Below are 56,991 nucleotides of genomic sequence, written 5' to 3' on the forward strand. Positions count from 1 at the left end.
GTCGAGCTGATGTGGGTCAAGGGGTCCGGTGGGGATCTCGGGACGCTGACCGAGGCCGGGCTGGCCGTGCTGCGGCTGGACCGGATGCGGGCGCTCGTCGACGTCTACCCGGGTGTCGAGCGCGAGGACGAGATGGTCGCCGCGTTCGACTACTGCCTGCACGGGAAGGGCGGTGCGGCTCCGTCCATCGACACCGCCATGCACGGGCTCGTCGAGGCCGCGCACGTCGATCATCTGCACCCGGACTCCGGGATCGCGCTGGCGTGTGCCGCCGACGGCGAGAAGCTGACCGCCGAGTGTTTCGGGGACAGTGTCGTGTGGGTGCCGTGGCGGCGGCCCGGATTCCAGCTGGGGCTGGACATCGCGGCCGTGAAGGAGGCCAATCCGCAGGCCATCGGGTGCGTTCTCGGCGGGCACGGGATCACCGCCTGGGGTGACACGTCCGAGGAGTGCGAGCGGAACTCGCTGCACATCATCCGGACCGCGGAGAAGTTCCTCGCCGAGCGCGGCAAGGACGAGCCCTTCGGTCCGGTGATCGAGGGGTACGCCGCGCTGAGTGCCGGGGAGCGCCGGGAGCGGGCCGCCGCGCTCGCGCCGTACGTCCGTGCCCTCGCCTCCCAGGACCGGCCTCAGGTCGGGCACTTCGACGACTCCGAGGTCGTGCTCGACTTCCTCGCGAGCGCCGAGCATCCGCGGCTGGCCGCGCTGGGCACCTCCTGCCCGGACCACTTCCTGCGGACCAAGGTCCGGCCGCTGGTCCTCGACCTGCCGCCGACCGCTTCGCTCGACGAGGCCGTCGCCCGGCTGAAGGAGCTGCACGCGGAGTACCGCGAGGAGTACGCCGCCTACTACCAGCGGCACGCCGAACCCGACTCCCCCGCCATGCGCGGTGCCGACCCGGCGATCGTGCTGGTCCCGGGCGTGGGCATGTTCAGCTTCGGCAAGGACAAGCAGACCGCCCGGGTGGCCGGGGAGTTCTACGTCAACGCCATCAATGTGATGCGCGGCGCGGAGGCGGTGTCCACGTACGCGCCGATCGAGGAGTCCGAGAAGTTCCGCATCGAGTACTGGGCCCTCGAGGAGGCCAAGCTCCAGCGGATGTCGAAGCCCAAGGCGCTCGCGACGCGGGTGGCGCTGGTGACCGGTGCCGGCAGCGGGATCGGGAAGGCCATCGCGCACCGGCTGGCCGCCGAGGGCGCCTGTGTCGTCGTGGCCGACCTGAACGGCGAGAACGCGGCCGCGGTCGCCGACGAGCTGGGCGGTCCGGACAAGGCCGTCGCCGTGACCGTGGACGTCACGTCCGAGGAGCAGATCGCCGAGGCGTTCCGGGCGGCCGTACTGGCCTTCGGCGGTGTCGATCTCGTCGTCAACAACGCCGGCATCTCGATCTCCAAGCCGCTGCTGGAGACCTCGGCGAAGGACTGGGACCTGCAGCACGACATCATGGCGCGCGGGTCCTTCCTGGTGTCGCGGGAAGCGGCGCGGGTGATGATCGCGCAGGAGCTGGGCGGCGACATCGTCTACATCGCGTCGAAGAACGCCGTGTTCGCCGGGCCCAACAACATCGCCTACTCCGCCACCAAGGCCGACCAGGCCCACCAGGTGCGGCTGCTCGCCGCCGAGCTGGGCGAGCACGGCATCCGCGTCAACGGCGTCAACCCGGACGGGGTCGTGCGCGGCTCCGGGATCTTCGCCGGCGGGTGGGGGGCCCAGCGGGCGGCCGTGTACGGGGTCGAGGAGGAGAAGCTCGGCGAGTTCTACGCCCAGCGGACCATCCTCAAGCGTGAGGTGCTGCCCGAGCATGTCGCGAACGCGGTCTTCGCCCTCACCGGCGGCGATCTGACCCACACCACCGGGCTGCACGTCCCGGTCGACGCCGGCGTCGCGGCCGCCTTCCTGCGGTGAGCGCGGCCGTGAAGTCGTACGCCGCGGTCGACCTCGGCGCGTCCAGCGGGCGCGTCATGGCCGGCCGCGTCGGCCCCGACAGCCTGGAGCTGACCGAGGCGCACCGCTTCCCGAACCGGCCCGTGCGCGTGCCCGAGGGACTGCGCTGGGATGTTCTCGGTCTGTATGCGGGCGTGCTGGACGGGCTGAAGGCGGCCGGGCAGGTCGACTCCGTCGGGATCGACAGCTGGGCCGTGGACTACGGGCTGCTCGACGCGGACGGGGCGCTGCTCGGCAATCCCGTGCACTACCGGGACCCGCGGACGGAGGGGGTCGCGGAGAAGGTGTGGGCGACCGTCCCGGCCGAGGAGCTGTACGCGGCGACAGGGTTGCAGTACGCGCCCTTCAACACCCTGTACCAGCTGACGGCGGCCCGGTCCTCCGCCCAGCTGTCCGCAGCCCGGCGGCTGCTGCTCATCCCCGACCTGCTGACGTACTGGCTCACCGGCGAGCAGGGCACCGAGCTCACCAACGCCTCGACGACCCAGCTGATCGATCCCCGCACGCGCGACTGGTCGTACGACATCGCCTCGCGGCTGGGGATCGACCTGGGGCTGTTCGCTCCGCTGCGGCAGCCCGGTGATCCGGCGGGTGTGCTGCGCGGCGCGGTGCTGGAGGAGACCGGGCTGACCGGGCCCGTGCCCGTGACGGCGGTCGGGTCGCACGACACGGCGTCGGCCGTGGCCGCCGTACCCGCCGGTCGGGAACGGTTCGCGTACATCTGCACCGGCACCTGGTCCCTGGCCGGTCTGGAGCTGGACGCGCCGGTGCTGACCGAGGAGAGCCGGGCGGCCAACTTCACCAACGAGCTCGGGCTGGACGGCACGGTCCGGTATCTGCGCAACATCATGGGGCTGTGGCTGCTCCAGGAGTGCGTGCGGGCCTGGGGCGAGCCGGACCTGGGCGCGCTGCTGCTGGAGGCGTCCAAGGCGGAGGCGCTGCGGTCGGTCGTGGACGCGGGCGACGCGGCGTTCCTCGCGCCGGGGCGGATGCCGGAGCGGATCGCCGAGGCGTGCCGGGCCTCGGGGCAGCCGGTGCCGCAGTCGCCGGCCGAGGTGACGCGTTGCATCCTCGACTCCCTCGCCCTCGCCCACCGCAAGGCCGTCCTGGACGCGCAGCGGCTCGCCGGGCATCCGGTCGACGTGGTGCACGTGGTGGGCGGCGGTACGCGCAACGCGCTGCTGTGCCAGCTGACCGCCGACGCGTGCGGCCTGCCGGTGGTGGCGGGGCCGACCGAGGCCGCCGCCCTGGGGAACGTACTCGTGCAGGCGCGGGCCCACGGTCTGGCCGGTGACCTGGCGGGGATGCGGCGGCTGCTCGTCCGTACGCAGCCGCTCACGCGCTACGAGCCGCGCGGCGGGACCGAGCGGTGGCGCGCCGCGCAGGACCGGCTCGCCGGGGACTGACGGGGTCTCCCCCCGGTCCCGTCCCCGCACTACGCTGCACTCATCCGATGATCGACCACAAGGAGCCGCGATGCGTGTCGCCCTGTTCCTGACCTGCGTCAACGACACGCTCTACCCGGACACCGGGCGCGCCGTGGTGAAACTGCTGACCAGACTGGGCGTCGATGTCGACTTCCCGATGGCGCAGACCTGCTGCGGCCAGGCGCACTACAACACCGGATACCGTCACGAGGCCGAGCCCCTCGCCCGGCACTTCTCCGATGTCTTCGGCGAGTACGAGGCGATCGTGACGCCGTCCGGATCGTGCGGGGCGATGGTGCGGGAGCTGTATCCGCGGATGGGCGAGCGGGCCCGGGCCGAGGGGCGCGGGGACACCCTCGCGGCGACGCTGGCGCCGGTCGTGCCGAAGACGTACGAGCTCACGGAGTTCCTGGTGGACGTGCTGGGCGTGACGGACGTCGGGGCGTACTACCCGCACAAGGTGACCTACCACCCGACCTGTCACGGTCTGCGCGGGCTGGGCCTCGGCGACCGGCCGAGGCGGCTGCTCCAGGCCGTGAAGGGGCTGGAGCTGGCCGAGCTGCCGGGGGCCGACGAGTGCTGCGGGTTCGGCGGCACCTTCGCGCTGAAGAACGCCGACGTCTCGGCGGCGATGGGCGCCGACAAGGTGCGCAACGCCGAGTCGACGGGCGCCGAGGTGCTGTGCGCGGCCGACAACTCCTGTCTGATGCACATCGGCGGGACGATGACCCGGCTGCGGACCGGTATGCGGCCGGTGCACATCGCGGAGATCCTGGCGAGCACGGAGGAGGAACCGGCCGTATGAGCGGGACGTATCTCGGGATGCCGGCGTTTCCGGAGGCCGCGCGGGAGGCCGTGGGCGACACGACCCTGCGCGGCAATCTGCGGCACGCCACGCACACCATCCGCGCCAAGCGGGCCAAGGCCGTGGCCGAGGTGTCCGACTGGGCCGAGCTGCGCGAGGCGGGCAAGCGGATCAAGGACCACACGCTGCGCCATCTCGACCGCTATCTGGAGCAGTTGGAGGAGGCGGTGACGGCGGCCGGCGGCATCGTCCACTGGGCCGCCGACGCGGCCGAGGCCAACGAGATCGTCACCCAGCTCGTGAAGATGACCGGCGAATCGGAGGTCGTCAAGGTCAAGTCGATGGCCACGCAGGAGATCGGGCTCAACGAGGCGCTTCAGGCCGAGGGCATCCGCGCCTACGAGACGGATCTCGCCGAGCTGATCGTGCAGTTGGGCAGGGACCGGCCCTCGCACATCCTCGTCCCGGCCATCCACCGCAACCGCGGCGAGATCCGCGACATCTTCTCCCGTGAGATGAGCGAGTGGGGCCGCCCGGCCCCCGAGGGCCTCACCGACACGCCCGCCGAACTCGCCGAGGCGGCCCGGCTGCACCTGCGGGAGAAGTTCCTGCGCGCCAAGGTCGGCATCTCCGGCGCCAACTTCATGGTCGCCGAGACGGGCACGCTGGTGGTCGTGGAGTCGGAGGGCAACGGCCGGATGTGCCTGACGCTGCCCGAGACGCTGATCTCGGTCGTCGGCATCGAGAAGATCGTGCCGACGTGGCGGGACCTGGAGGTGTTCCTGCAGACCCTCCCCCGCTCCTCGACGGCCGAGCGCATGAACCCCTACACGTCCACCTGGACCGGGACGACCGACGGGGACGGGCCGAGCACCTTCCATCTGGTGCTGCTGGACAACGGCCGCACCGACACCCTCGCCGACGAGGTCGGCCGGCAGGCGCTGCGCTGCATCCGCTGCTCGGCGTGCCTGAACGTGTGCCCCGTGTACGAGCGGGCCGGCGGCCACGCGTACGGCTCGGTGTACCCGGGGCCGATCGGCGCGATCCTCAGCCCTCAACTACGGGGCACGGGCAGCGAGATCGACGCCTCGCTGCCGTACGCGTCCTCGCTGTGCGGCGCGTGCTACGAGGTGTGCCCGGTCGCCATCGACATCCCCGAGGTGCTGGTGCATCTGCGGGAACGGGTGGTGGAGGGCGGGGAGGTCACCCGGGAGGGCAACAAGGTGGTGCTGCGGCCGGCGAAGGGGCATGCCGCCGAGCGGGCGGCGATGCGCGCGGCACGCTGGGCGTTCACGCACCCGGGCGCGCTGCGCACCGGCCAGCGCGCCGCCTCCCGGACCCGGCGCTTCCATCCCCGTACGCTGCCGGGGCCCGGCCGGGCCTGGAGCGGGACCCGGGATCTGCCACCGGTGCCCGCCGAGCCGTTCCGGGACTGGTGGCAGCGGACGCACGGCGGGAAGGACGGGGCCAAGTGACCAGCAGGGAACGGATTCTCGGGCGGGTACGGCGCGCGCTGGCGGACGTGCCACGCGACGACATGCCGTACGAGCAGGCGGTTTCGCGTGACTATGCGCGCAAGCACGGGGACCGGAGCGTCTCGGAGACGGTGGAGCTGCTCGCCGAGAACCTGGCGGACTACCGGGCGATCGTGCACCGTACCGAGGCCGAGGGGCTGGCCGGGCTGATCGCGGGGCTCCTGGAGAAGCGCGGCTCGGCGTCGGTGCTGGTGCCGCCCGGGCTGGACGAGGGGTGGCTGGCGGCGACCGGTGTGACCCGGGTGGCGGACCGGGCGGAGAGCACGCCGGATGAACTCGACCGGGTGGACAGTGTGGTGACGGCCTGTGCGGTCGCGATCGCGGAGACCGGGACGATCGTGCTGGACGGCTCTCCCGACCAGGGCCGCCGCCGGATCACGCTCGTCCCGGACCACCACATCTGTGTCGTGCGCGTCCCCGGCCAGGTCGTGTCGTCGGTGCCGCAGGGGCTGGAACGCCTCGACCCGGCGCGGCCGTTGACGTGGATCTCCGGGCCGTCGGCGACCAGTGACATCGAGCTGGACCGGGTCGAGGGGGTGCACGGGCCGCGCACGCTGGAGGTGATCCTGGTGGGCGGCGCCTGACGGGCGGAGCGCCGGCTCAGGGCAGGATCGCGTCGACGTGGCCGCCGTCGCCGCGCAGGGCACTGGGGGGTGTCGTCGAGCACACCCCGCGATACGGGTTCTGCGCGCGGAGCCTCCGTGCCATCATCGGTGAGCAAGCGCTTGGACACCTATCTGCCCTGCCCACTGCCGCCGACCTGGAGGCCCCGTTGTTCACATCCGTCGACGACGTCTCCGCACGTCTGGCCGAGACCGGCTATCTCGCCTCGCCCGCCGTCGCCACGACCGTCTTCCTCGCCGACCGCCTGGGCAAGCCGCTGCTGGTGGAGGGTCCGGCCGGTGTCGGCAAGACGGAGCTCGCCAAGGCCGTCGCCGAGGTCGCGGGGGCGCGGCTGGTCCGTCTCCAGTGCTACGAGGGGGTCGACGAGTCCCGGGCGCTGTACGAGTGGAACCACGCCAAGCAGCTCCTGCGCATCAGCGCGGGCCGCGACGAGACGTGGGACGAGACGCGCACGGACATCTTCAGCGAGGAGTTCCTGCTCACGCGGCCGCTGCTGACCGCCATCCGGGGCGACGAGCCGAAGGTGCTGCTGATCGACGAGACCGACAAGGCGGACGTGGAGGTGGAGGGCCTGCTCCTGGAGGTGCTCAGCGACTTCCAGGTGACCGTGCCGGAGCTGGGCACCATCACCGCGACGCGCCGCCCCTTCGTCGTCCTCACGTCCAACGCGAGCCGGGAGCTGTCCGAGGCGCTGCGCCGCCGCTGTCTCTTCCTCCACATCGGCTTCCCCGAGGAGGAGCTGGAGCGCCGGATCGTACGGCTGAAGGTGCCGGGGCTCGACGAGGCGCTGGCCCGCTCGGTCGTCCGGGTCGTGGGTGCGCTGCGGGCGATGGACCTGCGTAAGGTGCCGTCGGTCGCCGAGACCATCGACTGGGCGCGCACGCTGCTCGCCCTCGGTGCGGACACCCTGGACGAGACGGTCGTGCGGGCCACCCTCGGGGTGCTTCTCAAGCACCAGGACGACGTGCTCAAGGCGACCGCCAAGCTCGACCTGGACGCCCTGTGACCACTCCGGCGGGCGTCGCGGAGCGGCTGACCTCCCTGGTCGGGGCGCTGCGCGCGCACGGCATCCGGATCGGCACCGGTGAGACGGTCGACGCGGCACGGGCGGTCGAGGCGCTCGGCCTCGCGGACCGGGAATTGCTGCGCGAGGGGCTCGCGGCGACGCTGCTGCACGGCCCCGGCGGGCGGCAGGTGTTCGACCCGGTCTTCGACCTGTACTTCCCGCGCGGTGTCGGCAGGCCGGAGGAGAGGGCCGCGGGCCGGGACGATCTGCGCGACCGACTGGCGGCCGCGCTCGCCGCCGACGACCAGGTGCTGCTGGGCCGGCTGGCGGTGGAGGCGGTCGACGGTTTCGGCGGGTACGGTTCCGCGCCGGAGTCGGACGGCTGGTCGTCGTACCAGACGCTGGAACGACTGCGTCCGCAGACTCTGCTCGCCCGGGTCCGCGACGACGTGCGCGGCAGGGGCGGGGGTGAGGGGTTCGCGGACCGGCTGCTGGAGGACGAGATCCGGCGGCGTATCGAAACCTTCCGCGCGTTGGTGGCGGCGGAGGCGCGGCGCCGGGTGGCCGAGCGGCGCGGGCGGGACGAGATCGCCCGGCGGGCGGTGGCCCCGACCGTCGACCAGGTCGAGTTCCTGTTCGCCGGAAAGGCCCGCCTGGCCGAGTTGCGCAGGACGGTTCAGCCGCTCGCCCGCAAGCTCGCGACCCGGCTCGCGGCCCGCCGCCGCCGTGCCTCCCGGGGCGCGATCGACCTGCGGCGGACCCTGCGCGGCTCGCTGTCGACGGGCGGGGTGCCGATGAAGCCGGTACTGCGCCGGCGGCGTCCGGTCCGCCCCGAACTGGTGCTGCTGTGTGATGTGTCCGGATCGGTGTCCGGCTTCTCCGACTTCACGATGCTGCTGGTGCAGGCGCTGCACGACCAGTTCAGCAAGGTACGGGTGTTCGCCTTCGTCAACCGGATCGACGAGGTGACCGGCCTCCTGCGGCATGGCACCGCGGACCCGGAAGGACTCAGTGCCCGTATCCAGGCGGAGGCCACGCTCACGGGCTGGCACGGCAGCAGCGACTACGGCATGGCGCTGGGCGAGTTCGCGGAACGCCACGGCGACGCGGTCGGCCCGCGCACGACCGTGTTCGTCCTCGGTGACGCCCGCACGAACATGAGCGATCCGAACCTGCCGGCCGTACGGCAGATCGCCGAACGGGCCCGCCGCGTCTACTGGCTGAACCCCGAGCAGCGGTCGCGCTGGGGCACGGGCGATTCCGCCGCGCCCGCCTACGCCGAGCTGGTCGAGATGCACGAGTGCCGCACCGTCCGGCAGTTGAGCGTCCTGGTGGGGCGGCTGCTGCCGGTGTGACCGGGCGGCCGTACGAAGGACGGCGGGGCTAGTCCTTCTTGGCGTACTCCTTGGCCATGGTGCCCGCGAAGTCGTACACCACGCACTGGTCGTCGCCGACGACCCAGGCGTCGTGTCCTGGCGAGATGACGAACACGTCGCCGGGTCCGACTTCGCTTTCCGCTCCGTCGTCCATGCGGATGCGCATGCGGCCCGAGACGACGTAGCCGTTGTGGTGGATCTGACAGCTGTCGGTCCCGGCGATCGGAGCCACGGACTCGGACCAGCGCCAGCCTGGTTCGAACGTGGCGATGGCGAAGTCCAGTCCTGTCATATGGACGGCTTCCAGATGGCCTCGGGGGTAGTCGCGCCGCTCGTCCGGCTTGTCGAGCGTCTTGATCTCAAGCATGACGCTCCTCCTCAGGTGAGGGATGTGCTTCCATCGTCCGTCCGGCGGGCGGGCCGCGCCATTCAGCCGTTGGTGGTGCCGCACAGCCTGGCGAAGCGCTCGGCGTCGATGTTGCCGCCGGAGAGGATGACGCCGACGCGGCGCGGAAGGGGGCCCGCGCGGCCGGTGAGCAGAGCGGCCAGCGGGGTGGCGCCGCTCGGCTCGATGACGATCTTCAGGCGTTCGAAGGCGAACCGCATCGCGTCCCGGATCTCGTCGTCGGTGACCAGGACGATGTCGTCGACGAGCCGCCGGTTGACGGAGAAGGTGAGTGCGCCGGGTGTGTGCAGGGCCTGTCCGTCGGCGATGGTGTGCGGCACCGGGATGCTGATGCGCCGGCCCGCCTCCAGGGAGCGCTTGGTGTCGTCCCCGGCCTCCGGTTCGACGCCGGTCATCCGGATGTCCGGGTGCAGGCCCTTGGCCGCCGTGGCACTGCCGGCCATGAGCCCGCCGCCGCCGACCGGCGTCAGCAGCGCCCCCAGCTCCCCCGTCTCTTCGAGGAGTTCGAGCGCGGCCGTGCCCTGTCCGGCCATCACGTGCGGATGCTCGTACGGCGGGATGACGGCGAGACCCCGCTCGGCGGCCAGGGTCTCGGCGATGGCGACGCGGTCGCCGGTGTAACGGTCGTAGGTGACGATCTCGGCGCCGTAGCCGGCGGTGGCCGCACGCTTCGACGGCGGGGCGTCCTCCGGCATGACGATCACGGCGGTGGTGCCGAGCTCGCGGGCGGCCAGGGCGACGGCCTGGGCGTGGTTGCCGGAGGAGTAGGCGGCGATGCCCCGGGACAGCTGGTCGGGGGCGAGGCGGGAGGCGGCGTTGTAGGCGCCGCGGAACTTGAAGGCGCCGACGCGCTGGAAGTTCTCGCACTTGAGGTGGATCTCGGCACCGGCGAGGGCGTCCAGGGTGCGGGAGCGCAGGACGGGCGTGCGGTGGGCGACGCCGCGGAGCCGGGCGGCGGCGTCCCGGACGTCGTCGAGGGTGACCGGTGGGGTGGTGGTCGTCACGCGTGTCCTCCAGCGGATGTGCCGGACGCCGCGCTGCGGGCGGCCCGGGCCTGGGAGAGGTAGTTGTAGGCGGAGGCGCGGGAGATGCCGAGCCGGGCGGCGACCTGCTCGACCGCGCCGCGCACGGCGAAGACGCCGCGCGTGTCGAGCCCGCCGAACAGCTCCAGGCGCTCGGCGCGGTCGAGCTCCGCCCAGCTGCCGCGCTGTTTCGACTGGTGGGCGTCGACGAGGGCGTCGACGACGGAGTCGATGTCGTTGCCGAAGGTGGTGGTCGGCAGTTCGGCGGGGGCCGCGCGGGCTCCGGCGAGGGCGCCGAGCAGGTCGTGGACCTGGCTGACGGCACTGACGTCCACGTTGACGCAGAGCGCGCCGAACACGGCTCCCGTGGAATCCCGCAGCACCATCGTGGAGGACTTCACCAGCGTCCCGTTCCGGGTGCGAGTGACGTAGTTCAGGTCGTCGGCCGCCTCGTCCCCGTGGGACAGGACGCGCATGCCGATCTCGCTCATCGCGCCGCCCACCGCCCGCCCGGTCACCGATCCGGCGACGGCGACGACCGACTTCTCCGGGTTCCGGTAGTCGTGCAGCACGACTTCGCAGACCGGCCCGAAGGTCGCGGCGATCCCGTCGACGACCGGTGTCAGCGCGGCGAGGATCGCATCCCGTTCCGCGGTCAGAGTCTCTCGCATGGATCTAGACTACAGATCCAACCACTGGACCACCAGTCCAGAAACCCCCCAACAATTGCGGTGCCGGTAGGTCCGGCCGCGGCCGCCGCCCGCGTCACCGCGTCGCCGGTGCTGCTGCCCGTGCTGAGCGTGCTGTTCGCCGTGGCCTCGATCGAGGCGGCATCCTGCTCGCACTGGGCAGCAGCGTTCCCATCAGCCCCTACGTCACGACGATCTCGTTCGGCATCTACATGGGGTGCCGGGTGGCCGGGAGCTACCGGACCCGGCGGTGGGGACCGCGGCGGACGGCGGTGGGGACATCGCCCGGGACGGGCACTCAATCCCTGCCATGGGATCCAGACCACTGCCCGTGAAGGGGGCTTCAATGGTGGGCGTGCGGGTCGATCTAGAGTGCTCGTCATGACGACAGCAGCCACGCCGGCCACCCAGGCCTATCTCTCCGAGTTGTTCTCCCTGCACGGCCGGACCGCGGTGGTCACGGGCGGCAGTTCCGGCATCGGCCGCGCCATAACGGGCGCCCTCGCGCGCGCCGGGGCGAACGTGGTGGTGGTGGCGCGTGGCGAGGCAGGACTGACCGCGACGGTCGAGGAGCTGACGGCCGAGGGGTGCCGCGCCGCGTGGGTCGGCGCGGACCTGAGTACGCGCGAGGGTGTGCGGACGGCCGCCGAACGGGCCGTCGAGGCGTTCGGGGAACCCGACATCCTCGTCAACAGCGCCGGGATCAACGTGCGTCCGCCCATGGACGAACTCACCGAGGACGTCTGGGACCGCACGATGGCCGTCAACCTGGACGCGCCCTTCCTGCTGGGCCAGCGCTTCGGCCCGGGCATGGCGGAGCGCGGTTACGGGCGGATCCTGCACATCAGCTCGCAGCAGGCGCACCGGGCGTTCGTCCAGAGCGGGGCCTACGGCGCCTCCAAGGGCGGCCTGGAGTCGCTGGCGCGGTCGCAGGCCGAGGCCTGGTCGCCGCGCGGCGTCACGTGCAACGTGCTGGTGCCGGGCTTCGTCATGACACCGCTCAACGCGCGTCTGTCGTCGGATCCGGAGAAGGTGGCCGCCCTCGCCGAACGCACGCTGATCGGGCGGAACGGACTGGCCGAGGACTTCGCGGGGGCGGCGGTCTTCCTGGCGAGCCCCGCGTCCGCCTACATCACCGGGCAGGCGGTCTTCGTCGACGGCGGCATGTCGGTGCACTGACGCCGTCCCGGCGCCTGCCGTTCAGTGCCCGGAGGTGTCCTTCCGCCATACGTAGACCTCCGTGCTCGGGCCGCGTTCGGAGAACCGGCCCTCCGCCGAGGCCTCCCGCAGCAGCCGGCGCAGGTCCTCCTCGAAGTCGTCCCGGCGTCCTTCGAACAGATGCGGCGCCGAGAACGACATCGAGAACACCCAGGCGACGACATCGTCGACGGTCCGCTCCAGCGCCTGCCCGCCGGGTACGACGAGACGCCGGGGGCCGGAGAATCCCGCCCGGGCGAACACCTCGGCCTCGCCGCCCGCCGTGCCCTGCGGCAGGACTCCGCGGCCCGCCCGCCGCACAGGTCCCAGGTACCGCTTGACCAGGTCGTCCACGGCCGCGTAGGGGACCGCCGGGTGCGGCAGGCCGTCGAGGGTGCGGTGTTCCGTCTTCAGGTCCGCGATGTGCACCAGTGCCCCGCCCGGCCGGAGCATGTCCCTGACGGTCGCCGCGACCAGGTCGCGGTCCATCCAGTGGAAGGACTGCGCGAAGGCGGCGACGGCGAACGTGCCGAGCCCCGCGGGCAGCTCCTCGGCGCGGGCCCGCACCCACCGGGTCCTCTCCCCCACTCCCCGCTCTGCGGCCCGGCGTCCGGCTTCGGCGATCATCCCGCGGTCGGGGTCCACGCCGACGACCTCGCCGAACAGATGCGCGAGGCTCAGGGCGATCGTCCCGGGCCCGCAGCCCACGTCGACGAGGCGCCCCTGCCCGTCCGGCCGCAGCTCCTCGGCGAGCGCGTCCGCCAGCCCCGGGGCGTACGGCAGCCGCCCCCGCTGGTAGTAGGCGGCGGTCCCCGAGAACAACGTGTCGTCCCACTCCCAGCCGACCGCCACGCCGCCCACCACCTCACCGCACAGGATCCGCGATCACCCGACCGGGCGATGCCCTCCGATGATTCCACGGCCCCGCAAGCCACCAGGAGCGGGCGGCCGGGGATCCGCCGGCCGGGGCTCGGCCGACGGGCGGTTGTCAGTGCCCGGTGTCACGCTGGGCACACCGAATCTGCGGAAGGGAAGCATCGCCATGATCACCACGGAGTTCGCCCCCGGCTCTCCCTGTTGGCTCGACCTCGGCACTCCGGACGTGCGGACCGCCGCGGCCTTCTACGGCGCCGTGCTCGGGTGGGACTACGAGTCCATGGGCGGGAGCGAGGACTTCGAAGGCGGCATGTTCCGGAGGGACGGCAAGATCGTCGCCGGTCTCGGCAAGCTCACGGAGGAGGAAGCGCGCTCGGCGTGGATGCTGTACTTCAGCGTCCCCGACGCGGACGCCACGACGGAGGCCGTGCAGCAGGCGGGCGGCACCGTCCGGGTGGCGCCGATGGACCTCGACGAGTGGGGCCGGATGGCGCAGTACAGCGACCCGCTGGGCGGCCAGTTCGCCGTCTGGCAGCCGGGGACGAACAAGGGCGTCGACCTGGTCGACCAGCCGGGCTCACTGTCGTGGACCGAGCTGATGACGAGCGACGCGACGGCCGCGAAGGAGTTCTACGGCGGCCTGTTCGGCTGGCAGTTCAGCGACATGGAGCTGCCGGGCGGCGGAGGCACGTACACGCTCATCACTCCCGCGGGACTGCCCGAGGAGCGCATGCACGGCGGTCTCATGGAGCTGGGCAAGGAGAACCTCTCGCTGACGAACGGCCGGCCGTACTGGCACCCGGTCTTCGCCGTGGAGGACTGCGACGCCGCGGTGGCCAAGGTCAGGGAGAACGGCGGCAGCGTGCAGATGGGGCCCGAGGACGCGGAGGGCGTCGGCCGGCTGGCCGTCTGCCTCGACCCGGCGAACGCGGACTTCGTGGTGCTCACCCCGGCCGGGAGCTGAGCCCCGGCGGACACCCACCCCCTGGCGAGCCGGACGAGCTTCTTGCATATGATGTGCAAATGCGCAACGTCATCATCAGGGAAGCCACGGCGGAGGATCTCGACGGGGCCCGGGTGGTGATGCTCGACGCGGTGTACCGGGACTTCGGGACCGGATACGTGCCAGGGTGGCACGCCGACATCATCGACCCCGCGTCCTTCTACGTCCTGCCGCCACGGCACACGCTCCTGGTCGCCGTGGACGAGCGGGACGGGACGGTGGCGGCCACGGCGGCGCTGGACGCGCGCGGCCCGGCGCATCCGCCGAACCCGCGCCGGCTGGCCGAGCGGTTCCCCTCGGGCGAGACGGCACAGCTCCGGCGGGTGTACGTGCGCCCCGAGCACCGGCGGCGGGGCCTGGCCCGGCGGCTGGTGGAGGGTCTGCTGGACTTCGCGCGGGCCGACGGTGGTTACCGGTCCGTGTATCTGCACACGTATCCGCACTCGCCCGGTGCGATGGGTCTGTGGCGGACGCTGGGCAAGGTGGTGTGCGACGAGCGGGAGGACGTGCCCGGCGGGGGCAGCGGCGTGGTGCACTTCGAGATCCCCTTCGCCTGAGCGGCACGGGGACGACGGTGAACACCTCGCTCTCACCTCTGAGCAAGAGCCTGGCCGCCCTGAGCGTTGTCGCGCGCGGCGGCGTCCCGACGCTGCTGTGGCGGGCCGTGCTCACGGCCGGCCTGGTGGGCGGGATCGGCCTGCTGCCGTGGCTGTCGCGCACCGACCCGGCGCTGACCGTGCTGAAGTCCCGCTCGGCGGACCGCGACCCGGCCCCCGAGACGCTGCGCGCCATCCGCGGCGAACTCGGGCTCGACGACGGCCCCTTGGCACTGCTCGGCCGCTGGCTGGGCGGGCTGGCGCACGGGGACGCGGGCACGTCGTGGGTGTCCGGTGCCCAGGTGCTGCCCTCCGTCCTGCCGGCGCTCGGCGCGTCGTTGCTGCTGATGTCCGGCGCCCTCGTCGTCGCCGCGGTCACGGCGACGGCGGTGTGTGCCCGTACGCTCCGGCTCGGTTCGCGGGGCCGGCTCGGCGCGCGCGGTGCCGGCGGCGCGGCGACCGCTGTGCTGGCGGCGCTGCCCGAGTTCCTCGTCGCCGCGGTGCTCGCCTCGGTGATCGGGGTGCAGCTGGGCTGGCTGCCGGCCCTGGGCTGGTACGGGCCGCGGTGGATGGTGCTGCCCTCGCTGGCCCTCGGCCTGCCGGCCGGCGCGGTCCTCGGGCGGATGCTGGACGACCTGCTGCCCGGCGCGTTCGCCGAACCCTGGGCGGTGGCCGCCGCGGCCCGCGGTGTTCCGCCGAAGTCCGTGGCACGGCAGGCGGTGCGCCGCTGTGTGCCCGGACTGCTGCCCAACCTGGGCCTGTTCGTGGTCGGTCTGACCGGCGGGTCCGTCGCCGTCGAGCAGATCTTCGACATCCCCGGCCTGGGCCGGCTCACCCTGCACGCCGCGCTCGCCCAGGACCTGCCCGTCCTGCAGACCGGCACGCTCACCCTCGTCCTGCTCGCGGCCACTGCCGGCGTCCTCGCGCGGCTGGCGGCCCGGCTGCTGATCGGGCCCGCGCTGCGCGACGGCGCCCTGCACTCCCTGCACCGGCCGGCACCGCCCCCGCCCCGCGCCCTGCCCCTGCTGTACGGGGGGCTGCTCGCCACGGTCATCGGCCTCGGCCTGCCGCGTGACGCGCTCGCCCTGGACACCCTCGCCCGGCTGCAAGGCCCCTCCCCGGCCCACCCGTTCGGGACGGACGCGCTGGGCCGGGACGTCCTCGCCCGGGTCGCCCACGGCGCGCTGAACACCCTCGGCACGGCGCTCGCGGTGAGTGCCGCGGCCCTTCTCGCAGGGCTGCTGCTGGGGCTGCTGCCGCGGCTGTCCGGACCGCTGGTCGACACCGTCAGTGCCGTACCGCCCGTCCTGGCCGGGCTTCTCGTCGCCGGCGTCACGGGCAGCGGCCCCTGGGCGCCCGCCCTCGCCGTCGGCGTCGTGGCCTGGTCCCCGCTGGCCGCCCACACGTCCTCCCTGCTGCGCCAGGAGCGGGCGACCACGCACCTGGCCGCCACCCGTGCGCTGGGTGCCGGGCGTGGCTACCTGCTCCGGCACGAACTGCTGCCCGCCGTCCTGCCGCCGGTGGCCCGGCACGCCCTGCTCCGGCTGCCCGGCGTCGCGCTGAGCCTCGCCGCGCTCGGCTTCCTCGGCCTGGGCGCGCAGCCGCCGTCCCCCGAGTGGGGTCTGCTGCTCGCCGAGAACCAGCCGTACGCCGAGCGCGCCCCGTGGGCCGTCCTCTTCCCGGCCGCCGTACTGGCCCTGCTGGGTGCGCTCGCGGTGACGGCCGCCGGCGGCGTCCGACCGCCCCGGCGGCGCGGGCGGGCCGACAGCCCGGCGGGGCCGCCCGGCGACCGGGTCGTGCCCGCCCCGCGGCAGCGGCCGGACCACGGCGACGCCCTCCTGACCCCCGTGTCCCTCTCAGCGAGAGAAGAACGATGACAGGCCTCCTGTCCCGCGTCCTGGCCCGCCGGGCCGCCCCTGCCTCCGGCCAAGAGACATCCGACGGCGCGACGCCCAGGGCCCCGCGCGAGAGCACCTGGCGGCTCTGGCGGGACCTGTCCCCGCTGCTGCGGCTGCTGATCGTGACCCAACTCGCCTTCAACGTCGGCTTCTACGCCGTGCTGCCGTTCCTCGCCGAGCACCTCGGCACCGCGATCGGCATGGCGGGCTGGCTGGTCGGCTTCGTGCTCGGGCTGCGCACCTTCAGCCAGCAGGGCCTGTTCGTGGTCGGAGGCTCGCTCGTCGACCGCTACGGCGTACGCCCGGTCGTGCTGGCGGGCTGCGTGCTGCGGATCGCCGGGTTCGCGTGGCTCGGGTACGCGGAGGCGAGCTGGGCCGTGATCGGGGCGGTCCTGGTGATCGGCTTCGCCGCCGCGCTGTTCTCCCCCGCCGTGGAGTCCGAGGTGGCCCGCCAGGCGGTGGTCTGGGAGGAGGAGGGGCACGGCTCACGCACGCGTCTCCTGGCCCTGTTCAGCGTGGCGGGCCAGGCCGGGGCCTTCGTCGGACCGCTGCTCGGCGCCCTGCTGCTCGCCGTCGACTTCCGCACCGCGTGCCTCGCGGGTGCCGCGGTGTTCGTGCTCGTCCTCGCCGGACACGTGTGGCTGATGCCGCAGCACATCCCCGGCCGGGTCCGCACCCGGGAGAAGGGCGGGGCGCGCCTGCTGCTGCGCAACCGCCGCTTCCTGGCGCTGTGCTGCGCGTACGGCACGTACCTGCTCGCCTACAACCAGCTGTATCTGGCCCTGCCGGACGAGGTGCAGCGCGCGGCGGGCTCCCAGGCGCCGCTGTCCTGGCTGTTCGCCCTGTCCTCGGTGCTGGTGGTGTTCGCCCAGCTGCCGGTGACCCGCTGGGCGGGCGACCGGCTCGACCTGCGCCGCTCCATGACCGCCGGGCTGCTGCTGATCGCGTCCGGTTTCGCGGTGGTGGCCGCGGCGCGCCCCGCCGGCTGGACGGGTACCGCAGGGCTGCTGCCGGCCGCGGTCTTCGTCGTGCTGCTCACCGTGGGGCAGATGCTGGTCGTGCCCGCCGCCCGCGCCTGGGTGCCCGACCTCGCCGAGGAGGGCCGGATCGGCCTCTACATGGGTGCGCTGTCGTCCGTCTCGGGCCTGATCGTCCTCGCCGGCAGCGCGGCCACCGGCTCCCTGCTCGAAGCGGGCCTCCCGCCCGCCGTGCCCTGGCTCCTCCTCTCGGCCGTCCCCGCCCTGGCGGTGACTCTGCTGCCGCGCCGGAAGGAGCGGGCGCAGGGGGCGGACGCGGCGGCCTGACGACAGGCGCAGGCGCGAGGGCCGGGCGCGCGGCGGCCCGGTGGCAGGCCGAGACGTAGAGAAGCGAGGGAAGAGAGGGAAGGCACAACGGCGGCCCGATCCGGCGGCCGGCGAGGCGCCGGGGACAGCCTCGGCAACCACGTGCGTCGCGCCATCACCCCGGCGGGGTACCGCTCCGCTCCCCGGTTTCCGGGACCGTGCCCTCCACGGGACCGCACCGGGGAACGGTGGTCACGCAGGCCAGTATCCTGGGTCGGCTGCGGCACCCCCACCAACCCCCGCTCCGACGCGGGGAGTTGCGGCCTGCGGCGAGGACCTTCCCACGAGCATAGGACGAGGACGAGTGCTGCTAGCGGGCCGCTACCGGCTGGACGTTGAGATCGGGCGCGGCGGAATGGGAGAGGTCTGGCGTGCGTACGACGAGACGCTCGCCAGAGCGGTGGCCGTCAAGCTGCTGCTGCCTCAGGACACCGACGCGACGGCGGCCTCCCGGTTCCGCCTGGAGGCCCAGACGGCCGGACGTCTCAACCACCCCAACGTGGTCGGGGTCCTGGACTTCGGCGAGTACGACAACCGCCTGTACCTGGTGATGGAGCTGGTCGAGGGCGACAGCCTCGCCCGAGTGCTGTCCGTCTCCGGCGCACTCCCCGCCGAGGAGGTGGCCCGGCTCGCCGCGCAGGCCGCCGCCGGACTCGCCGCCGCACACGAGCAGGGCATCGTGCACCGCGACGTCAAACCCGCCAACCTCCTGCTGGACGCGAGCGGCACGCTGAAGATCGGCGACTTCGGCATCGCGCGTTTCCTCGACGACCCGGGCGCCGCGCTCACCGCCACCGGCCAGATCGTCGGCACCGGCCTCTACCTCGCACCCGAACGGGCCCTGGGCCGGCCCGCGGGTCCGGCCTCCGACATGTACTCCCTGGGGTGCGTGCTCTACCAGCTCCTCAGCGGCCGCCCGCCGTTCCAGGCCGACACCGCCGTCGCACTCCTGCACCAGCATCTCGACAACGCCCCCGTACCGCCCCGGGAACTCGGTGTCGCCGGTCTGCCGCCGGCCTTCGAGAGCTACCTCCTCGCCCTGCTCGCCAAGCAGCCCGAGGACCGGCCCACGGCGCAGCAGTCCGCCGAGTGGTTCGCCGGCGGCGCGTGGCGGGGGCTGCCCGAGCCGCTGCCGGATGCGGCGTCGCCGGTGCCGTCCGCCGGGCCGGGGCGGTACGCGGCAGCCGACACCGGCACCGGCAGCCCGGCCACGTACGCGCTGCCCACCGGGTCCCGTACCGCTTCGGGCGGGCGTTCCCGTCGCGCCGCGCCCCGAGGCGGCCTTGGCAACCATCGCAGGACGGCCGCGGCGGTGGCCGCGGCGGCCGTCTTCCTCGCCGCGATGCTCGTCGGCATGCGGTGGTTCTCGCCCGACGACACCGCGACGGAGGGCACGGATCCCGACGCGTCCCCGTCCGCGAGCAGCCCGGCCGCCCCCTCGCCCGGCGACTCCGCCGACTCCGCCGACCCCCTGGCCTCCGCCCCGGCGGCCGCCACGACCCCGGCCGCCGGCACAGTGGCCGATGTCACGCCCTCCATCACGGCACCCGATTCCCCGGCACCCGCCGACGCGACGACCGGCGCCACGAGCCCGGCGCAGGAGACGGGCAACAGCTCGCCGGAGGAGGCTGACAAGGCTGACAAGCCCCAGAAGGAACAGCCTCCGGGGTCCGGGGAGGACGGGGAGGACTACGGCGACGAAGGGGACGACTGAGCCCTCCTGCGCCGGTGTGCGAGCGGTCGCCCCTTCACGCGCCCCCTCGCGCGCTCCCTTGGCTGGCTTGTCATGGCCCTTATCCCGGCATTACTGTCACCACGCCTTGGTGAACGGGAAATCCGGTGTGATGCCGGTGCGGCCCTCGCCACTGTGATCGGGAAGTCCGGCTCCAGCCCCCGCGGGCAGCCACTGGGTTCTCACGGACCCGGGAAGGCGGAGTACGGGCGGTGGGACCCGTGAGCCAGGAGACCGGCCAAGGCGCGTCAACCATCCACGAGGTGCTGGAGAGGGTCTGCTGAGCCATGCACATTGCCGAGGGTTTCCTGCCTCCGGCGCACGCGGCCGCCTGGGGCGTCGCGTCCGCGCCGTTCGTCCTCCACGGGGTCCGGTCGCTCACCCGAGAAGTGCGCGAGCACCCCGAGAGCACCCTGCTCCTCGGCGCCTCCGGCGCCTTCACGTTCGTCCTGTCAGCGCTGAAGCTGCCGTCCGTCACGGGCAGTTGTTCCCACCCCACCGGCACGGGCCTGGGGGCCATCCTGTTCCGGCCGCCCGTCATGGCGGTGCTGGGCACCATCACCCTGCTCTTCCAGGCGCTGCTGCTCGCGCACGGCGGTCTGACCACGCTCGGCGCCAACGTCTTCTCCATGGCGATCGCCGGCCCCTGGGCGGGCTACGCGGTGTACCGCCTGCTGCGCCGCTACGACGTGCCGCTGATGGTCGCCGTGTTCTCCGCCGCGTTCGTCGCCGACCTGTCCACCTACTGCGTCACCAGCGTGCAGCTGGCGCTCGCGTTCCCCGACCCGGGCAGCGGGTTCCTGGGCGCGCTCGGCAAGTTCGGCTCCATCTTCGCCGTCACCCAGATCCCGCTCGCGGTGAGCGAGGGACTGCTGACGGTGCTCGTGATGCGGCTGCTGGTGCAGTCCAGCAAGGGCGAACTGACCCGGCTGGGTGTGCTCCTGGCCGGGAAGCAGTCCCGGAGCGAGACCGAGGAGGTGGCCCGATGAGCAGGAACACGAAGATCAACCTTCTGCTGCTGCTCGCCGTGGCCGCGCTCGCCGTGCTGCCGCTCGTGCTCGGCCTCGGCGACCACAAGAAGGAGCCGTTCACGGGTTCCGACGGCGAGGCGGAGACGGCGATCACCGAGATCGAGCCGGACTACAAACCCTGGTTCTCGCCCCTGTACGAACCTCCGTCCGGTGAGATCGAGTCGGCGCTGTTCTCCCTCCAGGCGGCCCTGGGCTCCGGTGTCCTCGCCTACTACTTCGGCCTGCGCCGGGGCAGGCGGCAGGGTGAGCGGCGGGCGCTGGAGCGGGATCGGGGCTCCGGGAACCCGGCGGGCGGTACCGCCGGGGAGTCCACGGGCGAAGGGGCCTGAGCCGCGTGCTGCCGATCGACGCGGCGGCGCACAGCAGTCGCTGGCGCCGCCGCCATCCCGTGGACAAGGCCGTGCTCGGGCTGGGTCTGACCCTGCTGGCGATCTCGCTGCCGCCCTGGCCGGGCGCGGCTCTGGTGCTGCTGACCGCCCTGGGGGTGCTGCTGGGTCCGGCGGGCGTGCCCGGGCGCCGGCTGTGGCGGGCCTACCGGGTGCCGCTGGGTTTCTGCGTGACCGGCGCGCTGACGCTGCTCGTGCAGGTGGGCGGGCCGGGCGGCTTCGTCTCCCTCGCCGGTGACGGGCCGGTCCGGGCCGGGGAGTTGCTGCTGCGCACCTCGGCGGCCTCCCTGGGGGTACTGCTGTTCGCGTTCACCACCCCGATGTCCGACCTGCTGCCGCGGCTGGTCCGGGCCGGGGTGCCCGCGCCGGTCGTCGACGTCGCGCTCGTGACGTACCGGATGAGCTTCCTGCTGCTGGACTCCGTGCGCCGGGTCCGTGACGCGCAGGGCGCCCGGCTCGGGCACACCACGCGGGCCGCCGCCTGGCGGTCCCTGGGCGGCCTCGGCGCCACCGCGTTCGTCCGGGCCTTCGACCGGGCGGTCCGCCTCCAGTCCGGACTCGCCGGGCGCGGCTACGACGGCACCCTGCGCGTCCTGGTGCCCGAGGCCCGTGTCTCCGTCCGCTTCACGACGGCCAGTTGCGTGCTCCTCGCGGCGCTGGCCGTCCTCACCTTCGTACTGGAAAGGCCGCTGACATGAGCGAGCCCGCCCTCGTCGCCCTGCGGGGCGCGTCCTTCGCGTACGAGGACGGCCCGGCCGTGCTCAGCGGCCTGGACTTCGAGATCCGCGAGGGGCGCGCGCTCGCGCTGCTCGGCCGCAACGGCAGCGGCAAGACCACGCTGATGCGGCTCCTCAGCGGCGGACTGCGGCCCCGCGAAGGCCGGTTGACGGTCGCGGGGCAGCCGGTGACGTACGACCGCAAGGGCCTGACCCGGCTGCGGACGACCGTCCAGCTGGTGGTGCAGGACCCGGACGACCAGCTCTTCGCGGCGTCCGTCGAGCAGGACGTGTCGTTCGGGCCGCTGAACCTCGGCCTGGACGACGCACAGGTGCGGGCGCGGGTGGCGGAGGCGCTCGCAGCCCTGGACATCACCGCCCTGGCCGACCGGCCCACCCATCTGCTCTCCTACGGGCAGCGCAAACGCACCGCCATCGCGGGCGCGGTCGCCATGCGCCCCCGTGTCCTCATCCTCGACGAGCCGACGGCCGGACTCGACCCCGACGGCCAGGAACGGCTCCTCACCACGCTCGACGGCCTCCGTGAGGCCGGCACCACGGTGGTGATGGCCACCCACGACGTCGACCTCGCGCTGCGCTGGGCCGACGACGCGGCGCTCCTCACCCCGTCCGGGGTCCGCACCGGGCCCGCCCCCGAGGCACTGGCCCGCACCGATCTCCTCCGGGAGGCGGGGCTGCGACTGCCGTGGGGAGCCGCGGCGGCGGAACTCCTGCGCGCACAGGGGTGGTTGACCGGCGCGGAGCCGGGGCCGCGGACTCCTGCGGAACTCGCCGCCCTCGCGGCCGGACGGCTGGGCACGCCGGGAGGCTGAGGGGCGCCCGGCCGCTGAGGGGTACCCGTAAGCCGAGAGGGCCTTTCTTCGTCACTGCCGTCAGCGCAGGACCGGCGGTATCCAGTCGGCGTGCCGCAGGATGGCGCGGACGGTCGCGCGGGAGGGGGCCAGCCGGAGAGCGGTGTTCCGCGCGGCGACGGCCAGCGGGTGGGTCAGTTGTTGCCCCATCCGGCCGGCCTGGCGGGCGGCGCGTGCGACGGACTGGCTGCGCGGGCGGCGCTCGGCGTCGTAACGGGCCAGCGCCGATGTGACGGTGGGCTCGGTGGCGAGTGCGGCGGCCAGCACGGCCGCGTCCTCCAGCGCCTGGCAGGCTCCCTGGCCGAGGTTCGGCGTCATGGCGTGGGCGGCGTCACCGAGCAGCGCGATCCGGCCCGCGGTGAACGCGGGCAAAGGCGTCACCAGTTCGTGGATGTCGTGGTGCAGGACGGCCTCGGGGCGGGTCGCGTCCAGCAGCGCGGGGATCGGCTCGTGCCAGGTGCCGAACCGTCGGCGCATCGCGTCGAGGGCGTCCGTGTGCCGCACCCCGGGCGGCGAGTTGAGCACCGCGTGCCACTCGGCCCGGCCGTCGGCGAACGCGATGTGCCCGAACTCGGCTCCCCTCCCCCAGGTCAGCTCGAAGTCGGTGGCCAACTCGACCGGGTCCTCGGTGACGGCGCGCAGCACGGTCGAACCGCTGTAGGCCGGGCCGGGGTGCTGGGGGAACAGCTGGGCGCGCAGCCAGCTGCCCACTCCGTCGGCGGCCACGAGCAGGTCCGCCTCCAGGACGGTGTCCCCGAGTGGTATCCGCACCCGGCCGGGGTCGGAGCGGTCGGCGGACGTCGCCTCGGCCCCGGTCACCAGGCACTCGGACGGCAACGCCGCGCGCAGCAGGCGGTGCAGCGCGGCCCGCGGGATGCCGGCGATCGGCGTGCCCAGTTCGCGTTCCAGAGCGGTCCCGTCCATCCGGGCCAGCCAGCCGCCACCGGGGGCCCGGGTGCCCCCGGTGTACTGGGGCCGGGCAGCCGCGCGCACCGCGTCGCCGACACCGAGGGCGTCCAGGGCGCGGATGCCGTTGGCGTGCAGGGAGATACCGGCGCCCGCGTCGGCCAGGACGGGGGCGCGTTCGACCACCGTCACCTCCCAGCCGATCCGGCGCAGACCGAGCGCGGCGGCCAGCCCGCCGATGCCTCCGCCCACCACGACCGCGCTGCCACCCATACCGGCCCTCCCTCGTTCGCCCCACGTTCGCCCCGGCGCGATCCTTCTACAGTTGTAGAAGGATCGTACCCCCACTCCTCTACAGGTGTAGAAAGGGGGGATGCCCACAGACCGACGTACCGTCCTCGCCGATGCGGCCATCGGCGTGCTCGCCGACGCCGGAATCCGAGGACTGACTCATCGCGCGGTGGACCGGGCGGCTGACCTGCCGCCCGGCACCACGTCCGCCTACTACCGCACCCGCCAGGCACTGCTCACCGCCCTGGTCCGGCGCCTGGTCGCCCTCGACCAGGCGGAACTCCAGGCGATCGGGGATCGGACGCCGGTGCCGCGCGATGCCGAGGAACTGGTGGCCGGGATCGCCGCGTTCGTCGAGCAACGGCTCACCGGGGACGGACGACGGCGCTCTCTCGCGCGCTACGCGTGCGCCATCGAGAGCGTGCACCACCCCGAGCTACGGGAGATCCTGGTGCCGCGCCGGAACGCAGGCCGGCAAGCCGTACACGACTTCCTGGCCGCACAGGGTGTCGCGGACGCCGAGGACCGCACGGTCACACTGCTGACCTGTGTGGACGGACTGGTCTTCGACCGGCTGGTGGGGGGCGGATCGGTGTCGGAGCGGGAGATCCGCGGACTCGTGGCGGCGGCGCTGCGAGCGCCCTCACCCGCCGACACCGCCCGCAGCGGGCCCGGTCGGCCGTAAAGCGCTTGTCGGCCCTCGCGGCGCGGCACTACGTTGCCGAGGTGGATCTCTTCTCACGCTCCTGGACGGCGTTGCGTGCGGCGGTCGCCGAGCTGGCCGACGAGGACTTCGCCCGGCCGTCCGGCTGTACCGGCTGGCTGGTGCGGGACCTGGTGTGCCATCTGGTCATCGACGCGCAGGACGTCCTGATCACCCTCGCCACGCCCGCCGACGGGGAACCGACCCGTGACGCGCTGACCTACTGGGAGATCTCCGGCACGCCGCCGACCGGAGACGATCCGCTCGACGCGCTGACGGTCCGGCTGGCCGCCGCGTACGGGGAACCGCATCTGCTCAAGTTCCACCTGGACGACGTCGGCTCCGCCGCGGGCCGCGCGGCGGAGCTCGCCGACCCCGGTCTCAGGGTCGGCACCCGCGACGAGGTTCTCACCGTGGGCGACTACCTCTCCACGTACGTCATGGAGTGGACGCTGCACCATCTCGACCTGATCGCCCACCTCCCGGACGCCGCGCCGCCGCCCGCGGAGGGGCTCGCCCGGTCCCGCGAGATGCTGGAGCAGATCGCCGGGAGCGCCTTCCCCTCGTCGTTCTCCGACGCGGACGCGCTGCTGGTGGGCACGGGGCGGCGGGCGCCGACTCCGGCGGAGCGAGCCGAACTGGGCGATCTGGGCTCGAAGGTGCCGCTCTACCTGGGTTGAGCGTTGCCGATCTACCTGGGCTGAGCGGGGAGAGCGGCCCGTGCGGTGGCGCTGCGGTACGTCGAGATGCCGAGCGCGAGCAGCCAGTAGCTGAGGATCGCGCCCAGCGACGCGGTGGTGCCCCAGCCGTTCGCCGCGTAGAAGTCCGCCGGGTCGTTGCCGAAGAACAGGGACGGCACGAAGGCCAGATTGACCCCGGCCAGGACGTAGGCGGAGCGGCCGGTCCAGCGCGGCAGCAGGTTCGTACGGGAGATGCCGAAGCCCACCGCGGTGAGGAACAGCGCCATCAGCACCTTGCCGATCGACCCGTAGAGGATGTAGGTGCCGCTGACCGTGATGGTCGGATCGATGGAACGGTCGGCGGCGATGACCGCGCCGGCCTCCAGCCCGCTGGAGACCAGGGTGACCGCCACGTAGACCAGTCCGGTGGCGAAGGCCAGCGAACCCACCCACTCATGGGCCGGGTTCACCCGCTTGACCAGCTCACGGAAGGCCGTCACGAACACGATCAGGAACGCCAGCGCGAAGATCCCGAGCAGCAGCCTGGTGAGGACGTTCGCGTCCGGCGGCGGCCCGGAGTAGACGAAGTACAGCGGCACTTCGATGATGAGGGCGGCCGCGGCGGCGATGCCGGCGAGGCCGGTCAGGCGCCTGGCGAAGGTCTCGTTCATGGGTCCCCCGGTGTCCGGTGGTGGATCGGTCGTCGGCCGGTTGCCGACGACACACATGCTGCCGCCCCCGGCCCGGCCCGTCCCTGGGCCTGGACACCCGATACGGGGGTGGCGCCACCGACACCCCCGCGCACCCACGTCCTGAACCGCCCTGCCGGCCCAGCCGCACCGCCCCGACCGCCCCGAGTCCGCCGACCGTGCCTCTTGGCGCTCCCTGCGCACCACCGCCCGGCCGGAAAACACTTGGACGCCGCGGTCGCCGTCGCGGGAGACTGCCGGACTCGACCCGAATTCTCCACACATCCGTTGCGGCGATGGCCCCTGCCCGCACATGCGCGCGTGGCGGGCGGCCACAGAACGACACAGGGGTGGGATGGATACGCCTGGATCGCGCAGGGTTCAGCCGGGCAAACGCTCGGTACTTCTCGCACTTCGTTACTACGGACGGGAGTTGTCCCGGCTCCGCCGGCTGACGGCACCCGCGATGCTGCTCATGGCGCTGGGCAACATCGGAATGAACTACGTCGCGCCGCTGATCGTCGCCAAGCTCGTCGGCGGCATCGCCGACGACAGGGACCTGACGGTCGACTCGGCACTGCCGTACGTCCTCGGCTTCGCCGGGGTCCTGCTGCTCGCCGAGGGACTGTGGCGCGTGGCGCTGCACTGCCTCAACCGCCTCGACGCCCTCGGCATCGAGCACCTGTACGTGATCGGGATGGACGAGCTGTTCGCCAAGGACGCCGCGTTCTTCCACGACAACTTCGCCGGTTCGCTGACCAAGCGCGTCCTGAGCTTCGCCTCGCGTTTCGAGCAGTTCGTGGACACGCTGGCGTTCCAGATCGTGGGCAGCTTCGTGCCGCTGGCGTTCGGGGCGGTGGTGCTGTGGCGCTACGAACCCCTGCTCGTGGTCGGACTGCTGGTGATGATCGCGCTGACCGGGATGCTGGTGGTGCCTCTCATCCGGCGCCGCCAGGCCCTCGTCGACCTGCGGGAGGAGGCGATCGCCCGGGTGTCGGGCCACGTCGCCGACAGCCTGATGAACATGGACACGGTGCGGGCGTTCGCCGCGGAGGAGCGCGAGGCCGCCGAGCACCGCTCCCGGGTCGCCACGTCGCGCCGGCTCACGCTGCGCTCGTGGGACTACGGCAACCTCCGCATCGACACACTGGTCGCGCCGATGTCGGTGCTGACCAACGCGATGGGGCTGCTGCTCGCCATCACGCTCGCCGGGAACGGGAACGGCGTGGAGGCGATCGTGGTCGCCTTCACCTACTACAGCAACGCGACCCGGATCATGTTCGAGTTCAACCAGATCTACCGCCGGCTGGAGAGCTCGATGACGGAGGCCGCGCAGTTCACCGAGCTGCTCCTGACGCCTCCCACCGTGCTCGACCCGCCGTCGCCGGAGCCGCTGCGGCCCCGGTGCGCCGGCATCCGGTTCGAGAAGGTGACCTTCGCGCACCGGGGCGGCCGGCCGTTGTTCGAGGGTCTCGACCTGGACGTGCCGAGCGGGGCGAGGGTCGGCCTGGTCGGCCGGTCCGGCGGCGGCAAGACCTCGCTCACGCGGCTGTTGCTGCGGATGACGGACATCGACGGCGGCCGCATCCTCGTCGGCGGCCAGGACATCAGCCGACTGCGCCAGGCCGACCTGCGCAGCCAGATCGCCTACGTGCCGCAGGACCCGGCGATGTTCCACCGCACCCTGCGGGACAACATCGCGTTCGCCCGGCCGGACGCCACCGAGGCCGAGATCCGCCGGGCGGCCGAGGCGGCCCATGTCACCGAGTTCGCCGATGTGCTGCCGGACGGCTTCGACACCATGGTGGGCGAGCGCGGCATCAAGCTGTCCGGCGGTCAGCGCCAGCGCGTCGCTCTCGCCCGGGCGATCCTGCGCGACGCGCCGATCCTGCTGCTCGACGAGGCGACCAGCGCCCTGGACTCGGAGAGCGAACTCCTCGTGCAGGAGGCGCTGTGGCGGCTCATGGACGGGCGGACCGCGCTGGTGGTGGCGCACCGGCTGAGCACGGTCGCCTCCATGGACCAGCTCGTCGTCCTCGACCGCGGGCGGATCGTCGAGCAGGGCACGCACCAGGAGTTGCTCGCGTCCGACGGCGCCTACGCGAAGCTGTGGCAGCACCAGTCGGGCGGGTTCCTCGACGACACCACGGGGCGGGCCGAGGCGCCCTGAACGACGGCGCGGGCCGGAGGCCGTCTCCTCGCCCCTGAGGGGACGGCCGCGGGACACAGTGCGATGCGGCGCCCTGGTCAGTGGCCGTAGGGCGGCTCGAAGAAGCCGGTCTCCGGGTACGGCCCGTTGGTCCGGCCTGTTCGCCGTGCGTCCACCTCCGGCATCGACGACCCTGGACACGGCAGGCAACCCCCGGATCCAGCGAGTCGAGGACGAAGGCGGCAGCGCCATGACGATCGACGTGTCCGTGGAGCGCGTGATCCCGCTTCCGCCCGAACGGGTGGCCGAGTACGCCATGGACTGGCGCCATGACGCCGAGTGGACGCAGGGCATCCGCACCGCGGAGCTGACCCGGGAGGCGGACGCGGGCGGCTTCGGCGTGGACGCCGAGATCACCCGGACGGCCTTCTTCCTCGGCCGGCGCATCGACTACGTCCTGCGGGTGGCCGCGTACGAACCGCCCCGCCTGCTGGACATGATCTCCGTGGCCGGCCCGATGCCCATGCACGTCACCTACGCCTTCGAGCCGGACGCCCGGGGCACACGCGCCCGCATTCGCGTCCGGGGCGGCGAAGGCGGCTTCTACCGGCTGGCCGCGCCGCTCCTCGCCCGCCAGGTCCGCTCCTCGCTCCGCAAGGACCTGCGCGACCTCGAACAGCGGCTCATCGGACGGTAGAAGCCCCCGTCACCGCGAAAAGGCGTCGATTCACCCTATTGACACGTGGCCGAAACACGCCCAGCATGATGGCGTTCGCGATTCACGCTTGAATATCTATTCACCCTCTCTTTTCGGCCGGTGCTCCTAGGCCCCTCGCCACCCCCGAGATCCAGCGATCAAGGACGATCCAGATGCTCACCACAGACCCAGCCGGGATCGCGCGGTTCCGGGAACGGCGCCGGCGTGTCGCCGGCGAAGACACGGCCCGCCTGCACGAGTTGAGGCAGCTGTCCGCCGACGTGCGCCGCAGCGTCGTGCGGATGATCGACGGCGCACAGCTCGGCCACATCGGCGGCGATCTGTCGGTGACGGACATCCTCGCCACCCTGTTCGGCGGGGTGCTGGCCGTGGATCCCGAGAAGCCGCGCGACCCGGACCGCGACCGCTTCATCCTCAGCAAGGGGCACTGTGCGGCGGCCCTTTACGCGACCCTCGCCCACAGCGGCTTCTTCCCGCTGTCCGAGTTGTCCACGTTCATGGCGCCGCTCTCTCCGCTCAACGGCCACCCGAACCGCAGGAAGGTACCGGGCGTCGAGACGAACACCGGCCCCCTCGGTCACGGCTTTCCCGTCGCGGTCGGCTGCGCACTGGCGGCCAAGGTGTCGGGCCGGTCCTACCGCACCTACGTCGTCCTGGGCGACGGAGAACTCCAGGAGGGCAGCAACTGGGAGGCGGCGATGACCGCCGCGCACCACGACCTCTCCTCCCTCACGGCGATCGTCGACCGGAACCGTCTCCAGCAGGGCGCTCGCACCGAGGAGACCAAGCGGCTGGAGCCGCTCGCGGACAAGTGGGCCGGCTTCGGCTGGGAGGTACGGGACGTCGACGGCCACGACCACGGCCGGCTGCTGTCCGCCCTGCGCCCGTCCACGACCGGCAGGCCGGTCGTCGTCGTGGCCCGCACCGTCAAGGGCAAGGGCGTGTCGTTCATCGAGGACCGCGTGGAGTGGCACCACAAGGTGCCGGATTCCGAGCAGGTTCAGGCCGCCCTGGAGGAGCTCAGCCGATGACTGCCGATGTCGTGTCCGAGGCCGCACAGACCTATGACTGCCGCCAGGCGTTCGCGGACGAACTGATCGCGCTGGCCACCGAGGACGAGCGGATCGTCGCCGTCTGCAACGACTCCGTGGGGTCGAGCAACCTCGTCCGGTTCAAGGAGCTCTTCCCCGACCGCCTCATCAACGTCGGCATCGCCGAGCAGGATCTCGTCGGCGTCGGGGCCGGGCTCGCGATCGGCGGCTTCGTCCCGTTCGTCAGCGCGGCGGGTCCCTTCCTGACCGGCCGCGCCACGGAGCAGATCAAGACCGACGCCGCCTACAACGCACTTCCGGTGGTGCTCTGCGGCCAGAGCCCCGGTCTGGCCTACGGGGAGCTGGGTCCGACCCACCACTCGATCGAGGACCTGTCCTGGATGCGGGCGATCGCCGACCTGGCCGTCGCCGTCCCCGCGGACCCGGCGCAGACCCGCGCCGCCGTCCGCTGGGCCGCAGCACACGACGGCCCGACCTACCTGCGCATCCCCCGGTTCAAGGTCCCGTCGGTCACGCCACAGGACGCACCGTTCGAACCCGGCCGCAGCATCCAGCTCACCGACGGCGACGACATCACCGTCATGGCCGTCGGGACCATGGTCTCCCGCGCGCTGGCCGCGGCCGGGACACTTCGGGACGAGGGCATCGGCGTCCGGGTACTGAACATGACCTTCGTCGAGCCGCTGGACCTGGATGCCGTCCTGCGGGCCGCTCGCGAAACGCGGGGCATCGTCACCGCCGAGGAGGCGACCACCACGGGCGGCCTCGGCGCGGCAGTGGCGAGCGTCGTCGCGCAGAACCGTCCCGTGCCCATGCGGATCCTCGGCGTGCGGCGCGAGTTCGCGCCGACCGGGAGTGCCGCCTTCCTGCTGGAGCACTTCGGCCTCACAGCCGACGGCATCGCCTCCGCCGTACGGGAGTTGCTGTGACACCTTCCCTTCGCTTCAAGGACAAGTGCGTCGTCGTCACCGGCGCCGCGCAGGGGATCGGACGCGGGATCGCCGCGCGGTTCGCCGGCGAAGGCGCCGACGTGCTGATGCTCGACCTGTCCGAGGCCGTCGAGGAGGCGGCCGAGACGGTCGCCGCCCAGCACACCGCCGGCAGCGCGCTCGGCGTCCGCGCGGATGTCACCTCGGCGGACGACGTGGCCCGTGCCTTCGACCTCGCCGACCGCACCCGGGGCGGTGTGGACGTCCTGGTCAACAACGCCGGCGTCATCACCATCAGCCCGCTGGAGGACCTGAGCCTCGACGCCTGGCAGAAGGTCCTCGCCGTCAACACCACAGGAACGTTCCTGTGCGCGCAGGCCGCCGCCGCGAGCATGCGGCGGCACGGGCGCGGCGGGCGCATCCTCAACGCCGCCTCGGGACAGGCGCGTCAGGGCTTCATCTACACACCGCACTACGCGGCCAGCAAGTTCGGGGTCGTCGGCCTCACGCAGAGCCTGGCGAAGGAACTCGCCAAGGACCGGATCACCGTGAACGCCTACTGCCCCGGCATCGTCGGCAGCGACATGTGGGACTACAACGACCGCGCCTGGGGCCGGCTGCTGGGCGACTACGAGCCGGGCGAACTCATGGCCGAATGGGTCGCCGGCATCCCGCTGGGCCGGGCCGGCACCGACGACGACGTGGCCAACCTCCTGCTCTTCCTCGCCTCCGAGGAAGCGGCGTACATCACGGGCCAGACGATCAACGTCGACGGGGGGATGTTCATGAACTAGCACGTCACGGGCGTGACGACAGCGCAAGCGGCCGAAGGCGGTCCATGCCGCTCCTCCCCACCTGGATGCACATTCACTATCCGGAGACTTTCATGAGTACGACCAGCAACGCGGCGCAGCCCGTGGACGCGCAGCCGGCCGAGCGGCGGCTGAAGACACCGTCCTGGGCGACCGGACTGCTCACGGGTTCTCGCGGTCCCGCACTCGGCCTCGTCGCCATGTGCGTCGTCTTCTACATCGCGACGCCGTATTTCCTGACCCAGAACAACCTGCTGAACATCGTCGACCAGGCGGTGATCCTGGGTCTTCTCGCCCTCGGCATGACCGCCGTCATCATCACGGGCGGCATCGACCTCTCGGTCGGCGCGGTCCTGGCACTGGCGACCATGGTGCTCGGCTGGCTCTCCCACGACCAGGGCTGGCCGCTGTGGCTGAGCGCCGTCGTCGCGGTCGGCGTCGCGGGAGCGTGCGGCCTGGCCAACGGGCTGGGCGTCACCTTCACCAGGCTCCCGCCGTTCATCGCCACGTTGGCGATGATGTCCATCGCCCGCGGCCTGGCCAACGTCATCACCGACGGCCAGCAGATCGTCGGGTACCCGGACTGGTTCGACAACCTCTCCACCACCCGGTACCTGGGCGTCTTCACCTTCGTCACCTTCGTGCTCGTCGTGCTGTACGTGGCCGGATGGGCGTACATGCGCTATCGGACCGGCGGGCGTGAGCTGTACGCCATCGGCGGCAGCTCGGAGGTGGCCAGGCTCGCCGGCATCAGCGTGCGGAAGCGGACCGTGCTCGTCTACACCGTGACCGGCGTCCTCGTCGGCCTGGCCGGTGTCTTCCTGTCGATGCGTCTCGACTCCTCGCAGCCGAGCGCCGGAACGGGCTACGAACTCGACGCGATCGCCGCCGTGGTGATCGGCGGCGCGAGCCTCAGCGGCGGCGTCGGCTCCGTCACCGGAACCCTGTTCGGCGTCCTGATCATCGGCGTCCTGCACAACGGGCTCAACCTGCTCGGAGTCTCCCCGTTCGTCCAGCAGATCGTCATCGGCGTGGTGATCGCTCTGGCCGTCATGGTCGACGTCCTGCGCCGGCGCGAGGCGCGCTGACCGTCTCGGCTCGTCCCCCTCCCCCCCCGCTTACCGAAGGAGCACCACCGTCATGAAGTCGCACCACCGTTGGGCCGCCACCGGCATCGTGGCCGCTCTCGCTCTCAGCGCCACCGCCTGCAACAGAGACAGCGCCGCCACGACCACCTCGGACGGCAAACCGGTCACGATCGGACTCGCCGTCGCCAATCTCCAGGCCGACTTCTTCAACCAGATCAAGCAGTCCGTCGAAGCCGAGGCGAAGAAGAAGGGCATCAAGGTCGTCGTGGCGGACGCCCGCGGCGACGCGGCGACCCAGGTCAACCAGATACAGGACTTCATCAGCCGTCAGGTCAGCGCGATCATCTACATCCCGGCCGGCGCCACGGCCGCCGGCGTGCCGGTGAAGGCGGCGGAACGCGCGAAGATCCCCGTCGTCACGGTCGACCGGAACCCCGAGGACGCCCCGGGCAAGTCCTTCATCGCCACCGACAGCGTCGCGGCCGCCAGGACGCTCGGCGAGTGGGTGATCAAGCAGAAGGACGGCAAGGGCCAACTGGCCATCCTCCAGGGCCAGATCGGCACCACCCCGCAGGTCGACCGGCAGAAGGGCTTCGGCCAGGCGCTCGCCAAGGCGCCCGGGATCAAGGTGGTCTCGCAGCAGACCGCCGACTGGGCGCAGGACAAGGCGTACTCGGTGGCGCAGGACATGCTCCAGGCCCACCCGAGCATCGACATCCTGTGGGGCCAGGCCGACGCCATGGCTCTCGGTGCCGCGCAGGCGGTCAAGAGCGCCGACGGCAAGAAGCGTCTGATCGTCGGCTTCGACGGCGACGTCGCGGGCCTGAAGGCGGTCCGCAACGGCACCATCGACGCCACCATGGTCCAGCAGACCCAGAAGATGGGGCGGATGTCGGTCGACACCGCACTGGACGTCGTCAACGGCAAGTCGGTCCCGGCGAAGCAGTTGCAGCCCGCGTACCTCCTGACCAAGGACGACCCGGCCAAGGCCGACCAGTACATCAAGACCCACCCCTGAGCCCCGGGGAGCCACGTCATCATGACGAACGTCAGCCAGGTCCCGAGGGACCGGACGCACGAGGGCCTGATCGTCCGGGGCGTGTCCAAGCGCTTCGGCGCCACCCAGGCCCTGGACCGGATCGACCTCGACGTACGCCCCGGCGAGGTCGTGGCACTGCTCGGCGAGAACGGCGCCGGGAAGTCCACTCTGGCCAACATCATCGCCGGCACGTTCTCCTCCGACACCGGTCACATGACCTGGCGGGGAGGGCCTTACGAGCCGAAGTCGCCAGGGGAGGCCATCACCCACGGCATCGGGCTCATCCATCAGGAGACGCGCCTGCTGCCGGACCTGTCGGTCGCCGAGAACGTCTTCCTGGGCCGGCTCCTCACCCGCGGCGGACGCATCGACCGTACGGAGATGAACCACCGTGCCGAGGAGCAGCTGCACCGGCTCGGTCTGGACATCTCCCCCACCCGGCTGGTCGGCACGCTCCGGGTGGCCGCGCAGCAACAGGTCGAGATCGCCAAAGCCCTGACGCTCGACGCCAGGTTGCTGATCCTCGACGAGCCGACGGCCGCCCTGGGCGGCGACGAGACCGACCACCTCTTCGAGCGGATCGACGCGCTGCGCAAGGAAGGCGTGTCCTTCGTCTACGTCAGCCACCGCCTGGAGGAGATCGCCCGCATCTGCGACCGCATCGTGGTGATGCGGGACGGGCAGAAGGTCGCCACGCACCCGACCGCACAAGTGCCCGTGTCACAGCTCGTCGAGGAGATGGTGGGGCGCAGCGTCGAGCGCATCTTCCCCGACACGGGAGCGCCGGCGGAGCGCGAGGTGCTGCGTGTGGAGGGCCTGTCCAACCCGTCCTTCCGGGACGTCTCCTTCAGTGTGCGCGCGGGCGAGGTGTTCGGCATCGCCGGGATCGTCGGCGCCGGACGCACCGAACTGGTGAGGGCGATCGCCGGAGTCGACCCGGTGACCGGGGGAAAGGTGTCCGTCGACGGCCGGGTCCTGCGGCTGCGCGGGCCCCGGGACGCCATCGAGGCGGGGGTGGCGCTCGTACCCGAGGACCGCAAGGGCCAGGGTGCCGTGCTCGACCTCTCGATCGGCGACAACGTGGTCCTGCCCAGCCTCGACCGGGTCGCCCGGCGGGGCTGGCTGACCCCACATCGCGTCACCGAGGTCGCCACCGACGCCATCAGGACGATGACCGTCAAGGGACGGTCCGCGCAGCCGGTGCGGACCCTGTCCGGCGGCAACCAGCAGAAGGTCGTGATCGCCAAGTGGCTGGAACGCAAGCCCAAGGTCATCATCCTCGACGAGCCGACCCGCGGCATCGACGTCGGCGCCCGGGCGGCCATCTACGAGGTGATCGCGGACCTGGCCCGGTCGGGCATGGCGGTCGTGGTGGTCAGCTCCGACCTCGACGAGGTCCTGGGGCTGTCCCACCGCGTGCTGGTCCTCAGCCGGGGGCGCCAGCAGGGCATCCTGCCGGCCGAGGAGGCGACGAACTCCGCGGTCATGCACCTCGCCACGGCATGAGATCGAAGCAAGAAACAGACTCGAATGGATATGCACACATGGTTCTCGCCCCAGTCCCCAGCGCCACGGCGCGGCTCGCCGGCATCAGGCGCGAGCTGCGCGCGGCGTCCCCGGCAGAGCGCGCCGCGCGCCTGAGGGAGCTGGCCCACTCGATCCGCCGCAGCGACTTGGAGATGATCAGCCGAGCCGGCCAGGGGCACATCGGAGGTGACTACTCCGCCGCCGACATCGTCACCGTGCTGTACTTCGCGGTCCTCGACGTCCGTCCCGAGGAGCCGGAATGGGCCGAGCGCGACCGGTTCGTCCTCAGCAAGGGCCACGCCGCGGGCATCCTGTACGCGACCCTGGCGCACGCCGGCTTCTTCCCCGAGGCGGAGCTGGCCACCTTCATGGAGCCGCTGTCGCCGCTCAACGGCCACCCCAACCGCCGCAAAGTGCCCGGGGTGGAGACCAACACGGGTCCGCTGGGCCACGGCTTCCCGGTCGCCGTGGGGATGGCCGTCGCCGCCAAGCTGGACGGCTCCGGCCGGCGCACCTACGTGCTCACGGGTGACGGTGAGCTGCAGGAAGGAAGCAACTGGGAGGCGGCGATGAGCGCGTCCCAGCAGCGCCTCGGCCGGCTGACCGTGATCGTCGACCGCAACCGCTTCCAGCAGGGCGCCGCCACCGAGGAGACCTCGGGCCTGGACCCGCTCGACGCCAAGTGGGCCTCCTTCGGCTTCGACGTCCGCTCCGTCGACGGCCACGACCACGAGGCTCTCTACCAGGCCCTTGACCAGGATCGCTCCGCCGACGACCGCCCCTTGTGCCTGATCGCCGACACGATCAAGGGCAAGGGCGTGTCCTTCATCGAGGACCGCGTCGAGTGGCACCACAAGGTGCCCACCGCCGAACAGACCGCTGCCGCCTTCGAGGAGCTGACCGCCCGATGAGCACCACCGCCGCCGTAGCCGCCGAGCTGCACGACTGCCGCAAGGCGTTCGCCGAGACGCTGATCGAGCTCGCGGAGGCCGACCAGCGCACCGTGGCCGTCTGCAACGACTCCGTCGGCTCCTCCAACCTCAAGGAGTTCCAGCAGCGCTTCCCGGACCGGCTGGTCAACGTGGGCATCGCCGAGCAGCTCATGGTCGGCGCGGGCGCCGGCCTCGCGAACGGCGGCCGTATCCCGTTCGTCTGCGCCGCGGCGCCCTTCCTCACCGGCCGCGCCCTGGAGCAGATCAAGGCGGACGTCGCCTATTCGCGCACCAACGTGAAGCTGTGCGCCATGAGCCCCGGCTTCGCCTACGGCCAGCTCGGCCCCACCCACCACGGGGTGGAGGACTTCGCCTGGCTGCGCACGCTGCCCGAGATGGTCGTCCTGGCACCGGCCGACCCGGCCGAGACACGCGAGGCGCTGCGCTGGGCCCACCAGTACGACGGCCCCGTCTACCTGCGCATCGGCCGCACGAAGGTGCCGGACCTGGCTCCCCACGTGCCCTTCGAGGCCGGCCGCGCCACGTGTCTGCGCGACGGCCGCGACGTTACGCTGATCGGCGTGGGCACGACGGTTTTCGCCGCCTTGGCCGCCGCCGGGAAGCTGGCCGCCGAGGGTGTCGACGCGCGCGTGCTCAACTTCTCCACCGTCAAGCCGCTGGACGAGGAGGCGCTGCTCGCGGCGGCCGCCGGGACGGGCCGCATCATCACCGTCGAGGAGGCCAACGTCCACGGCGGGCTCGGCAGCGCCGTCGCGGAGTTCCTCGCCGCCCGCACCCCGGTGCCGATGAAGCTGCTCGGCGTGCGCGACGAGTTCACCCCGACCGGCAGTCCGGCCTTCCTGTCCGAGTACTTCGGCATCGACGCCGAGGCCGTCGTCCGGGCCGCGCGCGAGCTGACGGGCGCCGGGCAGGGAGCGACGGCATGAGTGCCGTGGGAAGAGGCGCCGTCCTCGCCCTCGACCAGGGCACCAGCGGGACGAAGGGGCTGCTCGTCGCGGAGGACGGGCGGGTGGTCGCCGCCGCCCACCGGCCGCTGACCCAGCAGTATCCCGAGCCCGGGCGGGTCGAGCAGGACCCGGCCGTCCTGTGGCGGGGCGTCACCGGTGTCGCCGAGGAACTGGCCGCCCAGGCCGCCACCGCGGGCACGCACATCCTCGGCCTGGGGCTGAGTGTCCAGCGTGAGGCCGTCCTGGTCTGGGACCCGGACACCGGCGCCGCGCTGTCGCCGCTCGTCAGCTGGCAGGACCGGCGCACCGCCGAGCGCTGCGCCAAGCTGGCCGCCTCGGCCGAGGGCGAGCTGATCAGCGGCCGTACCGGCCTGCCGGTCGACCCGATGTTCTCCGCGACCAAGGCCGAGTGGCTGCTGGACCGGCTCGACCCGGACCGCGAGGCGGCCACCGCCGGGCGGCTGCGCGTCGGCACGGTCGACGCCTGGCTGCTGCACCGGCTCACCGGCGGCGCCACCGACGCCACCGAGACCGGCTGCGCCTCCCGCACCCAGCTCGTGCGCCTGGACGACGCCGGCTGGGACCCCGAGCTGCTCGACCTGTTCCGCATCCCCCGTACGGCACTGCCCCGCGTCGCCGCCTCGGACAGTGCCGGCGACGAGCTGGGACGCACCCGGAACGTGCCGGGCCTCGCGGACGGGCTGCCCATCGCGGCGGTGCTCGGGGACTCGCACGCGGCGCTCTTCGCGCAGAGCCACGGGCGTCCGGGCGTGGTGAAGGCCACGTACGGCACCGGCGCCTCGCTGATGGTCCTCAACCCCGAGGGCCGGCGGCCCGGTGAGGGCATCGCCGCCACCCTGGCGTGGCGGCGCACCCGGGACGGCGGTGCCGCGCACGCCCTGGAGGCGAACATAGCGTCGGCGGGCACGGCGATCCGCTGGGCCGCCCGGCTGCTCGGGACCGACCCGGCCGGCATCGCCGCCCTGGCGGCCGGCGCGCGGGAGGACTCCGAGGTGTATCTGGTCCCGGCGTTCTCCGGACTGGGCGCCCCCTACTGGGACCGCGGCGCCCGTGCGCTGCTCGTGGGCATGGACTTCGACACGGGCCCCGCCGAAGTGGCGCGCGCCGCGGTCGAGTCGATGGCCTTCCAGGTGGCCGACACGCTCTCCCGTTTCGACACCGTCCTCGCCGGCGCCGTCGCCGAACTCCGCGCGGACGGCGGGCCGACGGGCAACGACCGCCTCATGACGCTCCAGGCCGAGCTGATCGGCCGGTCCGTGCTGCGGGCCGGCCGCCCGGAGGTGTCCGCCCTGGGTGTCGCGTATCTGGCCGGTACCGCGCTCGGCATCTGGGACGACGCCGATCTGCCCGCGCTCACCCCCCAGGGCACCCGCTTCACGCCGCACGAGGACGACGCCTGGCGCAACCGCCGCATGGCCGGCTGGCACGACGCGGTCGCCTGCTCCCGCGGAAAGCGGGCCTGACACCGGCCGGGACCGGTGGCACCGGCGCCCGTCCTCCTCCGTCGCTTCACCACTGCCGAAAGAGCCGCATCATGACCTTCAACCCCGGGGCGTTCTCCCTCACCGACAAGGCCGCGTTCATCACCGGCGCGGGCAGCGGCATCGGCCGGGCCATCGCCCTGGGCTTCGCCGCCTGCGGCGCCGACATCGCCTGTTTCGACCGCGACGCCGAGGCCGCCCGGGCCACCGCCGACCGGATCGTCGCGGCGCGCGGCAGGGCCGTCGGCATCGGTGGAGACGTCACCTCCCCCGAGTCCCTGGCCGAGGCCGTCCGCACCGCCGTCGCATCGATCGGCCCCATCCGTACCGCGGTCAACTGCGCGGGCGTGGCCGGCGCCACCGCCGCCGAGGACATGCCCTCCGAGGACTTCCGCCGGGTCGTCGACATCAACCTCACCGGTGTGTTCCTCAGCGCCCAGGCCGAGGCCCGCGTGATGCTCGCCCACGGCGGCGGGTCCATCGTCAACATCGCCTCCATGTCGGGCACCATCGCCAACCGCGGACTGCTGCAGGCCCACTACAACGCCTCCAAGGCCGGCGTCATGCACCTCACCAAGAGCCTGGCCACGGAGTGGGCCGACCGCGGAATCCGGGTCAACTCGATCAGCCCGGGCTACACCCTGACGCCGATGAACCAGCGGCCGGAGGTGGCCGAGCGTCTGAAGACGTACGCCGCGGACACCCCGCTGGGCCGCATCGCCGAGGTCGAGGAGATGGTGGGCCCCGCCGTCTTCCTCGCCTCCGACGCCGCGTCCTTCGTCACCGGCTCCGACCTGATCGTCGACGGCGGCTACGTCTGCTGGTGAGCGGTACGCGGCATGCTTCTCGGGGCCTGTCGGCACGTACGTGAGGGTCAGGCCATCAAGGCCGCTGCCGTCTCCTGATCGGTCACCAGCACGTCCACCAGGCCACCGGCCACCGCCGACCGGATCGCCTTGTGCTTACGGCTGCCGCCCGCCACCCCGATCTTCCGGCGGGCGGCGGCAAGCTGCTCACGGGTGATGCCGACGACCCGGGAGTCCAGCTCGGACTCGACCGGCCGGCCCTCGGCGTCGTAGAACCGCAGACACACATCGCCCACCGCGCCCAGCTTCTCCAACTCGGCGCGTTCCTCGTCCGAGAAGGCGTTGCCGCTGCGGGCGAGCGTGCTGGACGGGGTGATCTCGCCGATGCCCACCAGCGCGACGTCCAGGTCGCCCAGCTCGCCCAGAGCCGCCGACACGAACGGGTCCGCGCGCAACGCCTGGGCGCTCTGCGCCGACCCTGCCACACCGGGCGCCTGCAGATAGACGGCCTCACCGCTCACCAACTGCGCCAGTTGCCCCGTCATACGCGAAGCGTGACCCGCCGCGGCGGGATCACCGATTCCGCCCACCGCCTGCACGATGCGCACGCCCTTCAGGCCCGGGACCGGCTGCATCGCCTGCACCGTGGCGAGCAGGGTGGCGCTCCAGGAGGAGATGCCCACGGTGTCGCTGGAGCGCAACGTCGTCTGGAGGTAGTAGGCGGCGGCCGCGCCGAGATCGCCGAGCATCGTGCGCTCGTTGTCCGGGGCGGTGTCGACGACCAGTGCGAGCTTCAGGCCGTACCGCTCCTGGAGACCGTCCTCCAGATCCGGGTGCGTACCCGACGGCGGCGTCACGGTGATCCGCACGATGCCCCGGTCCTGTGCTTTTTTCAGCAGGCGTGAGACCTTCGCCTGCGACAGGTCCAGCCGCGCCGCGATCTCCGGCTGCCGTATGCCCTGAAGGTGGTACAGCCGGGCCACGTGCGTCATCATCCGCAGTTCCTCGCCGACGATCACCACGGGACTCCTCTTCTGCCGTCTCAGCCCTGCATAGATATTCGCACAGGCAGGCGGGACCCCGCCAAGAGGTCCCGCCCCGCCTTCAAGGAGTCATGCGGCGATGGGCCGTGCGAGCGGGCTCAGAAACGGTCCGGGGCGCGCTCCGGGAGCGGAGAGCCGGGGAGCACGTCCCGCTTCTGGTTCTCGCGTGCCTCCGCGTTCGAGCCGGCCGTCGCCTCGCAGGTCACGTCCTTCGCCGGGAGCTTGCCGGTGAGCAGGTAGGTCTCGACCGTGCCGTCCGTGCACGCGTTGCCGCTCGGGTAGACGCCGTGGCCCTCACCGCCGAGGACGGTGACCATCTTCGAGCCCTTCAGGTCGGCGTGCAGGGCCTGGCCGCTGGGCAGCGGGGTCTGCGAGTCCCACTCGTTCTGGACGACCAGGGAGCCGACCTTGTTGTTCACCTTGGTGGCCCGTTCCACGGACCTGTCCCAGAACGCACAGGGCTTGATGCTGGAGGCGAAGTCACCGTAGAGCGGGTAACGGCCCTTGTCCTCGATGGCGTCCCGCCGGTAGGTCTCGGGATCGCGGGACCAGGCGGCCGAGTTGTCGCCGCACAGCACGGCCCAGAAACTCGCCGTCATGTTGTCGGACGGCACCTCGGCGGCATCGGCGGCGCCTGCCGTCCCGGTCCGCCCGGACCCGGTGAACACCGCGAGCTTCTTCGCGGAGGCGGGCCGGCCGGCCGCGGCCTTCTTCAGTTCCACGACCACCTCGGTGGCGTACTCCGGGCTGAAGACCGCCCTGCGCAGACCGCTGCGGATGTCGTCACCGGTGGTCGGCTGCCCGTCCACCTCGATGGGCTTGTCGTCGGCCTGCGCGACCAGGTCCCAGAAGGTCCGGTCGACCTCCTTCGGGGTGTCGCCGAGGCCGTACTTCTCCGACCGCTCGGCGGCCCACTCGGTCCACCGGTCGAACGCGGGCTCGGCGCCCTCCGCCCACCACTGGATCATCCCGCGCCAGGCGCGCGCCGGATCGACCGCGCTGTCCAGCACGAACCGGTCGGCCCGGCCCGGGAAGAGCTGGGTGTAGACGGCGCCCAGGTAGGTGCCGTACGAGTAGCCGAGGTACGAGATCTTCTTCTCACCGAGGATGGCCCGGAGCAGATCCATGTCGCGCGCGGTGTTGCGCGTGGTGATGTGCGCGAGCGTGTGGCCCGCCTTCTCCCGGCACTTGTTCGCGAAGTCACGTGCCCAGGCGACGTCCTTGGCGAACGTCTTCTCCTTGTACGGCCGCAGCCAGTTCTCCTCCTCCGGCTCCAGGTCGCAGGAGACCGGGCTGCTCCGTCCCACACCGCGCGGGTCGAAACCGATCAGGTCGTACTTCTGCTGCGCTGACTTGGGGAGCACCTCCTTCACGTCGAGCGGCATGTAAAGCCCCTGTCCCCCGGGGCCGCCGGGGTTGGAGAACAGGACACCGTGCCGCTTGCCGGGCGCGGTGCTCTTGATCCTCGATATGGCCAGCTCGATCCGCTTGCCTCCGGGAACCCGGTAGTCGAGCGGGACCGTGATCGTGGCGCACTGGAACTCCGCCGGGGAGTCGGCTTCGCACCGCTTCCACCGCGGCTTCTGCTTCACATACCGGTCCAGCGCGCCGCTCTCGGCAGCGGATGAGGAGGCGGTCGACGGGGTGGCGGCGGGAGCGGCGGTGGCCGTCGAGGTGGCTAATGCGGGAGCCAGCGTCGCCGTGACACTCACGGCCAACAGGGGCGCGAGACGTCGTCTGCGCACGATTCGATCCTTCCGATCGCGTGTTCGGACAGGAAGGATCTTTCAGGAACCGGTCGCGTCTGCGGATCCCTCGTCGGGCGGTACCTCCTCTCCACCCTGGGAAGGACACAACAGTGGTGTGTGCTACCGGAGTTGTAGGGGCTGGTCTCAGAGCTGATGGGCGCGGGTGCCGCGCAGCCGGCCCCGGGTGTCCAGCAGCAGTCGGGCGTGGTCGGGCAACCGGTCCAGCGGGACGGCGTCGTGGTCCTGCACCAGGATCGTGAGGTCGGCGTCCGCGGCGGCGGTCAGTGGGTCGACGGACCGCTTCACCGGTTCGCCGTCCGGCGACCAGGCGTCCACGAACGGGTCGTGGTACGTGACGTCGGTGCCGCTCTGCCGCATCAGCCGGACGATCGCGGCGGCCGGGGTGGCCCGCAGATCCGTGCTGTTGCGCTTGTAGGTCACTCCGACGAGCAGCACCCGTGCGTCCCGCAGGGCGTTTCCCCGCTCGTGCAGCAAGTGCTCGGCACGCCGTACGACATGTGCCGGCATCCGGGCGTTGATCTCCTGCGAGAGTTCGACCAGCCGCAGCGGGGCCCCTCCGGTGCGCGCCCAGTGGGTGAGATAGACCGGATCGACCGGGATGCAGTGCCCGCCCACACCCGGTCCGGGCCGGAACTCCTGGAAGCCGAAGGGCTTCGTGCGCGCGCAGTCGAGAGCCTCCCAGACATCGACTCCCAGTGCGCGGGCGGCGACGGCGAGTTCGTTGACGAGGGCGATGTTCACGTTGCGGTAGGTGTTCTCCAGGAGTTTCGCCAGTTCGGCCTCGCGTGCGGAGCCCGCCTCCACGACCCGGTCGCACAACTGCCGGAAGAAGTCGGCCGCGGCCGTGGTGCACCGTCGGGTGCAGCCTCCCACGACGCGCGGGGTGTTCCGCACGCCGTAGGTCTGGTTGCCCGGGTCGATGCGCTCGGGTGAGAAGGCGAGGGAGAAGTCCGTTCCGGCACTGAGACCCGAGGCGTGCTCCACGATGCCACGGACGACGTCGTCCGTGGTGCCCGGGAAGGACGTGGACTGCAGGATGACGAGACTGCCGGGTTTCAGGCGGTCCCCGAGAGCGGAGGCGGCGCTTCGCACATGGCGGAGGTCGGGTCCGCCCGTGTCGTCCAGCGGTGTGGGGACGCAGATCACGGCGACCGAGGCCTCCGCCAGCGGGCTTTCGTCGACGGACGCCCGGAAACCGGCGTCCAGCATGGCGGCGAGGTCGGCATCGGTGACGTCGGGGACGTGCGAGTGGCCCGAGTTCAGGGCCGCGGTGACGGACGGGTTCTCGTCGATCCCTGTGACACGCATACCGGCGCGGCACGCTTCCCGGGCCAGGGGGAGGCCGGTGTATCCGAGTCCGATGACGGCAACGCTCTTCATGTCGCTCCCTGGTTGCAGGGGGTCGTCAGGCAGGGCCGGGGGCCGCCGCTCCGCCCCGCGGTCGTGGACGGTCAGCGGGTGGCGGAGGTCTCACGGGCGGCCAGGAGCGCGAGGGTGCTGCGGCAGATCTTTCCGGTGGGCCCGAGAGGCATCTCCCCCACACGCAGCAGGAGTTCGGGGAGCTTGCGGCGTTCGAGGCCGCGCTGGGACTCCAGGAAGACAGCGAGTTCGCTCAGGTCGGGCACGGGCGCGCCCGGCCTCTCGCGGATGCACGCGCACAGGCGCTCCCCCAGTTCCGGATCGGGCACACCGACGCAGGCCACCTCGGCCACGGCGGCGTGCGCGGCGAGTTCGCGTTCCACCTCCGCCGGGCTGATGTTGTAGCCGCCTCGTACGACGATCTGCTTGATGCGGCCCAGCACGTGGAGCCTGCCGTGTTCGTCCAGGAACCCGCGGTCGCCGGTGCGTACCCAGCCGGCCGGAGTGCGGTAGCGGGCGTCCAGTGCGGGATCGGCGACGTAGCACAGCGGTGTCATGGGGCCTCTGGCACAGATCTCACCGGGCTGTCCGGCCGGCACGGGAGCACCGGTGTCGTCGGTGATGCGGATCCGCGCCACGGCCGGGTCGGGACGTCCGGTGCCCGTCTCGGGGCCGAGGCCGGTGGCGGCGGTGTGGCAGTTCACGCCGTCGGATGATCCGTAGACGGTGATGACACGGCGGCCGAACCGGGCGCGGCACGCGGCGGCGGTGGCGTCCGGGAGAACCGCTCCGCTGGACACGACGGCCTGGAGGCCGGTGAAGTCCTCGCTGGGGGCGGGGGGTTGCTCGGCGATGCGGTGCAGCATCGTGGGCACGCCGAAGACGTGCGTGGGACGGTGCTCGACGATCATGCGGAGGGCCTCGGCCGGGTCGAAAGACTCCCGCACCAGCAGCGTGCCGCCGAGTGCGGCGAGGGTCACGGAGGTGCCGCAGGAGCCGAAGGAGGAGGCCAGCGGGACGAGCACGAGGTTGCGCATCGGGCCGTCCCCGGTGTGCAGGGCGCGGACGTAGGTGGCGCGGCCGCCGGCCATCGCGTTGTGGGAGTAGGCGACCATCTTGGGTTCGGCCTCCGAGCCGGAGGAGACCAGAATCCGGGCGGGCGCCTCGGGGTCGACGGGGCGCGGAACGAAGGCCCGCCGCGCCGGCACCGCGAGTGACTGCGCGGCCCCATGGCCCTCACCGAAGGTGAACACGGCTTCGAGGTGGGGGAGGTGAGCGTGTGCCACCGCGTCGGAGGGGTGGGCGACGATGACCGCGCGGGCGCGGGCGCGGGCGAGCAGGCTCGCCGGTCCCCGGCTGCCGGGCCCCGGCGGATAGGGCAGTGCCACCGCTCCGATCGCGGCGACCGCGAGTTCCGCGGCCACCGCGTCGCGCCCGTTCGGCATCCGTACGGCGATGATGTCCCGTTCGCCCAGGCCGCGTTCGGCGAGCCGGGCGGCGATGTGCCGCACCCGGGCGTCGAGTTCGGCGTAGTCCGCCGTGCCCGCCGAGTCGATGACGGCCGGACGGCCGGGGTGACGCCGTACGTGCCCGGAGAACAGCGTGTACAGGTCGCGGTCGGGGCAGTGGCCCTGTTCGGACCAGGCGCGCCGCAGCGGGGCCGGCACCAGGTCACGGATCTCGACGCCGGCGTTCGATGTCCATCCGGCCCTCATGAGAACTCCCAGGGTGCGAGGGGGGCCGCGTATGCCCCGACGGTCAGCGCCGGAGCGAACCGCGGGTCACGGGCCAGGTCCGCGAGGTCGGTGCACACCGGCGTGGCGGCCACGCCCGCTGCCGCCAGCCTGGGCAGCCAGTGGGCGGTGGGACGGGTCCGGGCCCGGGAGGCGATCGTCTCCGCGCTCGCCGAGGCGCCGAGGCCGAACGCCCGCGTAAGGCGCTCCGGCCGCTCGCGGGCCCGGGGTCCCAGCGCGATGTAGCCGTCCCGCGTGCGCACCATGCGGCCGGTCGCGGGGGACCGTCCCGGTCCTCGGGGAACGAGGGCGGCGGCGGAGTACAGGGAGGAGTCCACTCGGCTGCCTCTTCCGGTGCGAAGCCGCGACACGAGTGCCGCCAGTACGCCCTGCGCGCAGACCAGCCCGCCGAGGACGTCGGTGAGCGTCATCAGGGAGGGCGCGGGCGGCTCGTCCGCGGGCCGCACGGCGGCGGCGAGGCCGCTGTGCGCCTGGACCAGGTAGTCGGTCCCCACGGGTGGTTCCGGCCCCAGGGCGTCGCCCCAGCCGGATGCCCACGCGTACACCAGCCCGGGGCGCACCGCACCCAGGTCGTCGGCGTCCAGCCCGAGCCGGGCCGCCTTGCCCGGTGCCCAGTTGTGCAGGAAGACGTCGGCCTCGGCGACGAGGTCACGGACGGCCCGCCGTCCCGCGTCCGTGGTGAAGTCGATCTCCGCGACGGCTTTGCCCGCGTTGAGGGCGCTGAAGCGGGCCGACGTCGTGCCCGCCATCGGGGGGACGCCGCGCATCGGATCACCGCCGGGCGGTTCGATCCGCACGACGTCGGCGCCCAGGAGCCGCAGGACGTGGCCGGCCAGGGGCCCCTGGACGCGTCGCGCCGACTCGACGACCCGCAGTCCCTCCAGGGGCGCCGCGGCCGTACGGTCCCTGTCGATCGTGGTGCCGCCCGGCTCCGGAAACGGTGTGAGGGTCCACGGCGGCGTGACCGTGGGCGGCAGCGGGTCGTGCCGTACGGGCAGCACGGCGGCGCCCGCCCGGTCCGCCGCCGACCGGATCGTCGTGAACGGCGTACGCCGTGCGGTCGCGGGCAGCGCGCGGGGCAACGCGCAGGTGGCGGTGGCGAACCGTTGCTGGAACGACCGCCATCCACGACCGGTGTCGGCACGGTCCACGCCGAGCAACCGCCAGAAGTCCAGCCATCGCTCGGCGTCGAGGGCTTCGAGTTCGAAGCGCACGCCGTCGATGGAGACGAACGGGCAAGCGGCGGGCACGAGTTCCTCCCCTGCGTCGACACGCGACGGCGAGACCTCCGGGTCGGCGCCGTCGGCCGTCGCCGCCGCGAGGTACTGGGCGAGGGCCAGCAGGGCGGCCTGACCGACCGACGTCCGTACCCGCGTCACATCGGCGCCGCCGGCCCGCGCGAGGAGTGCCGCGCAGACTCCCTGGGCCGCGAGGACGCCCGCCACCGTGGAGGCGTAGTCGACGGCGAGCGGGGCCGGGCGTCCGGCCGCCCGGCCGTGCACGTGCATGATCCCGCAGGCGGCCTGCACGGCCTGCTCGTCGGTCAGGGGGAGGGAGAGCGGGCCCTGCCAGCCGATGTCCCAGGCGATTGTGGCGGTGGCGGCGTCGCCCACCGAGGCGAGGAGGTGTGCCGCGACCCCGGCGGCCACGGGCACCGTGTCCGGGGCCCCGGTGCGCGGCACGCAGAGCGTCATCGGGCGCCTTCCTGCTCGCGGGTACGTGGGCGTCGCCCGTGTACCGAGTAGACGACGCTGGACGCCGCGCAGAACGACGGGTCCCGCATCAGCGCCCGTACGTCCGTCAGTTGATCCTCGGTCATGCCCGCGGCCAGGAGTTCGTCCCGCAGGTGGTACGTGTGGTTGAGCTGCATGCGCAGGCCCGGCGATCCCGCGGTGCGCAGCTCGATGCGGGGCCGCGGGTCGATGTCGACGAGCCCCGCGGCACGCATGGCGGCCGGAGCGTTACGGGCCCAGTGGGGGTCTCCCCCACCGGCCCGCATGACGGCGCACTTGGCGTCGAGGAAGGCCGTGTAGAGGCGGGCTGACTCCTCGTCCGGGGTGAGCAGGGGCGGTTCGTAGGAGGCGTCGAACTCCTCGATGTGCAGCCACCCTCCGGGTTTGAGGGCGCGCACCAGTCCGCCGAGGACGGCGAGCCGTTCGGGCAGGTGCTGGAGGACGAGACGGGCGACGACGAGGTCGAAGGCGGCCTCGGGGAGCGGATCGGTCACCACGTCGTGCTCGACCACGGTCAGGCACGGACCGTCCGGGATGTGGTGGGGTTTGATGTCGGTGGCCACGACCTCGCCGGTGGGAGCGACGCGTTCGGCGAGCCACCGTGCCACGCTTCCGCTCCCGGAGCCGATGTCCAGGCACCGCCAGCCGGTGGTGACTCCGGTCTCGGCGAGCCTGTCGAAGGTCATCGTGTCGTACGCGTCGGTGAGGCAGCGGTGCAGCTCGTCGCTGTGCACGCTGTCGTTGTCGAAGACGTAGCCCGGGGCCGGGCCCTGGCTCTCGCGCATGGCGTCTCCCTCTCGTCCCGGTCTCAGGTCCACCGGCCGGAGCCGTAGGTGTCGGCCCGTCCGGTGAGGCGGTGCAGCAGCTCCCCGCGCCGCACCTTGCCGGTGCCGGTACGTGGTACCTCGTCCCAGGTGAGTGCGACCGGGTCGCGCAGCGGCGGCAGGTCGCGCACCGCCTCCTTCCACCGGGCCCGGTCCACCTCGCCGTCGGCGGTGACCACGACGGGCAGCGGGTCCCGGCCCGGCTCGGCGAGGACGACGCACTCCATGGCCTGCGGCAGCCGGTCCTCCAGGAGGTCCTCGGTCCGCAGGCAGCTGAGCTGCGCGGCGCGGTCCACCTCGCGGTCGAGCAGCTCGATGCTGCCGTCACGGTTGCGGGCACCGATGTCGCCGGTGTTCCACCAGCCGCCGTGGCGCTTGGCCGACCAGCGCTCCTCCTCGCCGACGTAGCCCAGGGCACAGGCGGCGGTCCTGGCAAGCACCAGGCCCGCCTGTCCCCTCGGCAGGGGCCGGTGCGTGTCGGGATCGACCACGCGCAGCCGCGTCTTGACGGGCACCGGACGTCCGAGGTTCCGGCTTCCGGCGCCGTCCGGCGCCCGGCGGACGGAGCGCCGGGTGTGGAAGCGGAAGGTCAGCGGTCCCGTCTCGGTCTGCCCCCACCCTTCCATCCACACGGGGCTGCGGTGCCGGCTCGCCCCGAGATAGGCACGGACGGTGGGGGGATGGACGGCGTCGTACGTGCTGATGACCATGCGGACGCGCCGGAACGGGTTGTCCAGTCCCTCGGTCAGCGGCAGGAGGCGCACGAACGAGGCGGGCAGCGCCTCCAGGACGGTCGGCGGATGGGCGCGCAGCACGGGGTCGGCGAGGTTCGGGTCCTGTGTGGTGATGATCGAGATCGCGGAGGGGCCCATGCACAGGGCGCTCGCGGTCCAGCAGAACGTCCTGCCGTGGGCGAAGGCGCTCGCGTTGGCGAGGACGTCGCCGCGTCGCAGGCCGATCCGCGGCAACCGCACGCTCTCGAACCGCGCCAGTTTCCCGACGATCGTCCGGGTGGAGTGCACCACCAGCTTGGGCACACCGGTGGTGCCCGACGTGTGGTGGATCACCAGGGGCTCGTCGTCGTGGCGGCGGTGCGGCCCGGGAGCGGTGTGTCCGCGTACGTCGTCCATGCCCAGCGCCCCCGGCACGGCGCCGTCCAGCACCAGGGTGGCCCGGGCCGCCGAGGCCAGGTCGGTGCCTTCCTTCCGGCCGCGTCGCAGCACCTGTGCCGTCGTGACGAGGAGAGCGGGGCCGAGCCGGGCCAGCAGTGTCCCCAGCGTCTTCGCGGACAGGTGCGCGGACAGCTGCGCGGGGACGGCGCCGACGCGTACGGCGGCGCAGGCCAGCAGGTCGTAGTCCCAGTGGTTGTCCTTGACGATCGCCACCCGGTCGCCGGGGCCGGCCCCTGCGGCGGCCAGCCAGCCGGCCGCCTCCCGTACGAGTGCGGCCAGTTGCGGCAGCGTGTGGTGGGGGCGGGCGTCCGCGTCGATGTCGAACGGACGGTCCAGGTGGACGCGCGTGCCGAGCTGCCGCTCGGCGCACTCGTCGAACAGGACGCCCATGTCGTGGGGTTTCACGAGACGTTCTCCTCGGTGGGGCGAGCGGCGGGGCGGGTCCGTCCGAGGGTCCGCGGCGGCCGCAGCCGGCTGAGGACGCGCGAGGCCGCGAGGGCGCCCGCGCGTACGGCGCCTTCGCTGGCCGGCCGCAGCATCACCCAGTCACCGGCGTACTCGACCGGCCGTGCGGCACGCGCCATGAACCGGCCTCGTCGGCGCAGGGCCTCGGGAGTCGCCTCGGGCAGGCCGTGGGGGAATGCGTGCACGAACTGGCGTCCGGCGGCGGCCTGCAGACCGGGGACGTAGCGGGTGGCCGCCCGCACGAGCCGGTCGGCGGTCTGCCGCTCCGGCGCGGTCAGCAGGTCGGGAATGCCCCGGGCGTCGGCCATCAGGGTCAGCAGTCCCTTGCCGGCGGGCGCCCGGTCCGGGTGCTTGGCGTGGTCCACGATGATCGCGGAGAGCACGTCGTCCTCGGCATCGGGCGTCAGCAGGACGTACAGCGGCGTGCGGGACGGGGGCGCGAGCGGCCGGTCCAGCAGGCAGCTGACCTTGAGGGTGGGCGTGAAGGTGCAGGCCGACAGGAACGGAAGCTCGTCGGCGGGGGCGTTGGCGTGCAGGCGCGCCGCGACCGGGGCGGGCACGCACAGGACGACCGAGCGCGCCGTGACGCTGTCGTTCCCGACGCGCAGCCGCGCGCGGCCTTCCTCGGTGACGACCTCGTGCACCTGTGCGCCGGTGACCACGTCGAGTCCCTCGGCCAGCCGCCGGGCGAGCAGGTCCATGCCGTCGCGGTACGTCCGCCAGCCGGCGGCGGGGCCCACCTCCAGGAGCAGGCTGAGCATCGGTGCGACGGCGGAGCGTGCCGTGTCCCAGCCGAAGAAGCTTCCGGCGACCGGCTGCAGCAGGTAGTCGTGCACGTCGCTGTGGTACCGGCGGGCGAACTCCCTGACCGTCAGGGCCCCTGCCGGGGTGCGTTCGGGGTGGTCGGCGTCGAACTTCCGGCGGTGCGCTCCCGTCCAGGCCAGGAGCCGGGCGAGGTCGATCCGGGCACGGGGGGAGAGCCCCGCCCCGGTGAGCACCGCGGCGGGGTCCGCCACGCCGGGGTGGGCCCGTCCGCCGCGCCACACCGCGACGGACCTGCCGATGCGCGGCACGTCGCCTCGCGGCACGCCCAGCCGCGCCAGCAGCTCCCAGGTCGCGCGGTAGCCCTGCTCCGAGATCTGTTCGGCACCCTCGTCGATGGTGTATCCGGCATGCCGGAAGCTGCGCATCCTCCCACCGACGTGCTCGTGCTGTTCGTAGACCCGGACCTCCAGGCCCGCGCGCCGCAGTTCGTGCGCGGTGGTCAGTCCGGCCATGCCCGCGCCGACCACGGCCACGTCGAGATCAGGGCTCATCCGGTGGCCCCCGCGCCGACGATCAGGTTGGCCGTGATCAGCAGCACGGTGCCGGCCCGGTGCGCGGGGAAACCGAGCTTGCGGGCGCGCATGATGTCCCCCTGCCGGAAGCCGGTGCGGTACTGCCGCACACGCAGCGCGGTGACGGGCAGCATCAGGAACACGAACCACCACGGGGCGATCCCGACGGCGGAGGCGACGGCGCCGGTCAGGAATTCCGCCGCGGACAGCGCCCCGATGAAGACGGCGTTGCCCTTCGGCGACACCAGGCACGCCACGGTGCGACGCCCGACGGCCCGGTCGCCGGGGATGTCGTTGGTGTTGGAGTACACGCCGAACAGCAGCGGTCCGCAGCCGAAGAGCACCCCTTGCACGAGTACGAACCCGGAGAAGTGGCCGGCCGCGAGCCCGTACGCGCCCAACACCAGGGCCGCGCCCAGCCCGGCGAGGAAGATCTCCTGGAAGCCGTGGTAGCTGATCTTCAGCCCGTAGGAGTACTGGACGGAGACCACGAACAGCACCGCGATCAGCACCAGGGCCCACAGGGGCCGGTGCGGGGCGGTCGCCACCGCGGCGCCCCACAGGGCGGCGCCGGCGGCGGCGGTGGCGTACCCGAAACCGAGCGCTTCGCGCAGGGTCAGGGTTCCCGCCACGAGCGGCTTGCGCAGCTTGTTGCGCAGGGGGTCGTCCGGTCCGTAGTTCGCGGCGTCGCTGCCGTCGCGATAACCGGTCACGTCGTCGAGGGCGACCATCGCCACGATGACGCAGACCGCGCCGGCGAGGAACAGGGTGAGCGTCACGATCGTCGCGGGCCGCAGACCGGAGACGGGCAGCAGGACCGCGGACAGTGCCACGGCGACGCTCGGGTAGTAGTCGTAGACGTCGAGTTTGCCCAGCCGGGCATAGCTGCGCAGCTTGCTCTCGGGACGTGCCGTGCCGGCGGGGTACGGTCCGGCCTCGGTGCGGGTCGTCATCTGCTCCGCTCCTTCAGGTGGGTTCGGTCAGCGGCTGCCGCTCAGCCCGGCGTAGGCGCAGACCGTGTCCGCGATGTGCTCCACCTGGGCGTCGGTGAGGCGCGGGTGGACCGGGATGGCCAGTTGGCACCGGCTGGCGCTCTCCGCGTGCGGCCAGCTCCGGCCGGCGGGCGCGAACCGGGTGAACGCGGCCTGGTGCGGCAGCGGGAGGGGGTAGTAGACGTGGCTCTCGACTCCGCGCTCGGCCAGGTACCGCCGCAGTGCGTCCCGCTCCTCGACGAGCAGCGAGTACACGTAGAAGCACCGGCCGTCGCGGCCCGGCGGCGGGGGCAGCACACCGCGCTCGGCGAGCGGTGTGAAGCGGTCGGTGTAGTAGTCGGCGATGCGGGCCCGGCGTTCCAGCAGTCCGGGAAAGGCGGGGAGCCGGTGGAGCTGGAAGGCGGCGAGCACTTCGTCGAACCGGCTGTTGTAGCCGGTGCGCGGGTAGACGAAGCGCTCACTCTGCCCGTGGTTGCGCAACGACCTGACCGCGTCGGCGAGTTCGGGGTTCGTGGTGACGACGGCGCCGCCCTCGCCGGCCGTTCCGAAGGTCTTGACCTGGACGAAGGAGAACACTCCGGCCTCGCCCCACGTCCCGGCGGGGCGGCCGTCGAGAATGCCGCCCTGCGCGACGGCCGAGTCCTCGACGAGGCGCACGCCGTGACGCCGGGCGATCTCGCTCATGCGGGGCATGTCGGCCATCACCGAGAACATGTGCGCGGGCATGATCGCTCTGGTCCGGTCGGTGATCGCCCGCTCCACCTCGTCGGGGTCGGCCACCATCGTCCACGGGTCGACGTCCGCGAAGACCGGCGTCGCCCCCAGCCCTGCCACGGTGTTGGCCAGCGGAGCACACCCGTAGGCCGGTACGACCACCTCGTCGCCGGGTCCGACGCCCATGGCGTGCAGGACGAGGGTCAGCGCGGACGTGCCACTGGAGCAGGCCACCACGTCGGCCCCGCCGAGCGAGTCGCGCAGGGCCTCCTCGAAACGGGCCGTGTACTCGCCGAGCAGGAACTTCTGCTGCGATGCCGTGCCGATGTCGTGGACGAGATCCAAGAGCAGCTGCCGGTCGTCCTCGAAGAGGTCCGGGGCGAAGAACGGAACCGTCACACCGGCCTCCTCGTCGTGAAGCGGCGGACGAGCCCGCACACCGTGTCGACGTCGTCGACACTCATGTCGGGGTACAGCGGGAGGGCGAGGGTGCGCTCGCAGGCCGCCTCGGCGTGCGGGAAGTCGCCGCGCCGGTAGCCGAGATGGGCGAAGCACTCCTGGAGGTGCAGCGGGGCCGGGTAGTACGTCTCGGTGCCCACGCCGTGCTCGGCCAGGTAGCCGGCCAGTTCGTCACGCCGCTCGGCCTCGATGAGGTAGACGTAGAAGACGGGGTCGGTCCGCCCGGTGCGGGGCACCACGGTGGGGAGCCGGAGGACGCCGGGCGTGCCGGCGAGCCGTTCGGTGTAGGCGGCGGCTAGCCGGGCCCGGCGCGCGATGTCCTCGTGCAACCGGGTCAGTTTGGCGATCAGGACGGCCGCCTGGATGTCGTCCATCTTGCTGTTGACGCCGGTGACGGTGGTCTCGTTGCTGATGCCCGGGAAGTGGGCCAGGGTCCGGCCGAAGCGTCCGTGGTGGCGCAACGCCGCCGCGGTCTCGGCGAGTCGGCGGTCGTCGGTGAGGATCGCCCCGGCGTCGCCGATGGCCCCGAGTGTCTTGGTGGGGAAGAAGGACAGCACACCGCCGGCTCCCAGCAGCCCGGCGTGGACGCCGTTCCACCGCATGCCGATGGCCTCGGCGCTGTCCTCCACCACGGTCAGCCGGTGCCGGCGCGCGACGTCGAGCAGCGCGTCCATGTCGGCCATCTGGCAGAACAGGTGGACGGGCATGATCATGCGGGTCCGTGGAGTGACCGAGTAGGCCGCGGACTTGGCGTCGATCGTGTAGGTGACGGGGTCGATGTCGGCGAAGACCGGGCGGCCGCCTGCCAGCACGACGGAGGAGGCCGAGGCCACGAAGGTGAAGGCGGGGACGATGACCTCGTCACCTGGTTGCAGGCCGCAGGCGCGCAGCAACAGCACCAGGGCGTCGGTGCCGCTGTTCACGCCGACCGCGTAGCGTGCGCCGGTCCACCCGGCCAGTGCCTCCTCGAACCGGGCGACCTGCCGGCCGTGCGAGAACTTGCCGTTGTCGAAGACCTCGGCGAGCCGGGTCCGAATGTCCGGCCAGAGCGCTTCGAAGGTCCGGGCCTGGGTGAAGAAGGGCACCTGTACCGAGGGGTCGCCCGCGGTGCCGGTCGCCCAGCCGCGTCTGCCGTTCCTCGGTCCGAGGGATGCGCTGGACATGTTTCCTTTCTGGCGCCGGGGCGGATCGGGCTGCCCGGCCGGGGGGACGCCGGCGCTCCTCGTGGACCGGGGAGCGCCGGACGCGGGTACCGGTGGATCCGGACGGGTCAGAGCAGGGAGAACTCCAGCTCACCGGAGTGGTAGCGGTGGACGGCCGCGATCAGCTCGTCGACGGACAGGTGACCGTCGCCGTCGGTGTCGATCAGCTTGAACGCCGTGCCCGCCGTGGCCTCGTTGCTGCCGATGGCCACGATCCAGCGCTGGAATTCCTGAGGGCTGATCTGACCGTCACCATCGGTGTCGCACAGGCCGGCGATCGCGCTGATCGTCGGGCGCAGCACCTCGTCGAAGCCGTCCTGCCCGCGGTCGAGCACCTCCGCCGCCGCGACGGCCTGGAACCGGTCGAAGTCCAGCGCGCCGTCGCGGCCGACTCCGGCCTCCTCCGCGATGTGGTCCCACATGCCGAGGTAGGCGTCGGTGAGAGCCCGGCCCTTCGGGGAATTCTCGTTTTCCCCGAACGAGAGCAGAATGCGTTTGGCCTCGCCTTCCCAGTCACTGCGGTCGATGGTGCCGTCGCCGTTCTTGTCCCACATGTCGAAACGGCGACGCAGTCGCTGTTCCTGTACGGAAGTGCTCACGCTTCTTCCTTTCATTTTGCTTTTTGGGACCTGCGCTTCAGATGCTTTCCCGAACCGGCTTCGCGAATCCACTCTTACGAGTGAGAGGAAAAATGGGGCACCTTTACAGGCACGCACCATTACGTCGCCGACTCAGCACAATGACCATCCCCGCCATGGCGATCGGGGCGACTTGAGAGACGAGTTGCCCCACCACGTCCACGGTCTGGAATCGCGCGAGATGCGCCAGGTGGAATACCAGGTGCGGAACCGTGAAGGCGAGACTGCCGAAGGCCGCCGCCCGCACCAGGGAGCGCTCGGGACGAACAGCGGCCCACAGCAGAACTGTGGTCAGACCGAGCGAAAGAGCACCCACGTCACGTACGAGGTGCTCGTTGTACGGGGGGAATTTGGTCACCCACGCGAAAACCGGGAGAGGAAAGGCGTCGTGGAACGATCGGGGCGCGAACAGAGCCCAGGCGCCGGGCGCCCCCTGCCCCAGGCACAGCAGCGCCAGTGCGGCACGCACCAGGAGGCGTCCGGTTTCCGGCGCCGGCCCCGCGGACCCGGCACGTCGGCAGGTGCCACGGGACTCGGCGGGCATGGGTCCGTTCCTGGCGCCCGCGGGCGTCGTCCGTGTCCGCGGACGGGGGCCCGCTCCGAGCGGTCCTCGTTCGGAGCGGCCCCTGCCGTGGGTCCGCGCGTCAGACACCCAGCAGCGGGGCGTCGAGCTCGCCCGCGTGGTACTTGCCCACGGCGGCTACGAGTTCGTCAACGGACAGGCGCCCGCTGTTGTCGGTGTCCACCTGACGAAACGCCTCGTCCGCGTCGATCCGGTCACCGCCGATGGCCCCGAGCCACTTCCGGAACTCCCGCGGATCGACCTCCCCGTCGCCGTCGACGTCACACAGGTCGACCATCGCGCGGATGCTGGGCCGGAGCACGGTGCTGAAGCCGACCTGGCCCTGACTCAGCATCTGGGCGTCGGCGATCCGGACGAACTCCTCGACCGTCAGGGACTGACCGGCGTCGAGGCCGGCCTCCTCCATCATGTAGTCCCACATCTTCGGGTACGCGTCCAGCAGTGCCCGCGCCTTGGGGGAGTTCTCCTTCTCACCGAAGGCCTCGACGATACGCCGGGCCTCCGCCTCCAGGTCGCCGCGCTGGATGCGCCCGTCGTTGTCGGTGTCGTACAGCGCGAAGCGCTGCTTGAGACGCTCGGCCTGGGCAGTCTTGTTGGACATCTGACTCCTCGTCGTCGAAAAGCTGCGGAGAAATCCGGCTGTCTCGCACCCGATACCGGGGAATCCGAAAAAATGACTTTCCCGATTCCGGGGAGGGCGAATCTGCAAGGTACATGAGTACTAGTGGCCTTACAGACCTGTCAATGGAGAGCAGTACCGCGGAAGAGCGCAGGAACCATTTTTCCGCTCGTCGATCACCGCGTCACGGCCGATTGTTTTCGTCCAGGGGTTCGGCCTGCAAGCCGGAATCGCCGACCTGAGCCGCATCGGCCGGTCCGGCCGGGCACAACAGCCGACTTCGCCCTACATTTCAGCCATCCTGTCACGGGACGAAAAAAATGACGCCCCTGCACACGGCAGGCAGCTGTCGGATACGATGCGCCGAGGCCGCTGCGATAGCAATTTCTCACGCATTCCATGAAGACTGCCGTACGCGTTTCAGGGACGGACGGTATGGGTATGCAGAAGAATTTCGATGCCATTTACCAGCCTGTTAATCATACCGGTGTGCGACGTCCGAAAAGGCTGCGCGAACAAAGGGGTCGAGCCTTGCTGTACACGTTGATCGTCGGCCTGGGCCGCTCGGGCCTGGGGTTGCATGTGCCGGTGCTGTCACGTGCCCGGTCCCACGTTCCCGGCACCTTCGCCGACCATCCGATCGTGGGAGTGGATCCCGGCAACACCGCCCGCGCCGAGCGTCGGGATCTGCTGATCGCCGAATCTCTGCGCCGGGCGCGCGATCTCCTCGACCCGGCGCGGACCGTCGTCCACCTGTGCACTCCCCCCGCCGTACGCGCCGAGGTGCTCCGCGAGGTGGCCGCGCTCGGGTTCTCCCGGATCCTCATGGAGAAGCCGCTGGCCGGTGACCTGGCCACGCTGCGGTGTGTCCTGCGGCTCGCGCGGGAACAGCAGCTGCGCCTGTCCGTGGTGGCCCCCTGGCTGCACAGCACGCTGACCCGGCGCCTCGTCCAGCTGGTGGGCGATCGGGGGCCCGGCGCCGTGCGTTCGGTGTCCGTCACCCAGCACAAGCCCCGGTTCCGGCGCTCTCTGAGCACCAGCAGTCACACCTCC

Annotated in this window: 52 protein-coding genes, 1 pseudogene and 1 riboswitch (1 of these 54 only partly in view); of the genes and pseudogenes, 33 read left to right on the top strand and 20 right to left on the bottom strand. The window is 72.3% G+C overall.

The annotated features are described in order from the left end of the window. The 7 genes from CCL05_RS00875 to CCL05_RS00905 form a co-directional block, all read left to right on the top strand. A partial coding sequence (locus tag CCL05_RS00875) for a bifunctional aldolase/short-chain dehydrogenase (RefSeq protein WP_086558522.1) occupies positions 1 to 1,905 on the top strand: 1,905 nt, incomplete at its 5' end. Further along, positions 1,902 to 3,350, top strand: coding sequence for a rhamnulokinase (locus CCL05_RS00880; RefSeq protein ID WP_086558523.1), 1,449 nt, complete (start codon positions 1,902 to 1,904; stop codon positions 3,348 to 3,350). The genes CCL05_RS00875 and CCL05_RS00880, both read left to right, overlap by 4 nt. Before the next feature lie 70 nt (positions 3,351 to 3,420). Continuing rightward, complete coding sequence (locus CCL05_RS00885) at positions 3,421 to 4,176, top strand: (Fe-S)-binding protein (protein WP_020272446.1); 756 nt, start codon at positions 3,421 to 3,423, stop codon at positions 4,174 to 4,176. Further along, the gene (locus CCL05_RS00890) at positions 4,173 to 5,651 is read left to right on the top strand and encodes a LutB/LldF family L-lactate oxidation iron-sulfur protein (protein WP_086558524.1); all 1,479 of its coding nucleotides are present in this window, start codon (positions 4,173 to 4,175) and stop codon (positions 5,649 to 5,651) included. The genes CCL05_RS00885 and CCL05_RS00890 overlap by 4 nt, the downstream gene beginning before the upstream one ends. Then, complete coding sequence (locus CCL05_RS00895) at positions 5,648 to 6,295, top strand: LutC/YkgG family protein (protein WP_086558525.1); 648 nt, start codon at positions 5,648 to 5,650, stop codon at positions 6,293 to 6,295. Before CCL05_RS00890 ends, CCL05_RS00895 begins: the two co-directional genes overlap by 4 nt. 188 nt (positions 6,296 to 6,483) lie before the next feature. Continuing rightward, on the top strand, positions 6,484 to 7,341 hold the full coding sequence (locus CCL05_RS00900; protein ID WP_086558526.1) for an AAA family ATPase: 858 nt from the start codon (positions 6,484 to 6,486) through the stop codon (positions 7,339 to 7,341). Continuing rightward, entirely contained in the window at positions 7,338 to 8,696 is a 1,359-nt protein-coding gene (locus tag CCL05_RS00905; protein WP_086558527.1) for a vWA domain-containing protein, read from the top strand. Before CCL05_RS00900 ends, CCL05_RS00905 begins: the two co-directional genes overlap by 4 nt. Positions 8,697 to 8,724: 28 nt before the next feature. Here CCL05_RS00905 and CCL05_RS00910 read toward each other — a convergent pair whose 3' ends face one another. The 3 genes from CCL05_RS00910 to CCL05_RS00920 all read right to left on the bottom strand — a co-directional run bounded on the left by CCL05_RS00910 (position 8,725) and on the right by CCL05_RS00920 (position 10,816). Next, complete coding sequence (locus CCL05_RS00910) at positions 8,725 to 9,084, bottom strand: cupin domain-containing protein (RefSeq protein WP_086558528.1); 360 nt, start codon at positions 9,082 to 9,084, stop codon at positions 8,725 to 8,727. A gap of 62 nt (positions 9,085 to 9,146) precedes the next feature. Next, a complete protein-coding gene (locus CCL05_RS00915) occupies positions 9,147 to 10,127 on the bottom strand; it encodes a pyridoxal-phosphate dependent enzyme (RefSeq protein WP_086558529.1) in 981 nt (326 codons plus the stop codon). Beyond that, on the bottom strand, positions 10,124 to 10,816 hold the full coding sequence (locus tag CCL05_RS00920) for a helix-turn-helix transcriptional regulator (RefSeq protein WP_086558530.1): 693 nt from the start codon (positions 10,814 to 10,816) through the stop codon (positions 10,124 to 10,126). Before CCL05_RS00920 ends, CCL05_RS00915 begins: the two co-directional genes overlap by 4 nt. Positions 10,817 to 10,882: 66 nt before the next feature. Between CCL05_RS00920 and CCL05_RS45815 the strand changes: the two are divergent. Then, positions 10,883 to 11,169, top strand: a pseudogene (locus CCL05_RS45815) (metal ABC transporter permease); the annotation flags it as partial. Positions 11,170 to 11,215: 46 nt separating this feature from the next. Next, on the top strand, positions 11,216 to 12,013 hold the full coding sequence (locus tag CCL05_RS00930) for an SDR family NAD(P)-dependent oxidoreductase (protein WP_086558613.1): 798 nt from the start codon (positions 11,216 to 11,218) through the stop codon (positions 12,011 to 12,013). 21 nt (positions 12,014 to 12,034) lie between these two features. On the opposite strand, the gene CCL05_RS00935 is transcribed toward CCL05_RS00930, so the two are convergent. After that, positions 12,035 to 12,883, bottom strand: a complete 849-nt coding sequence (locus CCL05_RS00935; RefSeq protein ID WP_086558614.1) for a class I SAM-dependent methyltransferase — start codon at positions 12,881 to 12,883, stop codon at positions 12,035 to 12,037. Between the two features lie 190 nt (positions 12,884 to 13,073). Between CCL05_RS00935 and CCL05_RS00940 the strand changes: the two genes are divergently transcribed. From CCL05_RS00940 to CCL05_RS00980, 9 genes are all read left to right on the top strand, one after another. Further along, positions 13,074 to 13,871: a VOC family protein gene (locus CCL05_RS00940; protein ID WP_086558531.1), complete on the top strand. Its 798-nt coding sequence runs from the start codon at positions 13,074 to 13,076 to the stop codon at positions 13,869 to 13,871. A 59-nt stretch (positions 13,872 to 13,930) separates the two neighbouring features. Further along, on the top strand, positions 13,931 to 14,467 hold the full coding sequence (locus tag CCL05_RS00945) for a GNAT family N-acetyltransferase (protein WP_086558532.1): 537 nt from the start codon (positions 13,931 to 13,933) through the stop codon (positions 14,465 to 14,467). A 107-nt stretch (positions 14,468 to 14,574) separates the two neighbouring features. Beyond that, positions 14,575 to 16,383, top strand: a complete 1,809-nt coding sequence (locus CCL05_RS00950; protein ID WP_167409490.1) for an ABC transporter permease subunit — start codon at positions 14,575 to 14,577, stop codon at positions 16,381 to 16,383. Further along, positions 16,380 to 17,708, top strand: a complete 1,329-nt coding sequence (locus CCL05_RS00955) for an MDR family MFS transporter (protein ID WP_086558533.1) — start codon at positions 16,380 to 16,382, stop codon at positions 17,706 to 17,708. The genes CCL05_RS00950 and CCL05_RS00955 overlap by 4 nt, the downstream gene beginning before the upstream one ends. A 343-nt stretch (positions 17,709 to 18,051) precedes the next feature. Further along, positions 18,052 to 19,461: a serine/threonine-protein kinase gene (locus CCL05_RS00960; protein ID WP_086558534.1), complete on the top strand. Its 1,410-nt coding sequence runs from the start codon at positions 18,052 to 18,054 to the stop codon at positions 19,459 to 19,461. A gap of 90 nt (positions 19,462 to 19,551) precedes the next feature. Next, positions 19,552 to 19,736, top strand: a riboswitch (cobalamin riboswitch). Positions 19,737 to 19,766: 30 nt separating this feature from the next. After that, complete coding sequence (locus CCL05_RS00965; RefSeq protein WP_086558535.1) at positions 19,767 to 20,468, top strand: energy-coupling factor ABC transporter permease; 702 nt, start codon at positions 19,767 to 19,769, stop codon at positions 20,466 to 20,468. After that, a complete protein-coding gene (locus CCL05_RS00970; protein ID WP_086558536.1) occupies positions 20,465 to 20,839 on the top strand; it encodes an energy-coupling factor ABC transporter substrate-binding protein in 375 nt (124 codons plus the stop codon). Before CCL05_RS00965 ends, CCL05_RS00970 begins: the two co-directional genes overlap by 4 nt. 5 nt (positions 20,840 to 20,844) lie before the next feature. Continuing rightward, positions 20,845 to 21,594 carry a cobalt ECF transporter T component CbiQ gene (cbiQ, locus tag CCL05_RS00975; protein WP_086558537.1) on the top strand — a complete coding sequence of 250 codons (750 nt, stop codon included), beginning with the start codon at positions 20,845 to 20,847 and terminating at the stop codon, positions 21,592 to 21,594. After that, positions 21,591 to 22,445, top strand: a complete 855-nt coding sequence (locus CCL05_RS00980) for an energy-coupling factor ABC transporter ATP-binding protein (protein ID WP_086558538.1) — start codon at positions 21,591 to 21,593, stop codon at positions 22,443 to 22,445. The genes cbiQ and CCL05_RS00980 overlap by 4 nt, the downstream gene beginning before the upstream one ends. Before the next feature lie 60 nt (positions 22,446 to 22,505). On the opposite strand, the gene CCL05_RS00985 is transcribed toward CCL05_RS00980, so the two are convergent. Further along, on the bottom strand, positions 22,506 to 23,663 hold the full coding sequence (locus CCL05_RS00985; protein ID WP_086558539.1) for an FAD-dependent monooxygenase: 1,158 nt from the start codon (positions 23,661 to 23,663) through the stop codon (positions 22,506 to 22,508). Between the two features lie 100 nt (positions 23,664 to 23,763). Here CCL05_RS00985 and CCL05_RS00990 point away from each other — a divergent pair, with 100 nt between their 5' ends. After that, entirely contained in the window at positions 23,764 to 24,366 is a 603-nt protein-coding gene (locus CCL05_RS00990) for a TetR/AcrR family transcriptional regulator (RefSeq protein WP_086558540.1), read from the top strand. A 41-nt stretch (positions 24,367 to 24,407) separates the two neighbouring features. After that, positions 24,408 to 25,064: a maleylpyruvate isomerase N-terminal domain-containing protein gene (locus tag CCL05_RS00995; RefSeq protein WP_086558616.1), complete on the top strand. Its 657-nt coding sequence runs from the start codon at positions 24,408 to 24,410 to the stop codon at positions 25,062 to 25,064. Between the two features lie 11 nt (positions 25,065 to 25,075). On the opposite strand, the gene CCL05_RS01000 is transcribed toward CCL05_RS00995, so the two are convergent. Then, positions 25,076 to 25,735 (bottom strand): hypothetical protein, encoded by a 660-nt coding sequence (locus CCL05_RS01000; RefSeq protein WP_086558541.1) that lies wholly within the window; start codon positions 25,733 to 25,735, stop codon positions 25,076 to 25,078. Between the two features lie 373 nt (positions 25,736 to 26,108). Here CCL05_RS01000 and CCL05_RS01005 point away from each other — a divergent pair, with 373 nt between their 5' ends. The 12 genes from CCL05_RS01005 (at position 26,109) to CCL05_RS01060 (ending at position 39,296) form a co-directional block, all read left to right on the top strand. Beyond that, a complete protein-coding gene (locus CCL05_RS01005; protein WP_086558542.1) occupies positions 26,109 to 27,923 on the top strand; it encodes an ABC transporter ATP-binding protein in 1,815 nt (604 codons plus the stop codon). 229 nt (positions 27,924 to 28,152) lie between these two features. Further along, complete coding sequence (locus CCL05_RS01010) at positions 28,153 to 28,599, top strand: SRPBCC family protein (protein WP_086558543.1); 447 nt, start codon at positions 28,153 to 28,155, stop codon at positions 28,597 to 28,599. A gap of 173 nt (positions 28,600 to 28,772) precedes the next feature. After that, positions 28,773 to 29,651, top strand: a complete 879-nt coding sequence (locus tag CCL05_RS01015) for a transketolase (protein WP_086558544.1) — start codon at positions 28,773 to 28,775, stop codon at positions 29,649 to 29,651. Further along, positions 29,648 to 30,601, top strand: a complete 954-nt coding sequence (locus CCL05_RS01020) for a transketolase family protein (protein ID WP_086558545.1) — start codon at positions 29,648 to 29,650, stop codon at positions 30,599 to 30,601. The genes CCL05_RS01015 and CCL05_RS01020 overlap by 4 nt, the downstream gene beginning before the upstream one ends. Then, positions 30,598 to 31,395: an SDR family oxidoreductase gene (locus CCL05_RS01025; protein ID WP_086558546.1), complete on the top strand. Its 798-nt coding sequence runs from the start codon at positions 30,598 to 30,600 to the stop codon at positions 31,393 to 31,395. The genes CCL05_RS01020 and CCL05_RS01025 overlap by 4 nt, the downstream gene beginning before the upstream one ends. A 92-nt stretch (positions 31,396 to 31,487) precedes the next feature. After that, a complete protein-coding gene (locus tag CCL05_RS01030; protein WP_086558547.1) occupies positions 31,488 to 32,501 on the top strand; it encodes an ABC transporter permease in 1,014 nt (337 codons plus the stop codon). 52 nt (positions 32,502 to 32,553) lie between these two features. Beyond that, complete coding sequence (locus tag CCL05_RS01035; protein ID WP_086558548.1) at positions 32,554 to 33,519, top strand: sugar ABC transporter substrate-binding protein; 966 nt, start codon at positions 32,554 to 32,556, stop codon at positions 33,517 to 33,519. A gap of 21 nt (positions 33,520 to 33,540) precedes the next feature. Further along, entirely contained in the window at positions 33,541 to 35,046 is a 1,506-nt protein-coding gene (locus tag CCL05_RS01040; protein WP_086558549.1) for a sugar ABC transporter ATP-binding protein, read from the top strand. Positions 35,047 to 35,084: 38 nt separating this feature from the next. Beyond that, entirely contained in the window at positions 35,085 to 35,978 is an 894-nt protein-coding gene (locus CCL05_RS01045; RefSeq protein WP_086558550.1) for a transketolase, read from the top strand. Further along, positions 35,975 to 36,946, top strand: coding sequence for a transketolase family protein (locus CCL05_RS01050; RefSeq protein ID WP_086558551.1), 972 nt, complete (start codon positions 35,975 to 35,977; stop codon positions 36,944 to 36,946). Before CCL05_RS01045 ends, CCL05_RS01050 begins: the two co-directional genes overlap by 4 nt. After that, the gene (locus CCL05_RS01055; RefSeq protein WP_086558552.1) at positions 36,943 to 38,451 is read left to right on the top strand and encodes an FGGY-family carbohydrate kinase; all 1,509 of its coding nucleotides are present in this window, start codon (positions 36,943 to 36,945) and stop codon (positions 38,449 to 38,451) included. Before CCL05_RS01050 ends, CCL05_RS01055 begins: the two co-directional genes overlap by 4 nt. A gap of 71 nt (positions 38,452 to 38,522) precedes the next feature. Beyond that, positions 38,523 to 39,296 carry an SDR family oxidoreductase gene (locus CCL05_RS01060; protein ID WP_086558553.1) on the top strand — a complete coding sequence of 258 codons (774 nt, stop codon included), beginning with the start codon at positions 38,523 to 38,525 and terminating at the stop codon, positions 39,294 to 39,296. A gap of 47 nt (positions 39,297 to 39,343) precedes the next feature. Here CCL05_RS01060 and CCL05_RS01065 read toward each other — a convergent pair whose 3' ends face one another. The 14 genes from CCL05_RS01065 to CCL05_RS01125 form a co-directional block, all read right to left on the bottom strand. After that, positions 39,344 to 40,297: a sugar-binding transcriptional regulator gene (locus tag CCL05_RS01065; protein WP_208641297.1), complete on the bottom strand. Its 954-nt coding sequence runs from the start codon at positions 40,295 to 40,297 to the stop codon at positions 39,344 to 39,346. 119 nt (positions 40,298 to 40,416) lie between these two features. Next, the gene (locus CCL05_RS01070; protein ID WP_086558554.1) at positions 40,417 to 42,063 is read right to left on the bottom strand and encodes an alpha/beta hydrolase; all 1,647 of its coding nucleotides are present in this window, start codon (positions 42,061 to 42,063) and stop codon (positions 40,417 to 40,419) included. Positions 42,064 to 42,210: 147 nt separating this feature from the next. Beyond that, positions 42,211 to 43,467, bottom strand: a complete 1,257-nt coding sequence (locus CCL05_RS01075; RefSeq protein WP_086558555.1) for a nucleotide sugar dehydrogenase — start codon at positions 43,465 to 43,467, stop codon at positions 42,211 to 42,213. Between the two features lie 71 nt (positions 43,468 to 43,538). Then, positions 43,539 to 45,161, bottom strand: a complete 1,623-nt coding sequence (locus tag CCL05_RS01080; RefSeq protein ID WP_086558556.1) for a class I adenylate-forming enzyme family protein — start codon at positions 45,159 to 45,161, stop codon at positions 43,539 to 43,541. Then, positions 45,158 to 46,894: a CoA transferase gene (locus CCL05_RS01085; protein WP_086558557.1), complete on the bottom strand. Its 1,737-nt coding sequence runs from the start codon at positions 46,892 to 46,894 to the stop codon at positions 45,158 to 45,160. Before CCL05_RS01085 ends, CCL05_RS01080 begins: the two co-directional genes overlap by 4 nt. Then, entirely contained in the window at positions 46,891 to 47,718 is an 828-nt protein-coding gene (locus CCL05_RS01090) for a methyltransferase domain-containing protein (RefSeq protein WP_086558558.1), read from the bottom strand. The genes CCL05_RS01085 and CCL05_RS01090 overlap by 4 nt, the downstream gene beginning before the upstream one ends. 23 nt (positions 47,719 to 47,741) lie before the next feature. Continuing rightward, on the bottom strand, positions 47,742 to 49,319 hold the full coding sequence (locus CCL05_RS43755) for a class I adenylate-forming enzyme family protein (RefSeq protein WP_107400404.1): 1,578 nt from the start codon (positions 49,317 to 49,319) through the stop codon (positions 47,742 to 47,744). An 11-nt stretch (positions 49,320 to 49,330) separates the two neighbouring features. Continuing rightward, positions 49,331 to 50,710: a protoporphyrinogen/coproporphyrinogen oxidase gene (locus tag CCL05_RS43760; protein WP_107400401.1), complete on the bottom strand. Its 1,380-nt coding sequence runs from the start codon at positions 50,708 to 50,710 to the stop codon at positions 49,331 to 49,333. Next, positions 50,707 to 51,684: a UbiA family prenyltransferase gene (locus CCL05_RS01100; RefSeq protein WP_086558559.1), complete on the bottom strand. Its 978-nt coding sequence runs from the start codon at positions 51,682 to 51,684 to the stop codon at positions 50,707 to 50,709. The genes CCL05_RS43760 and CCL05_RS01100 overlap by 4 nt, the downstream gene beginning before the upstream one ends. A 27-nt stretch (positions 51,685 to 51,711) precedes the next feature. Further along, a complete protein-coding gene (locus tag CCL05_RS01105; RefSeq protein WP_086558560.1) occupies positions 51,712 to 52,836 on the bottom strand; it encodes a DegT/DnrJ/EryC1/StrS family aminotransferase in 1,125 nt (374 codons plus the stop codon). Beyond that, positions 52,833 to 54,059, bottom strand: a complete 1,227-nt coding sequence (locus CCL05_RS01110) for a DegT/DnrJ/EryC1/StrS family aminotransferase (protein ID WP_086558561.1) — start codon at positions 54,057 to 54,059, stop codon at positions 52,833 to 52,835. Before CCL05_RS01110 ends, CCL05_RS01105 begins: the two co-directional genes overlap by 4 nt. Before the next feature lie 107 nt (positions 54,060 to 54,166). After that, positions 54,167 to 54,697 carry an EF-hand domain-containing protein gene (locus CCL05_RS01115; RefSeq protein WP_086558562.1) on the bottom strand — a complete coding sequence of 177 codons (531 nt, stop codon included), beginning with the start codon at positions 54,695 to 54,697 and terminating at the stop codon, positions 54,167 to 54,169. Positions 54,698 to 54,800: 103 nt separating this feature from the next. After that, complete coding sequence (locus CCL05_RS01120) at positions 54,801 to 55,280, bottom strand: hypothetical protein (protein WP_086558563.1); 480 nt, start codon at positions 55,278 to 55,280, stop codon at positions 54,801 to 54,803. Between the two features lie 100 nt (positions 55,281 to 55,380). Further along, complete coding sequence (locus CCL05_RS01125) at positions 55,381 to 55,920, bottom strand: EF-hand domain-containing protein (RefSeq protein WP_086558564.1); 540 nt, start codon at positions 55,918 to 55,920, stop codon at positions 55,381 to 55,383. A 549-nt stretch (positions 55,921 to 56,469) separates the two neighbouring features. Between CCL05_RS01125 and CCL05_RS01130 the strand changes: the two genes are divergently transcribed. Further along, positions 56,470 to 56,991 carry the 5' end (the start) of a Gfo/Idh/MocA family oxidoreductase gene (locus CCL05_RS01130; protein ID WP_244204111.1) on the top strand. The gene runs 606 nt beyond the window's last position, so the window shows 522 of its 1,128 coding nt (coding positions 1–522); it begins with the start codon at positions 56,470 to 56,472; its stop codon lies off the right edge, out of view.

Origin of the sequence: Streptomyces africanus, from assembly GCF_002150735.1 — a bacterium.
Classification (GTDB): Bacteria; Actinomycetota; Actinomycetes; order Streptomycetales; family Streptomycetaceae; genus Streptomyces; species Streptomyces africanus.

Bases quoted from the DNA above. Each gene is read 5' to 3' on its own strand.
- CCL05_RS00885 (WP_020272446.1), top strand. From the start codon at position 3,421: ATGCGTGTCGCCCTGTTCCTGACCTGCGTCAACGACACGCTCTACCCG.
- CCL05_RS00890 (WP_086558524.1), top strand. From the start codon at position 4,173: ATGAGCGGGACGTATCTCGGGATGCCGGCGTTTCCGGAGGCCGCGCGG.
- CCL05_RS00910 (WP_086558528.1), bottom strand. From the start codon at position 9,084: ATGCTTGAGATCAAGACGCTCGACAAGCCGGACGAGCGGCGCGACTAC.
- CCL05_RS00920 (WP_086558530.1), bottom strand. From the start codon at position 10,816: ATGCGAGAGACTCTGACCGCGGAACGGGATGCGATCCTCGCCGCGCTG.
- CCL05_RS00930 (WP_086558613.1), top strand. From the start codon at position 11,216: ATGACGACAGCAGCCACGCCGGCCACCCAGGCCTATCTCTCCGAGTTG.
- CCL05_RS00940 (WP_086558531.1), top strand. From the start codon at position 13,074: ATGATCACCACGGAGTTCGCCCCCGGCTCTCCCTGTTGGCTCGACCTC.
- CCL05_RS00945 (WP_086558532.1), top strand. From the start codon at position 13,931: ATGCGCAACGTCATCATCAGGGAAGCCACGGCGGAGGATCTCGACGGG.
- CCL05_RS00955 (WP_086558533.1), top strand. From the start codon at position 16,380: ATGACAGGCCTCCTGTCCCGCGTCCTGGCCCGCCGGGCCGCCCCTGCC.
- CCL05_RS00965 (WP_086558535.1), top strand. From the start codon at position 19,767: ATGCACATTGCCGAGGGTTTCCTGCCTCCGGCGCACGCGGCCGCCTGG.
- CCL05_RS00970 (WP_086558536.1), top strand. From the start codon at position 20,465: ATGAGCAGGAACACGAAGATCAACCTTCTGCTGCTGCTCGCCGTGGCC.
- CCL05_RS00980 (WP_086558538.1), top strand. From the start codon at position 21,591: ATGAGCGAGCCCGCCCTCGTCGCCCTGCGGGGCGCGTCCTTCGCGTAC.
- CCL05_RS00985 (WP_086558539.1), bottom strand. From the start codon at position 23,663: ATGGGTGGCAGCGCGGTCGTGGTGGGCGGAGGCATCGGCGGGCTGGCC.
- CCL05_RS00990 (WP_086558540.1), top strand. From the start codon at position 23,764: ATGCCCACAGACCGACGTACCGTCCTCGCCGATGCGGCCATCGGCGTG.
- CCL05_RS01000 (WP_086558541.1), bottom strand. From the start codon at position 25,735: ATGAACGAGACCTTCGCCAGGCGCCTGACCGGCCTCGCCGGCATCGCC.
- CCL05_RS01005 (WP_086558542.1), top strand. From the start codon at position 26,109: ATGGATACGCCTGGATCGCGCAGGGTTCAGCCGGGCAAACGCTCGGTA.
- CCL05_RS01010 (WP_086558543.1), top strand. From the start codon at position 28,153: ATGACGATCGACGTGTCCGTGGAGCGCGTGATCCCGCTTCCGCCCGAA.
- CCL05_RS01015 (WP_086558544.1), top strand. From the start codon at position 28,773: ATGCTCACCACAGACCCAGCCGGGATCGCGCGGTTCCGGGAACGGCGC.
- CCL05_RS01020 (WP_086558545.1), top strand. From the start codon at position 29,648: ATGACTGCCGATGTCGTGTCCGAGGCCGCACAGACCTATGACTGCCGC.
- CCL05_RS01030 (WP_086558547.1), top strand. From the start codon at position 31,488: ATGAGTACGACCAGCAACGCGGCGCAGCCCGTGGACGCGCAGCCGGCC.
- CCL05_RS01035 (WP_086558548.1), top strand. From the start codon at position 32,554: ATGAAGTCGCACCACCGTTGGGCCGCCACCGGCATCGTGGCCGCTCTC.
- CCL05_RS01040 (WP_086558549.1), top strand. From the start codon at position 33,541: ATGACGAACGTCAGCCAGGTCCCGAGGGACCGGACGCACGAGGGCCTG.
- CCL05_RS01045 (WP_086558550.1), top strand. From the start codon at position 35,085: ATGGTTCTCGCCCCAGTCCCCAGCGCCACGGCGCGGCTCGCCGGCATC.
- CCL05_RS01050 (WP_086558551.1), top strand. From the start codon at position 35,975: ATGAGCACCACCGCCGCCGTAGCCGCCGAGCTGCACGACTGCCGCAAG.
- CCL05_RS01055 (WP_086558552.1), top strand. From the start codon at position 36,943: ATGAGTGCCGTGGGAAGAGGCGCCGTCCTCGCCCTCGACCAGGGCACC.
- CCL05_RS01060 (WP_086558553.1), top strand. From the start codon at position 38,523: ATGACCTTCAACCCCGGGGCGTTCTCCCTCACCGACAAGGCCGCGTTC.
- CCL05_RS01075 (WP_086558555.1), bottom strand. From the start codon at position 43,467: ATGAAGAGCGTTGCCGTCATCGGACTCGGATACACCGGCCTCCCCCTG.
- CCL05_RS01080 (WP_086558556.1), bottom strand. From the start codon at position 45,161: ATGAGGGCCGGATGGACATCGAACGCCGGCGTCGAGATCCGTGACCTG.
- CCL05_RS01085 (WP_086558557.1), bottom strand. From the start codon at position 46,894: ATGACGCTCTGCGTGCCGCGCACCGGGGCCCCGGACACGGTGCCCGTG.
- CCL05_RS01090 (WP_086558558.1), bottom strand. From the start codon at position 47,718: ATGCGCGAGAGCCAGGGCCCGGCCCCGGGCTACGTCTTCGACAACGAC.
- CCL05_RS43755 (WP_107400404.1), bottom strand. From the start codon at position 49,319: ATGGGCGTCCTGTTCGACGAGTGCGCCGAGCGGCAGCTCGGCACGCGC.
- CCL05_RS43760 (WP_107400401.1), bottom strand. From the start codon at position 50,710: ATGAGCCCTGATCTCGACGTGGCCGTGGTCGGCGCGGGCATGGCCGGA.
- CCL05_RS01100 (WP_086558559.1), bottom strand. From the start codon at position 51,684: ATGACGACCCGCACCGAGGCCGGACCGTACCCCGCCGGCACGGCACGT.
- CCL05_RS01110 (WP_086558561.1), bottom strand. From the start codon at position 54,059: ATGTCCAGCGCATCCCTCGGACCGAGGAACGGCAGACGCGGCTGGGCG.
- CCL05_RS01120 (WP_086558563.1), bottom strand. From the start codon at position 55,280: ATGCCCGCCGAGTCCCGTGGCACCTGCCGACGTGCCGGGTCCGCGGGG.
- CCL05_RS01125 (WP_086558564.1), bottom strand. From the start codon at position 55,920: ATGTCCAACAAGACTGCCCAGGCCGAGCGTCTCAAGCAGCGCTTCGCG.